A 57,671-nucleotide genomic window follows, 5' to 3' on the forward strand; every position below is an offset into this window, starting at 1 on the left:
GCGCGAGCCAGCGCCCGCCGCCGGCCCGGCTGAAGAGGCCTTTGAGCAGGTCAAACGCGTGGAGACGAGGTGCGGGGATGAGCCGTTCCGGTACGCCTGGCGGACAGCCGGGCATGCAGCGGACCGTCGATCGAGCGTCGACCGAGCCGGCCCGAGCGTACGCCGAGCTGGTCGCCGGCAACCGTCGCTTCGTGGCCGGAGCGCCGCACCACCCCAACCAGGACGCCGGCCACCGGGCCGCCGTGGCGGACGGGCAGCACCCCTTCGCGGTGATCGTCGGCTGCTCCGACTCCCGCCTGGCCGCCGAGATCATTTTCGACCGGGGGCTGGGCGACCTCTTCGTCGTCCGTACGGCCGGGCACACCACCGGGTCGGAGGTGCTGGGCAGCGTGGAGTACGCGGTGGCGGTCCTCGGTACGCCCTTGGTGGTGGTGCTCGGGCACGACTCCTGCGGCGCCGTGCAGGCGGCCCGCGAGGCGGCGGCCACCGGCATCGCGCCGCCGGGGCACCTTCCGGCGGTCGTCGACGCGGTGCTGCCGAGCCTCCGGCGAGCCACGGCCGAGGGCGTGGACGACATCGACGGGATCGTCGACATCCACATCGCGCAGACCGTCGAGACGCTGCTCGCGCAGTCGCCCGTGTTGGCCGACGCGGTGGCGCAGGAGCGGTGCGCGGTGGTGGGGATGTCGTACCGGCTCGCCGCCGGAGTGGTGCGACCGGTGACTCCGGTACCGGCCGGCGAAGCCTCGGACGACCCGGCGGCGACCACCGCCGCCTGACGCGTCGAGGGCCGCCCCGCCGGACGCGGGACGGCCCTCACTCTGCGGGCGTCGATCAGAGCAGCGACATGTGTACGTGGTCGGTGTGGTTGGACGGCCCGCTGTACGACTTCCAGCCGGTCGCCGGGAACCAGATCTGCCGGTTCCAGATCACGTAGTAGATGCCGAGCCGGTCGGCGTTGCGGATGAGGAACGCGGCGACGTTGTTGCCGTACATTCGGGTGTCGTTGTTGTGCCACGGGCTGAAGCCGCTCTTCTGCAGCGACCAGTCACAGGCGCGGCCCTTCGGGTGCTCGTACGGTCCACCGTTGCGGTGGCAGCCCACGAACCGGTTGAAGCCGGCCCGCTTGACCTCCTTGTAGGCGTGCAGGGTGCGCGGCGTGACGCAGCCGGAGGTGGTCGGGTCGTCCTCGCTGCACGACTGGGGCTTCCAGTCGCCGTCGGCGGTGCGCCCCGGGCCGATCCGGGCGACCATCGACTTGGCGTCGACCAGGCCACCGGTGAAGCCTTCACCACCGACCAGGGCGAGAGACTTCTCCGCGTCGCGCTTGTCCTTCGCCATCAGCGCGGTCTGCTTCTGCTGCTCGCGTACCTCGGCGTCGAGAAGCAGCTTGGCCTGCTCGGCGCGGGCCTTCACCGCGTTGACCTCGGCGAGCTTCTTCCCGTTGACCATGTTCATCTCGTCGAGCGCCGCCGCCCGCTGGACGAACGAGTCCGGGGCGTCGCTCTCCAGCAGCATGGCCATCGCACCGATCCGCCCGGTCCGGTACGACTGGGCGGCGATCTGCGCGACCTGCGGCTCCAGCGCGGCCAGATCGGCCTTGGCCCGCTCGACCTCCACCGCCAGTTCGAGCTGCCGCTTCTTCGACTTGTCCAGTTTGGACTTCGCCGCCACGTAGTCCCGGTTGGTCTGCTCGATCACGTCGGTGAGCAGCTTGGGCTCGTCGGCCTCCTCGTGCCCGGACGGCGTGGGGGTCGTCGGGGCGGCGTGCGCCGGGAGGGGCCCGGCGAACACGGTCAGCGCAGCGAGCACGGCCACCACGGGCGTCAACCAGCGGCGTAGGGGTGCCGTCACAATCTTCCCTTCCGTCGACCGCCGACCGGGTTAGCTGACGGGTTCGGGGCGGAAGTGGCCCCTACCGCTGTCGCGGATTCACCCCACGTACCTGGGTCCCCGGCTCGCCGGTTGGCGATTGGGCGGTGGCACCGCAGGCGCCGCTGCGCGCCTTCGTCGGTGACCGGCAGCGAGGTTACCCGAGAGTCCACCGCCTGAGCTACGTCCTGATGCCGACTAAAAGCGTCATTTCGCCATGGCGTTGAGTGACCAGTGACGCGGTTCTCAGGGCGGGTGCCCGATCCGGTCACGCTGAGGAGTGTCACCATGCCGTATCCGTGCTCCTGTTCGGCTCTGGCCACCCGGTGGTGGCGGTGGATGGGGGTGTGCTCCGCTGCGGATCGGGCCCGTCGGCCCGACCCGCAGGCGGGGAACTGAGAGCGGCCAGCGCCTCCGCGCGGTCCGCGCGGGGGCGCGGCGCCGGGGCGTCCGCGTCGGTCGGGGTCGTCGATCCGGCTGCGGTCACCACCGCGGCCAGCCCGGTGGTGAGGGGTACGGCGGCGATCAGGCCGAGCGTGGCGACCGCGCTGCGGACGATCTCCTGGGCGAGGAACTCGCTGGTCAGGATCTGCCCGATGGGACGCGAGTCGGCGGTGAGCAGAAGCAGCAGTGGCAGTGACGCGCCCGCGTACGCCAGCACGATGGTGTTGACCGTGGAGGCGATGTGCGCCCGACCGACCCGGGTGGCCGCCCGGTAGAGCTGTCGCCGGCCCAGCCCGGGGTTGGCGTTGGCCAGCTCGGTGACGGTGGCGGCCTGGGTGACGGTCACGTCGTCGAGTACCCCGAGTGAGCCGATGATGATCCCGGCGAGCAGCAGGCCGCGCAGGTCCACATCGGACTGGAACATCGAGAGCGTGGTGGCGTCCTCGCTGCCGAAGCCGGTGAGCTGGGTGGCGGCCGTGGCGATGGTCGCGAGCACGCCGGTGAGCACCAGGCTGCCCAGGGTGCCGAGAACCGCGACGGAGGTCTGCGCGGTCACCCCGTGCGTCAGGTAGAGCACCACGAACATGATCAGGGCCGCGCCGACCACGGCCACCAGCAGCGGGGACCGGCCGGCGCCGATGGCGGGCAACACGAAGGTGAGCAGGATGGCGAAGCTGGCGGCCAGACCGGCGAGCGCGGCGAGGCCCCGCCACCGCCCGAACGCGACGATCGCGGCGGCGAAGACCACCACGAGCCACACCAGCGGCGTCCCGCGCTGGTGCTCGGCGATGTTCCAGGTGCTGGTGGCGGGATCGGTCGGGTCGGACAGCTCGACCAGGACGACCTCGTCGCCCACCTCGACGCGCGGCGCTCCGGGCCCGGCGGGGACGGGCGTGCGCACCTGCCCGCCGGCGTTCGGACCGTCGTTGACGCGGACGTCCACGGTGCCGCACGGCCCGCTGGCCGCCCCGCCCTCGGGGCTGGCCGAGGGCGGGCACGGCTCGGTCACCACCCGGGTCACCGTGCCGTGGTAGCGGGGCACGTCCGTCGCACCGCCGCTCGTCGGTGCGCCCTCGCGCGGCCACAGCACCACGGCGGCGACGACGGTGGCCACGAAGAGCGGCACCACCGTCGCGACGAGGATCCGCCGTACCCGGGGCGGGGCGGGTCGAGCGGAATGGCTGTGGTCGGAACCCAATGCGAGACTCCCAACGATCCGGTGCGGGGTACGTGCCGGCGGGCCGTGCGGTTCAGCTTCGCCGGACGAACGCCGTGACGGGCGCGTCGGCTCGCCGCCTGACGACGCGGCGATCACGGAGGGTGACGAGGCGACCCGGTCGGTGCGGTACGGCGTCGCGGTGGCGGCGCCGTCGCCGGTCTCGGCGGCGGGATCCGGTGGGTCATCGCGGGACGATGCTAACCAGTGCGCCTGGGTGGCGCAGGTCGTGCCGGAGTGTCGCCGGAGTCGAACCGCTGACACCGCCCGGCCGGAGCGCGATGGTGGAGTCATGCCCGAGCCGCCCAGCGATCACCGAGAGCACGCCGACCACGCCGCGCAGGCCGGACACGCCGCGCAGGCCGACCATGCCGGACACGCCGGGCACGACAAGCACGCGGGGCACGACCCGGCCATGTTCCGGCGTCGGTTCTGGGTCTGCCTGGTGCTCACGGTGCCGGGTGGTGCTGACCAGCCACCTGGTCGTGGACCGGCTCGGGCTCCGACTGGACGTGCCGGGTCGCTCCTGGGTCGGGCCGGTGCTCGGCTCGGTGGTGTTCCTCTGGGACGGCTGGCCGTTCCTGGTCGGCGCGTTACGCGAGGTGCGGGACCGCGCGCCGGGCATGATGCTGCTGGAGCGGGAGTGAGGACTCAGCCGCGCTTCATGAGCCGGCCGACGGCCGCCATCATCTCGCTGGCCATCTCGTCGGCCCGGCCCTCGGCCGCCCCCTCGTGCATGCAGTGCCGGGCGTGCCCGTCGAGCAGGCCCAGGGCCACCTTGTCGAGCGCGGCCTGGATGGCCGAGATCTGGGTGAGCACGTCGATGCAGTAGCGGTCCTCGTCGACCATCTTCTCGATGCCCCGGACCTGCCCCTCCACACGGCGAAGCCGCGCGAGCAGTTGGTCCTTGCTGGCGGTGTACCCGCGGATCGGGGTGGGTGTGGTCATGGCGACGAGGATAGCGTACCCCTGGGGGGTATGGTAACGTCCGTTCCTGCCGGCATACCCCCACCGGGTACCGGTACTACGAGAGGAGCCGTCCGATGGTCGAGACGACGTACCAGGTTCAGGGCATGACCTGCGGGCACTGTGTCAGCGCGGTCAGCGCCGAGGTGGGCGCGATCGAGGGCGTGCGCGACGTACGCGTCGACCTGGCCACCGGCCAGGTCACCGTCAGCAGCGAGCAACCCGTGGACACCGGGGCCGTCCGGGCCGCGGTCGACGAGGCCGGCTACGACCTCGTCGAGGCGTGAGCGGAGGCCCGGGATGACCACGCTGACCAGGTTGGGCGTGTTCGCCCTCGGTCTCGCGGCGGTCTTCGGCGCGGCGTACGGGGTCGGCCGGGTGGTCGATCCGACCGACCCGGTCGCGCAGAGCCGGCCCGACGTGACCCGCACCTCGGGCCCCACCCCGCGCGGCGAGGCCGCCGACCTCGTCCCCGGCGGGCTGCTCGTCTCCGACCGGGGCTACACGCTCCAACCGGTCACCGCGCCGGCCGGCGAGTTCGCGTTCCGGATCGACGGGCCGGACGGTCGGCCGGTGACCAGGTACGACGTCGCGCACGACAAGCGGATGCACCTGATCGTCGCCCGTCGGGACCTGTCCGGCTTCCGGCACGTCCACCCCGAACTCGCCCCGGACGGCACCTGGCGGGTGCCCACCCCGCTGGCCGACGCCGGGCAGTGGCGGGCGTTCGCCGACTTCACCCCGACCGGGGGCGAGCCGTTGACCCTCGGGGTGGACGTGGCCGTCCCCGGCGAGCTGACCGAGCGGGCGCTGCCCGCCCCGGCGACCAGCACCACGGTCGACGGCTACACGGTCACCCTGGCCGGTACGCCGCAGCCGGGCCGCACCTCCCCGCTGACCCTGACGGTGCACCGCGACGGGCGGCCGGTCACCGACCTGGAGCCGTACCTGGGGGCGTACGGGCACCTGGTGGCGCTGCGCCGGGGTGATCTGGCGTACCTGCACGTACACCCGGACGGGACGCCCGGCGACGGGCGCACCCCGCCCGGCCCCGCCGTCACCTTCCACGCCGAGGTGCCCTCGGCCGGCATCTACCGGCTCTACCTCGACTTCCGGCACGGCGGGCGGGTGCACACCGCCGAGTTCACCGTGGTGGCCGGTGCTGATCCGGCCGCGACGGCTGAACCGACACCGACCGGCGGGGCCGACCACGGCACCCCCGGACACGGGCACGACTGACGGGACCAGACGATGACCACCACCAGCAGACCGCTGCCCGAGGCGCCGAACCGGATCGAACTGGCGATCGGGGGGATGACCTGCGCCGCGTGCGCCGCGCGGATCGAGAAGAAGCTCAACCGGATGGACGGGGTGAGCGCCACCGTCAACTACGCCACCGAGAAGGCGACCGTCCGGTACGCCGACGAGGTCACCCCGGACGACCTGATCGAGACCGTCCAGAAGACCGGCTACACGGCGGCCCTGCCGGCCCCGCCGACCGCCGAGGCGCCGGTGCAGGACCGGCTGCGGGGTCCGCGTACCCGGCTCTGGGTCTCGGCGGTGCTGAGCGTGCCGGTGGTCGTGCTGGCCATGGTGCCGCCCTGGCAGTTCGACTACTGGCAGTGGCTCTCGCTGACCCTGGCCGCGCCGGTGGTCGTCTGGGGTGGGCTGCCGTTCCACCGCGCGGCGTGGACCAACCTGCGGCACGGCGCGGCCACCATGGACACGCTGGTGTCGCTCGGCACGCTCGCCGCGTTCGGCTGGTCGCTCTGGGCGCTCTTCCTCGGGGATGCCGGCATGCCCGGCATGACACACCCGTTCCGCTTCGCCATCACCCGCAGCGACGGCGCCGGCAACATCTACCTGGAGGCCGCCGCCGGGGTGACCGTGTTCATCCTGGCCGGTCGCTACTTCGAGGCCCGGTCCAAGCGGACTGCCGGCGCGGCGCTGCGCGCCCTGCTCGAACTCGGCGCGAAGGAGGTGACGGTGCTGCGGGCCGGGGTGGAGACCCTGGTCCCGGTGGACCGACTCGTCGTCGGGGACCGGTTCGTGGTCCGTCCCGGCGAGAAGATCGCCACCGACGGAGTGGTCGACGAGGGTACCTCCGCCGTCGACGCCAGCATGCTGACCGGCGAGTCGGTGCCGGTCGAGGTCGGCCCGGGCGACGCCGTGGTCGGCGCGACGATCAACGCGGGCGGCCGGCTGATCGTCACCGCCACCCGGGTCGGCGGGGACACCCAACTGGCCCGGATGGCCGACCTGGTCGAGCAGGCGCAGAGCGGCAAGGCGGCCGTGCAGCGGCTGGCCGATCGGATCTCCGGGGTGTTCGTGCCGATCGTCATCGCCCTGGCCGTGGGCACCCTGGGGTGGTGGCTCGGCACGGGTGCCGGGCCGACCGCCGCGTTCACCGCCGCCGTGGCGGTGCTGATCATCGCCTGCCCGTGCGCCCTGGGTCTGGCCACGCCGACCGCGCTGCTGGTCGGCACCGGTCGCGGGGCCCAGCTCGGCGTGCTGATCAAGGGGCCGGAGGTGCTGGAGTCGACCCGCCGGGTGGACACCGTCGTGCTGGACAAGACGGGCACCGTGACGACCGGCCGGATGACCCTGGTGGACGTCGTGCCGGCCAGCGGCGAGGACCGGGCCGAGCTGCTTCGGCTCGCCGGGGCCGTGGAGGCGGCCTCCGAGCACCCGATCGCCCGGGCCGTCGCGGTGGGCGCCGCCGAGGCGGGCGACCTGCCCCCGGTGACCGGCTTCGCCAACCTCGAAGGGCTGGGTGTGACCGGCACGGTCGAGGGCCGGGTCGTGCTGCTCGGTCGGGTCCGGCTGCTGCGCGACCGCGGCGTCGACGTACCGCTGGAGGTCGAGTGGGCCGTGCGGGACGCCGAGGCCGCCGGGCGTACGGCGATCGTCGTGGGCTGGGACGGGCGGGCCCGGGGCGTGCTCGCGGTCGCCGACGTGGTCCGCCCGACCAGTCGGGCGGCCGTGGCGCGGCTGCGTGCCCTGGGGCTCACACCGGTCCTGTTGACCGGAGACAACACCACGGTCGCCCGGGCCGTCGCGGCCGAGGTGGGCGTGGACGAGGTGATCGCCGAGGTGCTGCCGGCCGGCAAGGTCGACGTGGTCAAGCGGCTCCAGGCGCAGGGGCGGTCGGTGGCGATGGTCGGTGACGGCGTCAACGACGCGCCGGCGCTGGCCCAGGCCGACCTGGGGCTCGCCATGGGCACCGGCACCGACGTGGCGATCGAGGCGTCCGACCTGACCCTCGTGCGAGGCGACCTGGACGCCGCGGTGGACGCCATCCGGCTGTCCCGGCGCACGCTCGCCATCATCCGGGGCAACCTGTTCTGGGCGTTCGGCTACAACGTGGCGGCCCTGCCGCTGGCCGCCGCCGGGCTGCTCAACCCGATGATCGCGGGCGCGACCATGGCGTTCTCGTCGGTCTTCGTGGTGGCCAACAGCCTGCGACTGCGTCGCTTCCGGTCGGCCGCCGTCGACAGGTGACGACCGACATGGTTGGACCGGTGACAACGGGGGTACCTCTCATTTCGTAGCGACGCTTGCGATGGAGGTTGGCAATGGGATTCGACGACAAGGTCAATAACGCCACCGAGGACGCGGCCGGCAAGCTGAAGGAAGGCGCCGGTCGGGCCACCGACAACGAGCAGCTCGAGGCCGAGGGTCGCGCCGACCAGTCCACGGCCAAGCTCAAGCAGGCCGGCGAGAAGATCAAGGACGCCTTCAAGAGCTGACGTACGACGCAATCCGCACGCCGGGCCGGTGATCATCACCGGCCCGGCGTGCTGTCGTGTCCGGACCTTCTCCGGGGACCCTGAGATCCCCCTGATTCCGCTTCCGTGCCGCGCCGCAGCCTAGCGATACCTGCTAACTTCTTTTGGCATGTGCAAGGGCTGGTTATGAGCGCGGCTCCACCGCCGACCGGCGACGACCTGGTCCGGGTGCTGGCCACCCTGGCCAACCCGCACCGGCTGCGGGTCGTCGCCGCGTTGGCCCGCGAGCGCGCGTACGTCAGCGGGCTGGCCCGGCAACTGGGCATCAGCCGCGCGCTGTTGCAGGTCCACCTACGGAAGCTGGCGGCGGCCGGGCTGGTCACCGCCCGCATGGAGTTGTCGGAGGACGGGAAGGCCATGAACTACTACGAGGTGGAGCCGTTCGTGCTCACACTCACCCCCGAGGTCATCGCGGCGGCGGTCGAGACGCTGACCGCGCCCGACCCGGGCGAGCAGCCGGGAGCGGCCCGATGACCGGGATGAGCGACCACGACTGGACCGAGGTGGTCGGCGCGATCGGCGTCTTCGCCCTGCTGATCAGCGTGTTCACGGTGACCGTCGTGCAGCTCGCCAAGACCCGGCGGGCCCGGTACGAGGCGGACCGCGCGGATGACTACCGCAAGCTCGCCGAGACCGCCGCGCAGGCACAGGCGGAGAACGCCCGACTGCTCGCCGCGATGGACGGCCGGCTGGGCGGGATGGAGACCCGGATGACCACGCTCGAACGTGTGCTGCGCGAGGTCGACTGACCCCGCGTGTCGAGGCCCCGGGCCGTCGAGCGGCCACTCGACGGCCCGGGTGGAAGCAGCATCACCTCGCCCGCTGGGCGAGTTTCACCGGTAACGCTCCTTCGAGGAGAGGACAGCACCCCATGCTGCGCGTACGCAAATCCGGAATCGGCTGGGCGATGGCCCTGGCCCTCACGGCCGCCGGCCTGACACCGGCGAGCCCGGCCGCCGCCCGACCCGTCATTGACTGGCACCCCTGTTCCGAGGACGTGCCCGAGGAACCGCCGGCCGATCCGGCCCCGGCCGAGTGCGGCAGCCTGTCGCTGCCGGTCGACTGGAACCGACCACGGGGCGAACGCTTCGAGCTGGCGTTGGCCCGCCGGGTCGCCACCGATCCGACCGCCCGGCAGGGCACGCTGTTCTTCGGCCCCGGCGGGCCGGGTGACAGCGGCGTCGACCGGGTGGTGAACGGCATGTCCCGGTTCAGCGCCGACCTGCGCCGCCGGTTCGACATCGTCAGCTTCGACCCACGCGGCACCGGTGCCAGTAACCCGGTGCGCTGCTCCCGGGACCTGCTCGGCCGGCAACCCCAGGTGATCGCCGACCAGGCCCAGTTCGACGCCACCCTGACCACCAACGCGCTGCTGCGCGCCGACTGCCGGGCCCGGACCGGCGCGCTCTACGACCATGTGGACACCACAAGCGCCGCCCGTGACCTGGATGCGGTTCGCGCCGCACTCGGGGAACGGCAGCTCACCTTCCACGGCAGCTCGTACGGCACCCTGCTGGGTGAGCGGTACGCCGAGCTGTTCCCGGACCGGGTGCGGGCCATGGTGTTGGAGGCGGCGGTGGACCACAGCCTCGACACCCGCGCCTTCCTCGACACCCAGGCCGTCACCGCCGAGGACGCGTTCGACGAGTTCCTCGACTGGTGTGCCCGGTCCGCCGACTGTGTGCTGCACGGTCAGGACGTGCGGGCGATCTGGGCCGGGCTGCACGACCGGGCCGAGGCCGGCACGCTGACCGACCCGGACCGGGCCGGCGCCCCGCTGGCACCCTTCGAGTTGAGCCGCCTCGCGCACAAGAAGCTCTACGAGACCGACCGGTGGCCGGGGCTCGCCCAGTGGATCGACAAGTTGCGGGGCGCCCCGACGCCGGGTGTCACCACGCTGGCCGACGACGCCGTGGTCCCGTACCCCTTCGCGGTTTTCTGCCAGGACTGGAACCTGTCGGTCCGCGATTACCGGGAGTACGACGCGCTGCTGCGCCGCAGCGCCCGGCTCGCGCCCGACCTGCGCTACCCGCCGGCGCTGTTCGCCCTGGTCACCTGCCTGGGCACGCCGACGCCGGTCGCCAACCCCCAGCACCGGCTGCGGGTACGCGCCGACGTGCCGCTGCTGATCGCCGCCACCGTGCACGACCCGGCGAGCGGCTACAACTGGGCTCGTAACGTGGCCCGACAGTTGGGCCGGCACGGGGTGCTGCTCACCTACCGGGGATGGGGGCACGGCAGCTACTCCACGAGTGGGTGCGTGCAGCAGATCGTCGACTCCTACCTGCTCGATGCGGTCGTGCCCGCGCGCGGAACGAGCTGCCCGGCGGTCGATGTGTGAACCCACTGGCGGCGCGGCGCTCAGTGCCGCGCCGCCAGCCGGGCGGCGCGCAGCTCCAGGTACCGCTGCTCGGGCAGGCTCGTCGTGCCGCGCGCCGCCGCCAGGTACGCCTCCCGCGCCGCCACCGGCTCGCCGGCCAGCTCCAACAGGTGCGCCCGGACGGCGGCGAGCCGGTGGTGCCCGGCCGTACGCTCGTCGGCGTCCAGCGGGCTGAGCAGGGCGAGCCCGGCCCGAGGCCCGTCCACCATGGCTACCGCGACCGCCTGGTTGAGCGTGACCAGCGGGTTCGGCGCGATCCGGCCCAGCAGCCGGTAGAGCGCGACGATCTGCCGCCAGTCCGTCTCCGCCGCCGTCGACGCCTCCGCGTGCACGGCGGCGATGGCCGCCTGAAGCTGGTACGGGCCGGGCGGCGACCAGGTCAACGCCTCGGTGATCAGGGCGATCCCCTCCGCGATGGCGGCGGCGTCCCAGCGGGACCGGTCCTGCTCGGCCAGCGGCACCAGCTCCCCGTCCGGGCCCACCCGGGCCGCCCGGTGCGCGTCGGTGAGCAGCATCAGTGCCAGCAGCCCGGTCACCTCGCCGTCGTCCGGCAACAGCCCGTGCAGGACGCGAGCCAGCCGGATCGCCTCGGTGGTCAGCTCGGCCCGGTGCAGGGCCGGCCCGCTCGATGCGGTGTACCCCTCGTTGAAGATCAGGTAGAGCACCCGCAGCACCGTCCGCAGCCGCTCCTCCCGCTCGGCCGGTCCGGGCAAGGCGAACCGTGCGCCGGCCGCCTCGATCCGCTGCTTGGCCCGCCGGATGCGCTGGCTCATGGTCGCCTCCGGCAGCAGGTGCGCCCGGGCGATCTGGGCGGTGCTGAGGCCACCCACCGCCCGTAGCGTCAGCGCCACCTGCGCCGACCCGTTCAGCGCCGGATGACAGCAGAGGAACAGCAGGGTCAGGGTGTCGTCCGCGTCCGGTACCGCCGGCTCGGCGTCGGCCGGGGCCGCCACCTGGGCGTACCCCGGCTCGCGCAGCGCCACCGTGACCTCGCGCTGGCGGCGGGCGCTCTCGCTGCGCCACTCGTCGGTGAGCCGGCGGGTCGCCACCGTGAGCAGCCAGGCGCGCGGGTTGTCCGGCACGCCCTGGCCGGGCCACTGCGTCGCGGCGGCGAGCAGCGCCTCCTGGACCGCGTCCTCGCACCTGTCGAACTGACCGTGCCGGCGGACCAGCAGGCCGAGGACCTGCGGCGCGAGGGTGCGCAGCAGATCCTCGACCGTCCGGTCCTCGGTCACATCTCCGTCCCGGCCTCGTCCATGATCGGGCGGACCTCCATCGCTCCGCCGTAGCGCACGTCCGGCCAGCGGGCGGCGATCTCGGCGGCCCGCTGCGGGCTGTCGCAGTCCACGGCCAGGTAGCCGGCGAACTGCTCCTTGCTCTCCATGAACGGCCCGTCGACGATCTCGGGGTGACCGCCGGCGAGCCGGACCGTCTGCGTCTGCGACGGGTCGGCGAGCGCCTGGCCGCCGATCAGCTCGCCGCTCTCGGTCAGCTCCTTCATGATCTCGTCGACCTCGCCGAACAGGGCGGTCCGGTCCCGCTCGGACAGCTCCTCGGTGAAGCCGGGCCGGTTCCAGATCAGCAACATGTACTTCACGGGGATGCTCCTCGGTTCCTGGTCGCGCCCCGGACGGGGTGCGGCTCACCGGAGGGTCGGAGCCGTCACCCCGTTCCCTACCGCGTACCGAAGAAAATCGCAGAAACCTCCGGCGGTGGCGTTCCCACGCCGGACGGGTCAGGGCCGGCCCGGCACCTGCCGAGGCTTGGAGCCGCCGCCGACGTCCAGGGACGCCCGGTCGGCGGCCGAGGTGCCGGACGACCAGCCGTCGGTGTCCCGCACGCTGAGCCGGTGCCGGGTGACACCGGGGAACAGCGTCTCCAGCCGCTCCTGGACCGCTTCGCCCCGCTGGGCGAGCACCGGCAACAGCCGATCCGCCCCGGCCTCTGTCTGGCCCGCCGCCTCGGTCGCCGCGTCGGTGGCCGCCCGCAGGCGCTCACCGATCCGCAGCGCGAACGCGTTGAGGAAGGACTCGTCCCACGCCTTCGTCCGCCGGCCCGAACCCGGCCGGCGCTCGGCCCGTCCGCGCAGCATCGCGGCCGTCGCCTGCACCAGCAGCGACGTGTAGAGCAACTCCACCGCCACGAGATCCGCCGGCCACCCGAGGACGGTGGTGAAGCCGAGGTCGTCGGACCAGACCGCCTCGCACCGGTTCGCCGCCGCCACCTCCTGCACCAGCAGCGCCTTCGCTCCCGGGTACGGGGTGTCGACGCCGAGGCGCACCCCGCTCGGCTGGTCGCCCCGCTCGGCACCGGCGGCCAGCAGCGCCTCGTCGATGCTGTGCCGGGCGATCAGCTCCTGCGCCTTGGCGGTCAACGCCTCCGCCTCGGCCGGGAAGGTGGTCGACTCGGCCTTGGCCAGCAGCGCGCGTACCCGGTCCAGCATGGGCGACCCGCTGCGGGCCGTACCGGCGGCGCGGGGGAGCGCCGTCCCGGTCGAGCCCGGCGGGGGACGCAGCACCGCGATCGGCGGCAGGCTCTCCACCAGCGCGAGGACGTCGACGGCCACGCGCAGCGCGTCGACCCGGTCCAGCCCTTCCGCTGCCGTCCAGGCCGCCAGCACCTTTGGGCCGTCGTCCCGGCCGCGGCGGCCGCTTGGTCCCTGGGCGGTGTCCCGGCCTCGGTCGGCCTTTGATCCCTGGGCGGCGTTCCGGCTCCGGCCGGCTTTCGCGCCCCGGCCGGCGTTCGATTCCTGGCCTGCGGCGTCGCGGTCCTGGGCGGCGAGCGCGCGGAGCTGGTCGTCCCACCAGGCGGGGACCGGTTCGGCCTGCTCGCGTCGCTGCGCGGCCAGCGCGTCGCGGACCAGCCGGGCCGCGCCGGCGTCGAGCCGCCGCACAGCGATCCGGTGTACGTCGACCGGCTGCCAGCCGCGCGGCCAGAGCCGCCCCAGGCCGCGGACCAGCCGTCGTACCAGGGCGGCGTCCACCGCCGTCGCGCCGTCCGCCGTGCCGGTGCCGACCATCAGCCGGTCGAGCTGCCGTTCGGCGTGGCGTACGTCGGTGCCGCGCACCGCAGCCAGCGCGTCGGCGACCAGGTCCTCCGCGTCCGGCACCGGCACCTCCTTCGTCAGAGGCCGTGCCGCCGGCCGCAAGATCCACACGAGATCGGTGATGTCGCGCTATCCAGGCCAGTCGGATGGCCCGATATCACCGATCTCGTGTCGATCTTAGCGTCGGACGCTGGTGCTCAAGACGGGGACGGAGCGGATGCCAGCGCCGCTGATAGCCGGCGGAAGAACGAGCGGATGTCGTCTTCGCTGTGCGGCGTCTCGGCCTGGTCGTTGAGCGGGCCCGAGTAGCGCAGCGCCTGGTCGAGCGCGTCCCGCGTCTCGGCCCGGTCGCCCGGGTAGAGCCCGGCGGCCACCCCGTCGGCGACCCGGGTCACCACCGCGTCGTCGAGCGCCCGGTCGAACTGGACCCCGTAGAGGATCCCGTTGACGTGGCCCTTCCAACTGTCCGTACCCATGCCTGTCGACTCCCCTAGAAGATCCGGCCGCCGTCCCAGCCCAGGATCGGAACCCCGTTGACGCCGTTGCGTTGGAACTCGGCGTTGAGATTGGCCATGTGGCTCACGTCGGGCTGGTAGTGACCGCTGCGCGCCGTCGCGTACTGGACCCTACCGTCCTTCACGACCAGCTCGCCCGCCGCGGCGACCGGGTTGCCGTTGCCCAGCGTGGAGTGGTGGAAGTCGCCGACCCGCTGGTAGTTGGACGCGTAGAGGTTGCCGTTGCGGTCCATCACGAAGATCGCCTGGCCGTTGCCACTGAACACGGTCTGGGCGCTCGACGTGTCGAACGGCTCGCCGTTGCGCGCGCTGCGCAGCACACCGTTGCTGTCGAAGAACACCCGGTGCTGTTCGAGTTCCTCCGGGCTGAGCCGGCGTACGGCGGTGGGGAAGTGCCCGCCGGGCAGGTGCTCGTTGCGGTACTTGTCGAGCATCGGCTTGGTGTGGGGATAGCGCTCGGTGGTGTGCGGGCCGGGAATGCCCCGGCGGCCGGGGCCGCCCCGCTTCGCGCCCTTGCGGGTGAAGCGGCGCAGCAGCGTCTTCGCGCGCTTCAACAGCTGCGGGATGATCTCCTTGACGACCTTCTCGATGACCTCTTTGATGATCCGCTGGATCGCCATCCGGGCCACGCCGATCGAGACGGGGATCTGGGCCAGCGAGGCGCCGAAGCTCGGTGCCGCCGCCGCCAACGCGATCGCCACCTGGATCACCAGGATCGTCAACTGGACGATCACGATGATCTTCTGTGTCAGCGTGATGATGGCCATGACCAGCAACGCCATGCCGATCAGTTCGGCCGCCTGGGCGCCGTCCTCGATGCGGCGCGGCGCACCCTCCTCGGCCTGCCACGCCTGCTCGAACGCGCGGACGTCGTCGCCGCGGTTCGTCGTACCGACCTGCGCCGCGCCCGCCTGCGCCTCGCCGCCCGCCGTGCGCAGCCGCCCGGCGAACGCGAACCACATCTGCGACGCCTCGAACAGCAACTCCTCGTCGGCGGTGGGCCAGGTGAAGCCGACCCAGCCCAGCGCCTCGGCCAGCTCAGGCGGAAGCTGCATACCCACCGGGCAGCTCCATCCTCGTGAAGAGTTCCGCGTTGGCGAGGTCGGTGGCCTCGTGTGCGTCGGCGCTGAGGTCCAGGTTCTCCGCGGCCTCGGTCAACTGGTCGGCCATCGACCGGTAGACGTCCAGCGCGTGCGTCAGGACCTCGACGTACACGGCGCCGAAGAGCGAACCCGCCTCGTCGGAGCCCCAGGGGTTGCCTGACCCGGTCACCGTCGACTCAAGACCGTCGACCGCCGCTCCGAGCTGCTGGCCGGTGGCCCCGAGTGACGCCGCCGCAGCGTGCAGGGCGTCGACGTCCACCTCGATCCCGTCCGACATGGCTCAGCGACGATCCATCCGGCGGGTGGCCGCGTCCAGGTCACCGATCATCTGCTGGAAGCCCCGGAACGCCTCGGACGAGACGCGTTCGAGCTGCTGGGTCAGGGCGGCGCTGTCGACCTGCGCCCCGGCCGTCACGTCGGCGCGGCGGGCCCGCTCGTCGGCCTGCGCCGCCTGCACCGCCTCCAGCACGTACTCGGCGATCACGGTCGTGCCGGCCCGGGACAGGCTCGGGTCGATCACCAGGCTCCGCAGTGCGCCGAAGGCGGCGACCTCCGCCTCGACGAGACCGTCCCCGCCGGTGCCCCGCCCGGTCATCTGCTCGGCGTCGGGCGCGGACCCGTCGGCGTCGCCGGCCTGGGCCGACATCGTGCCCGAAGCCTGGCCGAGCAGGCGCATCGCGTCCTCGAGCGAACGACTCAGCCCGGACGGATCGATACCACTGGCCATCTGTGTCCCCTCCGGTCCGTGATCCACCGTCGGTGCACGACGGTATCAACGCGACACCGGTACGGCTGCCCCGGAAGGTCGGCTGTGGAGCTACCGCCAGGCGGTCAGGATCTCCTCGACCGGTGACACATCCCGCTCCGGAACGGGCGGGCCCGTCGGCGTACGGTCGAAGCGCGGCGCCGGAGCCGGCTGCACCTCGCCGTCCACCTCGACGAACGTCCGCCGGGCCGCGTTGTGCGGGTGTCGGTGCGCCTCGCCCGGGGCGAGCACCGGCGCGACGCAGGCGTCCCGGCCGGCGAAGACCGCTGCCCACTCGTCCCGGGTCTGCTCGGCGAACCGTTCGGTGAACCGCCGCCGCAGCACGTCCCAGCCACTCGGGTCGTACTGCGGGGGCAGGTCCTCCTCGGCGAGGCCGAGCCCCGCCAGCAGTTCGCCGTAGAAGGCCGGTTCCAGCGCGCCGACGGCCATGAAGCCACCGTCGGAGGTGGCGTACGTGTCGTAGAAGGGCGCTCCGCCGTCGAGCAGGTTCCGCCCGCGCGGGGCCGTCCACAGGCCGGTGCCGAGCAGCCCGTGCAGGAACGAGGTGAGCAGCGCCGAACCGTCCACCATGGCCGCGTCGACGACCTGCCCGAGGCCGGAGCGCTCCCGTTCCAGCAGCGCGGCCAGCACGCCCACGGCCAGCAGCAGGCCGCCACCAGCGAAGTCACCGATCAGGTTCAACGGCGCGTGCGGCCGCTCACCGGCACGGCCCAACGGTTCCAGGGCCCCGGCGAGCGCGATGTAGTCGATGTCGTGGCCGGCCCGGTCGGCCAGCGGACCGTCCTGACCCCAGCCGGTCATCCGCGCGTACACCAGCCGGGGGTTGCGGTCCCGGCAAACGTCCGGGCCGAGGCCCAGCCGCTCGGCGACCCCCGGCCGGTACGCCTCGACCAGCACGTCCGCCCGCTCGACCAGGCGCAGCAGGTCCGCCACCCCGGCCGGGGACTTCAGGTCCAGCGCGGTGACCCGCCGCCCGCGCTGCAACGGCCCACCACTCGGCGCGGCCAGCCGACCGGCGCCCGGGCCGCCCGGCCGGTCGACGCGCACCACGTCCGCGCCGAGGTCGGCGAGCACCATGCAGCCGAACGGGGCCGGGGCGAGACTGGCCAGCTCGACCACCCGTACCCCGGCCAACGGCCCACCCGCCGCGCTCACGCGACGCCGACCGGTGCGGCGAGCCGGTCGACCAGGTCACCGGGAGGTGTGAACCGCTCGCCGTACCGGTCGGCCAACTCGGTGGCCCGCGCCGCGAAGCCGGCCGGACCGCCCGCGTACTGCCGGACGTAGCGGATCACGCCGCCGGTCCAGGCGGGAAAGCCGATGCCGAAGATCGAGCCGATGTTGGCGTCGGTCTCGGTACGCAGCACCCCCTCGTCGAGGCAGCGCAGCGCGTCCAGCGCCTCGGCGAAGAGCATCCGCTCCTGAAGGTCGGTGAATGGCACCGCCCGGCCGGCGTCGGTGGTCAGGTCGGCCAGTCCGGTCCACAACCGACCCCGCTCGCCGCCCTCGTAGTCGTAGAAGCCGCGCCCGCCGGCCCGACCGGGCCGGTCGTACGCGTCGACCAGCTCGTCGACGAGGCGGTGCGCCGGCAGCGGCAGGTACTCCGCGCTGGCGGCCTCGAACTGGCGGCGGATCCGCTGGATCAGGGTGAGGCTGACCTCGTCGGCCAGCGCCAGCGGCCCGGTCGGATACCCGGCCTGAAGGGCGGCCTGCTCCACCGACGCGGCGGGTACGCCCTCGGCGACCATGCCGACCGCCTCGTCGAGAAACCGGCCGATGACCCGGCTGGTGAAGAAGCCGCGGCCGTCGTTGACCACGATCGGGGTCTTGCCGATCCGCCGGCCCAGGTCGAACGCCCGCGCCAACGCCACGTCCCCGGTCTGCTCGCCGACCACGATCTCCAGCAGCGGCATCCGGTCCACCGGCGAGAAGAAGTGCATGCCGATGAAGTCGGCCGGCCGGTCCACCCCCTTGGCCAGGCCGGTGATCGGCAGCGTGGAGGTGTTGGAGGCGAGCAGCGCGTCCGGCGCGAGCACCGGAAGCACCTCGGCGAACACCTTCTGCTTCAGGGCCGGGTCCTCGAAGACCGCCTCGATGACGGCGTCGCAGCCGGCGAGGGCGTCCACCTGGTCGGTGGTGGTGATCCGGTCCAGCACCGTACGGGCGTCCGCCTCGGTGGCGCGGCCCTTGCGTACCCGGCGGGCCAGCAGCCGTTCGGCGTGTTCCCGGGCCCGGCCGGCGGCCTCCGCCGAGACGTCCCGCACGACCACGTCCAGACCCGCGCTGGCGCAGGCGTACGCGATGCCCGCGCCCATCATCCCGGCGCCGAGCACCGCCACCCGTCGTACCGGCGGGACGTCCACGGACGGTCGGGCCGCGCCGCCGTTGACGGCCTTCAGGTCGAAGAAGAACGCCCCGATCATGTTCTTGGCGACCTGCCCGGTGAGCAGGCCGATGAGGTGGCGGGTCTCCACGGTCAGCGCGGTGTCCAGGTCGACCTGCGCGCCCTCGACGGCGGTCGCCAGGATCGCCTCCGGCGCGGGCAGCCGGGCGCCCTTGAGCTGCTTGCGCAGCGTGGCCGGGAACGCGGGCAGTTGCGCGGCGAGGGAGCGACTGGCCGGGGTGCCGCCGGGCATCCGGTAGTCCGGCCGGTCCCACGGCTGTTTCGGCTGCGGGTTCGCGGCGATCCAGGCGCGGGCGCGGTCCAGCATCTCGGCGGGTGTGTCGACCACCTCGTCGACGATCCCGGCGGCCAGGGCGTCGGCCGGGCGCATCCGCCGGCCGGTGAGCAGCACCGTGGTCAGCGCCGCGGCCAGGCCGAGCATCCGAACCGTCCGGGTGACCCCGCCGGCCCCGGGCAGCAGGCCCAGGGTCACCTCGGGCAGCCCGAGCCGGCTGCCGGGCGCGTTCAGGGCGATCCGGTGGTGGCAGGCGAGCGCGATTTCCAGACCGCCGCCGAGCGCCGAGCCGTTGACCGCCGCGACCACCGGCCTGCCCAGCGTCTCCAACCGTCGCAGGTCCCGCTTGATGGTGCCGAGCAGCTCGGCCAGCGCGGGCGCGTCGGCGCGCGTGGCCTTGATCATCTCGGGCAGGTCGCCACCGGCGAAGAACGTCGACTTCGCGCTTGTCACGATGACCCCGACGAGGTCGGGCTCGGCCTCCAACCGGTCCAGCGCCGCGCTCATCGAGGCCGCGTACGCCCGGTTCATGGTGTTGGCCGACTGGTCGGGGTCGTCCAGGGTGAGCGTGACGATGCCGTCGGCGGCGCGCTCGTACCGGATGGTGTCGGTCATGGTCGTCCTCCCGGTCAGCAGCGCTCGATCACGGTGGCGACGCCCATGCCGCCGCCGATGCACAGGGTCACCACGGCGCGGCGCAGGTCGCGGCGTTCCAACTCGTCCAACGCCGTACCGAGCAGCATCGCCCCGGTCGCGCCGAGCGGGTGGCCGAGGGCGATCGCGCCGCCGTTGACGTTCACCCGGTCCGGGTCCAGGCCCAGGTCCCGGACGTACTTGAGGACCACCGCCGCGAACGCCTCGTTGATCTCGAACAGGTCGATGTCGTCGAGGGTCAGGCCGGCCACGGCGAGCGCCTTGCGGGTGGCCGGGATCGGGCCGGTCAGCATCAGCGTGGGGTCGGCCCCGCTGACCGCCGCGCCGACGATCCGGGCGCGCGGGGTGAGGCCGAGGTCCCGGCCGACCTGCTCGGAGCCGACGAGTACCAGCGCCGCGCCGTCCACGATGCCGGACGAGTTGCCCGCGTGGTGGACGTGCTCGATCGCCTCCACCCAGTGGAACTTCTGCAACGCGACCGCGTCGAAGCCGGCCGCCTCGCCCATCATCGCGAAGGACGGGGTGAGCTTCGCCAGCGTCTCCCGGGTGGTCTCCGGGCGCGGGTGCTCGTCGACGGTGAGGATGTCCAGCCCGTTGCCGTCCCGGACGGGCACCACCGAGCGGGCGAAGTGCCCACCGGCCCACGCCTTGGCGGCCCGCTCCTGCGACCGCAGCGCGTAGCCGTCCACGTCGTCGCGGGTGAAGCCCTCGATGGTGGCGATCAGGTCGGCGCTGACGCCCTGCGGCACGAACGACGTGGCCAGCGCGGTCTGCGGGTCGGTGGCCCAGGCCGCGCCGTCGGAGCCCATCGGCACCCGGGACATCGACTCCACCCCGCCGGCCAGCAGCAGGTGCTCCCACCCGGAGCGGATCCGCGCGGCGGCCGAGTTGACCGCCTCCAACCCGGACGCGCAGAACCGGTTGAGCTGCACCCCGCCCACCTCGTCGGGCAGCCCGGCCAGCAGCGCGGCGGCCCGGGCCAGGTCGCCGCCCTGCTCGCCGACCGGGGTGACGATGCCCAGCAGCAGGTCCTCCAACCGGGCGACGTCCAGGCCGGGGTTGCGTTCGCGCAACGCGTCGATCAGGCCGACCACCAGGGAGATCGGTTTGACCCCGTGCAGCGCGCCGGTGTCCCGGCCGCGTCCGCGCGGGGTGCGGACCGCGTCATAGACGTACGCCTCAGAGGGCACGGGCGATCAGCTCCTTCATGATCTCGTTGGTGCCGCCGTAGATCTTCTGCACCCGGGCGTCGGCGTACATCCGCGCGATCGGGTACTCCGTCGTGTAGCCGTAGCCGCCGAAGATCTGGAGGCACCGGTCGACGACCTCGCACTGCCCGTCGGTGAGCCACGACTTGGCCATCGCGGCGGTGGCCAGGTCCAGGTCGCCCCGGATGTGCCGGGCGATGCAGTCGTCCAGGAAGACCCGGCTGACCCGGGTACGGGTGGCGCACTCGGCGAGCACCATCCGGGTGTTCTGGTGGCCCATCAGCGGTTTGCCGAAGGCGGTGCGCTCCTTGGCGTACGCGACGGTCAGCGCGACCGCCCGTTCCATGGCGGCCACCGCGCCGACGCCGATGACCAGGCGCTCCTGCGGGAGCTGCTGCATCATCTGGACGAAGCCCAGCCCCTCGACGCCGCCGAGCAGGTTGGCCGCCGGCACCCGGAACTCGTCGAAGAACAGTTCGGCGGTGTCGTTGGCGTGCAGCCCGATCTTGGACAGCAGCCGGCCGCGCCGGAACCCCTCGGGATCGCCGCCCACCTCGCAGACCAGCAGCGAGATGCCGGACGCCCCCTGCTCCGGGTCGGTCTTCACCGCCACGATGATCAGGTCGGCCAGGCCGCCGTTGGTGATGAACGTCTTCGCTCCGCTGACCAGGTAGTCGTCGCCGTCGCGGACCGCCCGTGTCCGCATCGCCTGAAGGTCCGAGCCGCCGTCCGGCTCGGTCATCGCGATCGCGCCCACCAGCTCACCGCTGCACAGGCCGGGCAGCCACCGCCGCTGCTGCTCCTCGCTGCCGTACGCCACGAGGTAGCCGGTGACGATCCCGCTGTGTACGGCGAGTCCGAGGCTGCCCTCCCCGGCGTACGCCTGCTCGTGCAGCACCACGGCCTCGTGGGTGAAGTCGCCGCCCCCGCCGCCGTACTCCTGCGGGACGGACAGGCCGAGCAGCCCCAGCTCACCGGCCCGTCGGTAGTGCTCGCGATCCGGGTGCCCCTGTGTCGACAGGCGCTCGGTGTGCGGCAGCACCTCTTTGGTGAAGAAGGTGCGGGCCAGCTCGGCGAGGTCGTCGTGTTCGGCTTCGCGCCAGGGCGAGGGGGAGCCGTCCGGGATGGGCATGTGCACCACCCTCGCGCCCTGTTGGCAGCATGTCAATAAGCCCGCGATGCCTTGATCGACTCCGGTTCCGTGAAGTCGGGCCATCCGCCCGAGCGGGACACCCCCACTTCGAGGAAGTCGAGTCGATCAGGTGGCTCGGCCCTGCGGCGACTGGGTGTCGTGAGAGCAATGCTGCTGGCCCTGGTTGACGGAGTCCGGGTCACGCCTCTCACCAGCCTTGGGCCGGGCGGTCGCCAGCCGGCGCGACGCGGCATTCCGTCGCCGACAACCGGAGGTGCCCGAAGGGGTCCCAACCAGCGCCACCATCTTCGTTGATGCCTCAATCACCGTGGCCCGTGCGCAATCTTGGACAGTTTCCGTTAGCTCCTAACGGAAACTGTCCAAGATTGCGAGGTTCCGAGCCTCCGCGAGGTGGATCAAGCGCGACGAATCAGGCTTCTCGGGCGGCATTGGCCGGTGACTCTGTGGACGCGAGGCGGGGCGGAGTTACTCGGCCTCGTCGCCGTCGGTGGGGCGCGGCGGGCGGTGCTCGGCGATCCACGCCTCCACATCAGCCCGCAACCAAACCGTGGTGCCGTGCAGCCGCTGGAACGGTTCGGGGAAGGTCGGGTAGCGGATGAGCTGGCGCATGCGGGTCCGACTCACGCCGAGCAGCTCTTGCAGCTCGTGCGGACCGACCAGCGGACCCGGTACTCCACCCATTACTTGACGGTAGGGCGATCAGGCATGCCGAATTGCGTCTACCTACTTGCGCAGTCCCCCTCGAATGGGTGAGGGTGAACGTGGCGGTCCGAAAAGGGATTGGGCCGGGTGGGCGCGGGCTGGCGAGAGGTGGGCGTGGTGGATCAGGCGACGGAGTTGGCGTGGTTGCGCGAGCGGGTCGGGGGACTGGAGACGGCGTTGCACTGCGCGCGGCGGGAGTTGTTCGACCTGCGGTGTCGGCTGGCGTTGATCGGCCGGGTGGTGCAGGACGTCGACCGGGTGCAGCGCGCCCCGGGGGTCGCGGTCGGTGCGATCAACGCGGCGCTCTACTCCGAGACGTCCAACCTGCGGCACCTCGGCCGACACCTGGTCCGCCGGAGAAGGCTCCGGTGATCACTTGATGCTGACCAGTCGCCGGGAACGCCCGCCGAACTGGTGAGCATCAAGTGATCACTGCCGAGAACGAGCGCGCCCCACCGCCTCCGCCGGGCGTCGGGGGAGACGGAGTCGAGACGGAGACGGTGGGGCGCGGGTCACCTAGTGCGGGTGCTTCGGCGGCGTCGGGAACTGCCTCAGCAGCACCGCCACCTCCTGGCGGAGCTTGCCGAGGTAGGGGTGGAAGGCGTCGCCGGGGCACTCGGTCGGATCGGCCCCGATGGTGGCCCAGTCGCGGTGGCCGGAGATGACGTCGACGGTGCCGCTCGCCCCGCTGACCGGGTTGACGTAGTTGGTCTTGGCGCCGGGGGCGAGCCGACCGGCGGCGGCGAGGCCCGCCAGGACGAACACCAGCGACCGGTGCGCCGCGGCGCTGGGCTGCTGGGAGGTGAACCGGCCCAGCAGGCAGATGCCGATGTTGCCGGCGTTGTAGCCACCGACGTGCGCCGCGTTGACCATGAGCGGTCGACCGTCGGTGCCGAGGCCGGGACCGTACACCGGCAGGGGTCCCGGGTCGGAGTAGCGGCCTTCGTAGATCCGTCCCGCCTCGTCGATCAGCAGGTGGTAGCCGATGTCGCCGAACTCCTGAAGGACGCACTGGTCGTAGTAGATGGCCCGGACCGTCGCGGCCGGGTCGGGGTCCTCGTTGTGCTCGTACACGCCGCTGTGGTGGACCGTCAGCGTCTGCACCGGAAAGAACTCGGCCGGCCACAGTTCGCCGCCGTCCTCGGCGAGGCGCAGCGACTCGTCCGCGCCCCAGCGGGCGCGCGGCAGGTACGTCGGCTGTCGGCCGCCGCGCGGTGCCGGAAGGCTGTTCGTCCGCGGGTTGACGACCGTACGCCGGGGCCCGTCGATCATGTTCAGCTCGGCCACGGTGGCGTCGGAGCCATCGGCGGTCTGGACCTCGTACGCGGTGGCGCCGTTGGCCACCACGACGGTGGAGCGGACCGTCGCCCGGCCGCCGTCCCGGCCGTGCTGGCACGCGTTCAGTTCCAGCCAGTCACTCCACCCCTTGCCGGTGCGCAGGCGGACCGCCGCCGAGGGGCCGCCGTGCCGGACGGACAGGTGGGTCAGCGGGATGGCCGGCGAGGTCACCACCGTCCTGCTCATCAGGCGGCCGCGCGGGGCGGCCAGCGGTGCGGTCACGTCGGCGGAGGTGGCCGGCGCTGCCGTCGCGGACCCGCTGAACGTGCCGGCGGCCGACAGACCCACCGCCGCGCCGGCCGCGCCGGTGAGCACTCGACGTCGAGAAATCAAGATGGTGCTCCCTTGTGTGCTGCCCTGGCGAACCCTGTGGACACATCGCCAGGATGGGGCACTACGCAGGCTAAAACGGCACTCTGGACTTTTGGTTGATTGTCCCTGAAGAGCCGCACGGATCCGTTACTACCCGTGATCACGGCGAGGGCGGTGGTCAGTCGGGATGGGGCCGCTAGGGTCGGGCAGATGAAGGTCGAGACCGCTCCCCGTCGTCGCCGGTTGGAGCCGGACGCCCGGCGCGGCCAGATCCTGGCCTGTGCGGTCCGGCTGTTCGGCGAGCGGCCGTACGCCGACGTGTCGACCACCGACGTCGCCCGGGAGGCGGGCGTCGCCCGCGGGTTGGTCAACCACTACTTCGGCACCAAAAAGGACCTCTACCTGGAGGTCGTCCGGGTCATGGTGACCATCCCGGAGGTGGCCCTCGAACGGCTGCCGAAGGGCGATCTGCGGACCCGGGTCGACGCCAGCGTCTCGTGGTTCCTCGACGTGGTGTCCCGGCACAGCACGTCCTGGCTGGCAGCGGTCACCGCGCGGGGGATGGGCGGCGACGCCGACGTGGAGCGGGTGCTGGCCGAGGCCGAGGAGGTCGCCGCGGACCGGATGCTGGTCGCCGTCGGGCTGGCCGACGAGGCGGAGCACCGCGAGGAGCTGCGCGGGATGGTCCGGGCGTACGGCGGGCTGGCGACGTCGACCGCCCGCGAGTGGCTCCAGCGTGGCGCGCTGACCCGCGCCCAGGTGCACCTGCTGCTCACCACCACCCTGCTGACCATCGTCGAGCAGGTCATTCCGCAGGTCATCGCCGCCGAGGAGCCGCCACGCCCGATCGACCCGCGCGCCTAGTCAGCGGCAGGGCACCGCTCCTGGGATCAGGCCGCCCGTCGGTCGGTCCGTGCCGCCGGGGCGGCGTACCGGTCGGCGGCCTGCGCGGGGTACGCCCCGGAGTTGACCACCCGCAGCGGCCGTTCGCCCTCGTCCGTGCCGAAGCGCCAACGCGACGGCGTCGGTTGCCGCTGCGGCGCGGGCCCGCCGGGCCGCAGCCCGGGGCGGGACAGCAGCACGGTGATCAGGTAACCGACCACCAGGAACCCGTGGCTGACCAGCCGTTCCGTCCCGACCGACCCGGTGGCCAGGTCGTTGACCGAGAGCAGCAGCAGCGTGCCGACGAACGCGCTGAGCATCGGCAGCAGGCCGGCCGGCGGGCTACGGCGTACCGCCACGAAGAGGAAGCCCGCCCCGACCGCCACGTTCCAGGCGGCCGACTCGTGCCAGAGGTGCTGGCCGGAGGCGTGCAGGTGCTCGGCGGTGGCGCCCCGGCCCACCTGGGCCAGGCCGAGCACCAGTTGGACCGCGCCGAGCAGGCCGAGCGCCGCGCGCAGCCCGACGACCAGGGCGCCGCGTCCGGGCAGGTGGGGCCGCCACCGCGACCGGCGGGTCGGCGGCGCGGCGTCGGCGGCCGCGCCGGCGTCGACGGTCGCGCCGGCTGCGGCAGCGCCGCCGATGGCGGCCAGGATCGCGTCGGTCCGGTCAGGGACGTCGGTGACCAATCGGGTACGAACGCGGCGCGTCACCGCCGCGGCCGTAGCGAACCACGCCCGGCACTTGGCGCACTCGTCCAGGTGCCCCTGCGCCGCCGCCCGTTCGGCGGCGGTCTCCTCACCGTCCAGCTGCGCGGACAGGATCTCCCGCCACTGCTCACACCCCATGTGTGGGTAGTCGGTCCGGGCGTCGCTCCGGTTCCCGGCGGTCGTCACGCGTTGTGGAATACTCGCCCGATCATGACGCGCTACGGCCTGCTGATCCTCCCCGCCACCAATCGGGTGTACGCCCGATCCGCCATCGACCTCACCCGGGCCGAGCTGGAGATCTTCGGCCGGTCGGCGCTCGCCGGCCGGATCGGGGAGCTGGCCACCGAGGTCGTGGGCGGCGCGACGTACGTCACGTTCGCCGGTGACGGGCTGACCGAGCGCGACCTGGCCGTCCTGGGCAACCTCTCCGCCGGGTACGCGCTGTTCGAGATCGTCGGCGACCTGCTGCGCCCGGTCGAGTGGAGCCGGCTGGACCGGTACGACGACGACCTGCTCACCATCCAGAAGTACGTGGGCAAGACCAACGAGCAGTTCACCAAGCTGCTGCTGAACGTCACCCTGCTCGCCTCGGACTGGGCCGGTGAGCTGACCGAGCGCCGGTTCCGGGTGCTCGACCCGCTCTGCGGTCGGGGCACCACCCTCAACCAGGCGCTGATGTACGGCTTCGACGCGGCCGGCATCGAGCGGGACCAGAAGGACGTCGAGGCGTACCGGGCGTTCGTCACGACCTGGTTGAAGCAGAAGCGCATCAAGCACCGGGTGCTGGAATCGGGACCGGTGCGGCGCGAGCGCAAGGTGGTCGGCCGGCGGGTACGCATCGAGTTGGCCCCGACCCGCGAGGAGCACAAGGCGGGCCGCACGCAGTTGTTGGACGTGGTCAACGCGGACACCACCCGCGCGGGCGAGTTCTTCCGCCCGGAGACCGTCGACCTGGTGGTCGCCGACGCCCCGTACGGCGTACAGCACGGCAGTCGTACCGCCGATCAGGGTTTGTCGCGCGACCCGCTGGCACTGCTCGCGGACGCCGCGCCGGTCTGGGCGCGGGTGCTCCGGCCCGGCGGCGCGCTCGGCATCTCGTGGAACACGCACGTCGCGAGCCGCGACGACGCGGCGGCGGCGCTGGCCGACGCGGGCCTGATCGTGGTCGACGACGAGCCCTACCGCGCGTTGCGGCACCGGGTCGACCAGTCGATCATGCGCGACGTGCTGGTGGCCCGTAAGCCGGCCTGACCCCCCCGGCTCGGCCCGCCCGCCCCGGACGGCCCCCGGCCACCCTTCTCCGGCCCTTTGCTCTGCTTCAACCGGCGCAACAGTTCCGGTGCCTCGGTGTTGCCTCCGTTGAAGCAGAGCAAAGGGCCCGCGACCACCCCTCGCCCCGCCGGCCATAGCGCCGCTGTGCGGCGTTTCACCTGATCAGGTGCCCGCGTGAAAACCGCGTCAAGAAAAGGTTCGGCTCCGTCATGGTCGCGTTATGACCCCTGCCCTCCGGCGGGTGGTGGCGCTTTGATTGCCCGGCGCGATCGGAAGGCGGTCGCGACGAACCTTTCCGGTAAGAGGAGTCAGCGTGTCTGACGTGGTGTTCGTGGTCCTCACGGTGGCGCTGTTCGCAGTGCTCGCCCTGGTGGTCCGGGCGGTGGAGAAGCTGTGAACGCGGTCAACGCCGTCGGTCTGGTGCTCGCGATCGTCCTGGGCGCGTTCCTGGTGTTCGCCCTGGTATTCCCGGAGCGCTTCTGATGACCACGACAACAGCGGGCGTCATCTTCGTGCTGACGCTGGTGGCGGCCCTGGTGGCCGTCTACAAGCCGTTCGGCGACTACATGTTCCGGGCCGTCTCCGGGACGAAGCAGTCGCGGGTCGAGCGGGGGATCTACCGCCTGGTCGGGGTCAACCCGGCCGGCGAGCAGACCTGGGGCGTCTACGCCCGCAGCGTGCTGGCGTTCTCGGCCGTCTCGATCCTGTTCCTGTACCTGTTCCAGCGGGTGCAGAACCACCTGTGGCTGTCGCTGGGTTTCGACCCGGTGGTGCCGCACGGCGCGTGGAACACGGCCGTGTCGTTCGTGACGAACACGAACTGGCAGTCGTACTCGGGTGAGTCGACGATGGGCCACCTGGTGCAGATGGCCGGCCTGGCCGTGCAGAACTTCGTGTCGGCGGCGGTCGGCATCGCGGTGGCGGTCGCGCTGGTGCGCGGCTTCGCCCGCAGCCGCACCGGGCAGCTCGGCAACTTCTGGGTCGACCTGACCCGGATCGTGCTGCGCATTCTGCTGCCGATCGCGGTCCTCGGCGCGATCGCGCTGATCATCGGCGGGGTGGTGCAGAACCTTTCCGCCGGCACCGACGTCAGCACGCTGACCGGCGGCAGCCAGACGATCACCGGTGGTCCGGTGGCAAGCCAGGAAGTGATCAAGGAGCTGGGCACCAACGGCGGCGGCTTCTACAACGTCAACAGCGCGCACCCGTTCGAGAACCCGACCACCTGGACCAACTGGCTGGAGATCTTCCTGATCCTGCTGATCCCGTTCAGCCTGCCCCGGGTCTTCGGGCGGATGGTCGGGCAGAACCGGCAGGGCTACGCCATCGCCGCGGTGATGGGCATCCTCGCGCTGGTCAGCATCACCCTCACCAACGTGTTCGAGCTGGCCGGCCACGGCACGGTGCCGCAGGCGGTCGGCGCGGCGCTGGAGGGCAAGGAGGTCCGGTTCGACGTCTCGAACTCCGCCACGTTTGCCGCCGCCACCACGCTCACCTCGACCGGCGCGGTGAACTCGTTCCACGACTCGTTCACCTCGCTCGGCGGCATGATGGCGATGGTCAACATGATGCTCGGCGAGGTCGCGCCCGGCGGTGTCGGCTCGGGCCTGTACGGCCTGCTGATCCTCGCGGTGATCACCGTCTTCGTGGCCGGTCTGATGGTCGGCCGCACCCCCGAGTACCTGGGCAAGAAGATCGGCTCGCGCGAGATCAAGTTCGCCTCGCTGTACTTCCTGATCACGCCGATCCTGGTGCTCGTCGGTACGGCGGCCGCCTTCGCCACCGGCAACAACTCCACGGCGCTCAACGTCGGCCCGCACGGCCTCTCCGAGGTGCTGTACGCGTTCACCTCGGCCAGCAACAACAACGGCTCCGCCTTCGCCGGCATCACTGTGAACACGCCCTGGTGGAACACCGCGCTCGGGTTGTGCATGCTGCTGGGCCGGTTCCTGCCGCTCATCTTCGTGCTCGCGCTGGCCGGCTCGCTGGCCCGCCAGGCACCCACCCCCGCGTCCGAGGGCACCCTGCCGACCCACCGACCGCTGTTCATCGGGATGGTCGTCGGCGTCACGGTGGTCCTGGTCGCGCTGACCTTCCTGCCCGCGCTCGCGCTCGGCCCGCTGGCAGAGGGGCTCTGACCATCATGAGGAACGAGGACATGTCCGTCACGTCCGCCCCGACAGAGCAGCTCCCCGGCTCCCCGGCCACCCAGGGCGACCGGATCGGCGGGGGCCTGCTCGACCCCCAGCAGCTCGTCCGGTCTCTGCCGGACGCGGTGCGCAAGCTCAACCCGACCACGCTCTGGCGCAACCCGGTGATGCTGATCGTGGAGGTCGGCGCGGCCTTCACCACCGTCCTGGCGGTGACCGACCCGTCGGTCTTCGCCTGGGCGATCACCGCCTGGCTCTGGCTGACCGTGGTCTTCGCCAACCTGGCCGAGGCGGTCGCCGAGGGCCGGGGCAAGGCCCAGGCCGCGACCCTGCGGCAGGCCAAGAAGGACACCATCGCCACCCGGCTGGTCGACTGGAAGCCCGGCGCGCGGGCCAACACCTACCGCGACGAGGCGGTGCCCGCGCCGGACCTGCGCCAGGGCGACATCGTGCTGGTCGAGGCCGGCGGGATCATCCCGGGCGACGGCGACATCGTCGAGGGCATCGCCAGCGTCGACGAGTCGGCCATCACCGGCGAGTCGGCCCCGGTCATCCGCGAGTCCGGCGGCGACCGCAGCGCGGTCACCGGCGGCACCAAGGTGCTCTCCGACCGGATCATCGTGAAGATCACCCAGAAGCCGGGGGAGAGCTTCATCGACCGGATGATCGCCCTGGTCGAGGGTGCCAACCGGCAGAAGACCCCGAACGAGATCGCGCTGAACATCCTGCTCGCCGCGCTCACCGTCATCTTCCTGCTGGCCGTGGTGACCCTCCAGCCCCTCGCGATCTTCTCCAAGGCGTACCAGGCCGCCGCGCCGGACAGTGGGGCGATCACCGGTTCCGGTGTGACCGGGGTCGTGCTGGTCTCGCTGCTGGTCTGTCTGATCCCCACCACCATCGGCGCGCTGCTGTCCGCCATCGGCATCGCCGGCATGGACCGTCTCGTCCAGCGCAACGTGCTGGCGATGAGCGGTCGGGCCGTCGAGGCGGCCGGCGACGTCAACACCCTGCTGCTGGACAAGACCGGCACCATCACCCTGGGCAACCGGCAGGCCGCCGAGTTCGTCCCGGTCGAGGGCGTCAACGCCGCGACCGTGGCCGACGCCGCCCAGCTCTCCAGCCTGGCCGATGAGACCCCGGAGGGGCGCTCGGTGGTCGTGCTGGCCAAGAACGAGTACGGGCTGCGCGAACGCGAACCCGGCGTCATGCCGCACGCCACCTTCGTACCGTTCACCGCGCAGACCCGGATGAGCGGCGTCGACCTCACCCCGGACGCCAGCGTCGACGGCGGCGCGTCGGGCGCCGGCCGCCGGGTCCGCAAGGGCGCCGCCGCCGCCGTCATGAAGTGGGTACGCGAGAACGGCGGCCACCCCACCGAGCAGGTCGGCGAGATCGTGGACGCGATCAGCGGCACCGGCGGCACCCCGCTCGTCGTCGCCGAACACGTCGACGGTGAACCGGCCCGCGCCCTCGGCGTCATCCACCTCAAGGACGTGGTCAAGTCCGGCATGCGCGAACGGTTCGACGAGATGCGCCGGATGGGCATCCGGACCGTGATGATCACCGGCGACAACCCGCGCACCGCGAAGGCCATCGCCGACGAGGCCGGGGTGGACGACTTCCTCGCCGAGGCGACGCCGGAGGACAAGCTCGCGCTGATCAAGCGGGAGCAGGAGGGCGGCCGGCTGGTCGCGATGACCGGCGACGGCACCAACGACGCGCCGGCGCTCGCCCAGGCCGACGTCGGAGTCGCCATGAACACCGGCACGTCGGCCGCCAAGGAGGCCGGCAACATGGTCGACCTCGACTCCGACCCGACCAAGCTCATCGAGATCGTGGAGATCGGCAAGCAGTTGCTGATCACCCGGGGAGCGCTGACCACGTTCAGCATCTCCAACGACATCGCGAAGTACTTCGCGATCATCCCGGCCATGTTCGCCGGCCTCTACCCGAGCCTGGACGCCCTGAACATCATGCGGCTGGCCAGCCCGGAGTCGGCGATCCTGTCCGCCGTCATCTTCAACGCCCTGGTGATCATCGCGCTGATCCCGCTCGCCCTGCGCGGCGTGCGGTACCGGCCGGCCGCCGCGTCGAAGCTGCTCAGCCGCAACCTGCTGGTCTACGGCCTGGGCGGCATCATCGTGCCGTTCATCGGAATCAAGCTCATCGACCTGCTCATCCAGTTCGTCCCGGGGATTTCGTGATGCGCCTACCCACCTGGATCGCCCAACACCTCGCCGCCCTGCGCGCCCTGCTCGTCTTCACCGTGCTGCTCGGCCTGGTCTACCCCCTCGCGCTGGTCGCGCTCGGTCAGCTACCGGGCCTGCACCACAAGGCCGACGGCTCGCTGATCACCTCCGGCGGCACCATGGTCGGCAGCTCGCTGATCGGCCAGTCCTTCACCGACGCCGACGGCAACCCCGTCGCCCGCTACTTCCAGTCCCGCCCGTCGGCCGCCGGCGACGGCTACGACCCCACCTCCACCTCGGCCAGCAACCTCGGCCCGGAGAGCGTCGTCGACACCATCGCCACCGACCCGGAGGAGTCCAGCGAAAGCCTGCTCACCCAGGTCTGCGCGCGCAGCAAGGCCGTCGGCGAGCTGAACGGCGTCGACGGCAGCCGGCCATACTGCACCCCCGGCGGGGTGGGCGCCGTGCTCGCTGTCTTCCACGCCGACGGCCTGACCGGCCCGGTCACCCGGGTGGTCAGCGTCAACCAGGTGGCCCCGGCCACGCCGTTCGTCCCCTCGTACCAGGGGGTGCCGGTGGAGTTGGCCAAGCCCGGCGAGGACTACGTGGCTGCCGGCGGGGTGGTCACCCCGATCCGGGGCGACGCGCCGGCCGACCCGGCGGTACCCGCCGATGCGGTCACCGCCAGCGCCAGCGGCCTCGACCCGCAGATCAGCCCGGCGTACGCCGAGTTGCAGGTGAACCGGGTCGCGCGGGAGCGCGGCGCGGACCCGGCGGCGGTCCGCAAGCTCGTCGAGGAGCACACCGCCGGGCGTGCGCTCGGGTTCATGGGCGCGCCCGGGGTGAACGTGCTGGAACTCAACCTCGCGCTCGACAAGCGGTTCGCCGCACGCTGAGCACCCTCGTGGGCGGGGCCGTGCCGACCGGGCACGGCCCCGCCCGCCACCCTGACCAGGGAGGATGGTTCCCGTGCCACGCGGAGAACTACGCATCTACCTCGGGGCCGCTCCCGGCGTCGGCAAGACGTACGCCATGTTGGAGGAGGCCCAGCGGCGAGCCGCGCGCGGCACCGACGTGGTGATCGGCTTCGTGGAGACCCACGGCCGGCAGCACACCGCTGCGATGGTCGGTGACCTGGAGCAGGTGCCCCGGCGCACGATGACCTACCGGGGCGTCGAGTTCACCGAGATGGACGTGGACGCGGTGCTGGCCCGCCGGCCGGAGATCGCGGTCGTCGACGAGCTGGCCCACAGCAACGTGCCCGGCGCCCGGCACGACAAGCGCTGGCAGGACGTCCAGGAGCTGCTGGACGCGGGAATCGACGTGCTGTCCACGGTCAACGTGCAGCACCTGGAATCGGTGAACGACGTCGTCGCCCAGATCACCGGCACCACCCAGCGGGAGACCGTGCCGGACGAGATCGTCCGCGCCGCCGAGCAGGTCGAGCTTGTCGACATGACGCCGGAGGCGCTGCGCCGCCGGATGGCGCACGGCAACATCTACCGGCCCGACAAGATCGACGCCGCGTTGGGCAACTACTTCCGGGTCGGCAACCTCACCGCCCTGCGCGAGCTGGCACTGCTCTGGCTGGCCGACAAGGTCGACGAGCAGCTCGACAGGTACCGCAACCAGCAGGGCATCGCCGCCACCTGGGAGGCCCGCGAACGGGTCGTGGTGGCGCTGACCGGCGGGCCGGAGGGCGAGACGCTGATCCGCCGCGCCGCCCGCGTCGCGGCCCGCAGCAAGGGCGCCGACCTGCTCGCCGTGCACGTCGCCCGCAGCGACGGCCTGGCCGGCGCGGACCCGGCCCAGCTCGCCCGCCAACGGGTTCTCGTCGAGAGCCTGGGCGGCACGTACCACCAGGTGCTCGGCACCGACGTCCCGGCCGCGCTGCTCGACTTCGCCCGGGGCGTGAACGCCACCCAACTGGTGCTCGGGGCCAGCCGGCGGGGCCGCCTCGCGCAGATCTTCGCCCGGGGCGTCGGGGTGACCACCACCGCGCTCTCCGGCTCGATCGACGTGCACCTGGTCACTCACAAGCAGGCCGGCAAGGGCCGCCGGGCGGCGGCGGTGCCGGCGGCGCTGTCCCGACGTCGCCGGCTGCTCGGCTTCGGCCTCGCGGTGCTCGGCATGCCGCTGCTCACCCTGCTGCTGAAGGCGCTGCCCGACCTGACGCTGACCAACGACATCCTGCTGTTCCTCGCCGGGGTGGTCGGGGTCGCGCTGGTCGGCGGGGTGTGGCCGGCGCTGGTCGCGGCGCTCGGCGGGTCGCTGCTGCTCAACTGGTTCTTCACCCCGCCGTTCCGGACGCTCACCATCGCCGAGGCCGACAACCTGCTCGCCCTCGCCGTCTTCGTCGGGGTGGCCCTCGCGGTGAGCTGGATCGTCGACGTGGCCGCTCGGCGGACCCGCGAGGCCGCCCGGGCCGCCGCCGACGCGCAGACGCTCGCCGCCGTGGCCGGAGGCGTACTGCGCGGCGAACGTCCGCTGCCCGCCCTGCTCGACCAGCTCCGCGAGACGTTCGGGCTGCGCGCGGTGAGCCTGCTGGAGCTGGCCGAGGAGGCGAGCGGCCGACCCGAGCGGGCCCGCGAGGAGCACGCCTGGAGCGTCGTGGCCAGCGTCGGTGAGGGCCCGGCCTGCACCCCCGAGGGCGGCGAGACGGCGGTACCCGTCGACGAGCGGATCACCGTCGTGCTCTGCGGCCGGCGGTTGGAGGCCGCCGACCGGCGGATCGTCGAGGCGTTCGCCGCCCAGGCCGCCGTCGCGCTACGCCAGGAACGGCTCGCCGAGGAGGCCGCTACCGCGCGGCCGCTCGCCGAGGCCGACCGGATGCGCACCGCCCTGCTCGCCGCGGTCAGCCACGACCTGCGTACGCCCCTGGCGTCGGCGAAGGCGGCGGTGACCAGCCTGCGCAGCCACGACATCGAGTTCGACGAGGCCGACCGTGAGGAGCTGCTGGAGACCGCCGAGGAGTCGCTGGACCGGCTCGCCAGACTGGTCGCCAACCTGCTCGACATGAGCCGCCTCCAGGCCGGCGCCCTCGGCATCACGGCGACCACCATCGGCCTGGAGGACGCCGTACCCCTGGCCCTTGACGAACTTGGCCCGGCGGCCGCGACGGTCGCCACGGACATCCCGGCCGACCTGCCCGCCGCGACCGCCGACCCGGGCCTGCTGGAAAGGGTGCTGGTCAACGTCATCGCCAATGCGCTGCGGTACAGCCCACCGGACCAGCCGCCCACGATCACCGCGAGCGCGCACGCCGGTCAGGTGGAGCTGCGGATCATCGACCGGGGGCCGGGCATCCCGGAGGACAAGTGGGAGCACGTCTTCCTGCCGTTCCAGCGCCTCGGCGACCGGGACAACCAGACCGGCGTCGGCCTCGGGCTGGCCCTGTCCCGAGGGCTGGCCGAGGCGATGGGTGGCAGCATCACCCCGGAGACCACCCCCGGCGGTGGCCTCACCATGGTGCTGCGGCTGCCCGCCGCCGCCCAGACCAGCCCGGAGGAGCCGCAGGAATGACGCGCATCCTGGTCGTCGACGACGAACCGCAGATCCTGCGGGCACTGCGGATCAACCTGCGTGCCCGCCGGTACGACGTGGACGTCGCCGCCACCGGGGCCGCCGCGTTGAAGGCCGCCGCCAGCCACCCACCCGACCTGGTGGTCCTGGACCTCGGCCTGCCCGACATCGACGGCGTGGAGGTGATCCGGGGTCTGCGCGGCTGGACCGCCGTACCGATCATCGTGCTCTCCGGCCGGGCCGGCAGCGAGGACAAGGTCGCCGCGCTCGACGCGGGCGCGGACGACTACGTCACCAAGCCGTTCGGGGTGGAGGAGCTGCTGGCCCGCATCCGCGCGGTGACCCGGCGACTCGGCGCGCCCAGCGAGGCCGTGCCCGCGCTGCGGATCGGCCGGCACACCGTCGACCTCGCCGACCACCGCGTGTGGCGCGACGACGACACCGAGGTGAAGCTGACCCCCACCCAGTGGAGTGTGCTGGAGAAGCTGCTGCGCCACCCCGGCAAGCTGGTGAGCCAACGCCAGCTCCTTCAGGAGGTGTGGGGGCCGGAGTACCAGAACGAGACCAACTACCTGCGGCAGTACCTGGCCCAGCTCCGCCGCAAGTTGGAGGACGACCCGGCCCGTCCCCGCCACCTCATCACCGAGCCGGGCATGGGCTACCGCTACCGCCCCTGACCCGTTGACACCCGCCGGCAGAGATTGAAGAATTTCGTACCGCAGCGGCAGCGGCGTGCTTCTGTAACCGTCCCCTCCGGTTACCCCGATGGAGTTCGCCGTGTCCCTTCCCCTGTCCCGTCGCCGGCTGTTGACCGCCGGTGGCGCCGGTCTCGTCCTGGCCGGCCTGGCCGACCCGTTCCGCGCCGGCCCCGCCCGGGCCGCCGTCACCACCGCCGACCTGGTCGTCTACGGCGCCACCTCCGGCGGGTTGGCCGCCGCGATCACCATGCGCCGGCTCGGCCGCACCGCCGTGGTCATCGAGCCCACCAGCCACGTCGGCGGGCTGAGCACCGCCGGGCTCGGGGCCACCGACACCGGCGTCCAGGCGTCCATCGGCGGGCTGGCCGCCGAGTTCTACCGCCGGGTGTACGTCAGGTACCACGGCGGGACGCTCACCCCGACGTCCCCGCTGCGGATGACCTTCGAACCGCACGTCGCCGCCGAGGTCTTCGCCGAGATGCTGGCCGAGGCGGGCGTCCCGGTGGTCGTCGGGGCCCGGCTGTCCAGCCTCGGTCGCAGCGGCAACCGGATCACCGAACTGCGCACCGAGGACGGGTCGGTCTACTCCGGCGGGGCGTTCGTCGACGCGACCTACGAGGGTGACCTGCTGGCCATGGCCGGGGTGGGGTTCACCGTCGGGCGGGAGTCCAACGACACCTACGGCGAGACGATCAACGGGGTGCAGTCCGGCAACACCCACCAGTTCGTCTACCCCGTCGACCCGTACGTGACGGCCGGCTCGCCCGCCAGCGGCCTGCTGCCGGGGATCTCCGCCACCCCACTCGCCCCACGCGGCAGCGGCGACGACCGCATCCAGGCGTACTGCTTCCGGATGTGCCTTACCCAGGCCGCGAACCGCATCCCGTTCGCCAAGCCGTCCGGATACGACCCGATCCGGTACGAACTGCTGCTGCGGCACATCCAGGCCGGGGCCACCGGGCCGTACTTCACCACCCACTCGATCGGTGGTGGCAAGACCGACTCCAACAACAACGGCGCGGTCTCCACCGACCACATCGGCCTCAACCACGCGTACCCGACGGCGAGCTGGGCGGTCCGGGAGGGCATCATCGCCGACCACCGCACCTACCAGCAGGGGCTGATGTGGTTCCTGGCCAACGATCCCCGGCTGCCGGCGACCGTGCGCGACTCGACCGCCCGGTGGGGGCTGCCGGTCGACGAGTTCACCAGCACCGGTGGCTGGCCGCCGCTGCTCTACATCCGCGAGGCCCGCCGGATGGTCTCCGCGTATGTGATGACCGAGGCCGACTGCCGGGGCCGGGTACGCGCCACCGACTCGGTGGGCCTGGCCAGCTACACGATGGACTCGCACAACTGCCAGCGCGTGGTGGTCGACGGGCGGGTCCGCAACGAGGGGGACGTGCAGATCAGCGTCCCGCAGCCGTACCCGGTGAGCTACCGGGCGATCGTCCCGCACCAGAACCAGTGCGCCAACCTGCTGGTGCCGGTCTGCCTGTCGGCCAGCCACATCGCGTACGGCTCGATCCGGATGGAGCCGGTGTTCATGATCCTCGGGCAGGCGGCGGCCACCGCGGCGGCGCTGGCGCTCACCGGCAACCTCGCCGTGCAGGCCGTCTCCGTACCCGCCCTCCAGGCCCGGCTGCGTCAGGACGGCGGGGTGCTGGACTGGGGAACGCCCGGCGAGGTGATCCTCGACAACGCCTCGGCCAGCGGCATCACCCGGGCCGGTACCTGGGTGCGCAGCAGCGACGTCGGCGGCTACCACGGCGCGGACTACGAGCACGACGGCAACACCGCCAAGGGCGTCAACCGGCTGCGGTTCCGCCCGACACTGCCCACATCCGGATCGTGGACCGTGCACCTGCGCTGGACCGCGCACCCGAACCGGGCGACGAACGTGCCGGTGGACATCGCGTACTCCGGTGGGGTGACCACCCGGACCGTCGACCAGCGGCAGTCCGGCGGCCAGTGGGTGCCACTGGGCACCTACCCGTTCACGGCGGGCAGCGACGGGAGCGTGCTGATCCGTACCGAGGACACCGACGGTTACGTGGTCGCCGACGCGGTCCGCTTCGTACCGGCGTGAGCGGGCGCGTTCCCGCGGCGTCCTTCATCGCCGGCTCCTGCCTGGCCCACCGGCGTCAGCCGCCCAGGCGGGACGGGTAACGTCGTGGACGGACCAAGATCGGCGTACGAGGAGGCTCGGTGCAGACGACGACGGTGGACATCCCGACCAGCGACGGTGTGGCGGACGCGAGCCTGACCCGGCCCGACGGCGACGGTCCGTTCCCGGCCGTGCTCCTGTTCATGGACGCCTTCGGGCCGCGGCCCCGCCTGGTGGAGATGGCCGAGCGGATCGCCGAACGGGGCTACCTGGTGCTCACGCCCCACCTGTTCTACCGGGCCGGCCGGGCGCCGCTGTTCGACCTGTCCCGGCTCGGCGAGGCCGACCAGCGGGGGGCTCTCTTCGAGAAGATCGTGCCGCTGATCGGGGCGCTGACCCCCGACGTGATCAGCCGCGACACCGCCGCCTACCTGGACTTCCTGGCCGCGCGCGAGGACGTCCGGCCGGGCCCGGTCGCGATCACCGGCTACTGCATGGGCGGCACCAACGCGCTGCTGGCCATCGAGGCGCACCCGGACCGCATCGCGGCCGTCGCCAGCTTCCACGCCGGGCGGGTCGTCACCGACGCGCCGGACAGCCCGCACCGGGGCGTCGGCTCGATCACCGGCGAGCTCTACTTCGGGCACGCCGACGCGGACCAGTCCATGACGCCCGAGCAGATCGCCACCCTGGAGCAGGCGCTCGACGCCGCCGGCGTGCGGTACCGCTCCGAGGTGTACGAGGGCGCGCACCACGGCTTCACCATGGCCGACACCCCGATGTACCACGAGCAGGGCACGGAGCGGCACTGGGTGGCCCTGTTCGACCTGCTGGACCGCACCCTGCCGGCGAGCTGAGGCGGGACGCCGCGCAGGACGGCGGTCAGCCGAGACCGCCCTGCGCGCCACGGTGCCCCCGGGGCCGGCCGGGCGTACGCGTGGTGACGCTGAACCGTCCGTCGGCCTCCATCCGCACCTCCCGGACCTGGTCGAGGTCGACGACGCCCTGCTCGCGCAGCAGGGTGTGCAACTCCTCGTCGGTGATCAGCTCCCGGCGCATGTTCTCCCGCAGGATCCGTCCGTCCCGCACCAGCACCAGCGAGCTGGGTCGGATCAGCCGGGCGGCGGCCGGCCAGCGGTACGCCACGGCGTTCAGCAGGTACGACCAACCGATGATCACCCCGACCAGCAGCACCCCGTCGGTCACCGAGTTGTAGCCACCGGACATGCCGTTCTGGGCGGCGTCGGCGAGCAGCACGATGACCAGCAGGTCGGTGACGCCGGTGGTGCCGCTCTCCCGCTTGAGAATGACCCGCAGGAGGGTGAACAGCGCCAGGTACATGACGCTGCCCCGGACCACGATCTCCAACAGCGGGGTGTCCGGGACGAACAGCTCCTGCCAGTCGGCCACCCGACGGGCTACCCGCCGCCCGAGCGGCCATGCCTACGGCTCAGCGGCGCAGCAGCACCGGACCGGCGTCGATCCGGACGCGGAACAGCGCGTACGGCTTGCGTCGCAGGTCCTGGCCCCGCTGGAACTGCGGCTGCCGGTGCAGCTGGTTGGCGGTCACGTAGAGGCGCCCGTCGGTGGCCACCGACATGGTGTCCGGCCAGAGCAGGCGCGGGTCGTGCACGAGGGTCTCGTACGCGCCGTCCGGCGACCGCCGCAGCACCGCGTTGTGTTCGTACGAGGTGAAGTAGAGCCGCCCCTTGTCGTCCGACTCCAACCCGTCCGACCCGGTCCCCTTGTCCCCCTCGTCGACGACGGTCGCCGCCACCGCCTCCTGGGTCACCGACGGGTCGGCCAACGCCTGGGCCGAGACGCTGTGCAGGTGCCGGGACAACAGCGGGGAGTAGTAGAGCCGCTCGCCGTCAGCCGAGATGGCGATGCCGTCGGAGCCCATCGCCAACGGCTTCGCCGGTCCGTCCGCCGGCCGGTTCAGCAGCGGGCGCCCCTCGACGAAGGGGCGGAAGGTCGTCACCGGGTCCGCCTTCGTGGACGGGTGGTCGTGCAACCGCCGCCAGGAGGCACCGCTGGCCAGGTCCACCACGATGATCCCGTTCGGCCCGGAGTCCGTCGAGTCGGTGAGGTACGCGACCCCGGCCTCGCCCCGGCGCAGGTCGAAGCGGACGTCGTTGAGGTACGTCGTCGGCGGTGCGACGTCCTGCGGAAAGGTGATCACCTGGGCCACCGTGTCGGTGTCCAGGTCGATCCGGACCAGCTTCGGCCCGCCCGGCTTGGTGGGCTGGAACATCGGGCTGCCGGTGTCCACCACCCACAGCCGGTCCGCCGGGTCCACCACGCTGCTCTGCACCGACACGAACGCGCCCGCGTCGTCGACCCCGGACGGGCTGTTCCACGCCTCGTCGGGGAAGGGCACCTCCTGGCCGTCGCGCAGCTCGACGACGGTGGCCGGCGGCTCGTCACCCCACTGCGGGAAGTTGACGAAGATCCGCCCCTGGTGCGAGACGCTCACCCCGGTCGGCATCGGGCCGGTGAAGGTGTGCACCAACTCCAGCTCGCCGACCGGCTCGTCGCCGACCGGCCCGTTCATCACGCGCGCTCCACGGTGCTCATCGTCCAGCCCCCTGCCGGTCGACCGACTGTTCACCTACCGCGTGCCTATTCCCGCCCCGGCGTCCGATATGCCTCGGGTCGCCAGGGTCGCTCGGCCGGCGTCGTCGGTGCGCGGTCCGGCCGGGCCGTGGTCAGGTCGGGGGCGCCGGCGTGGGCTGCCCGGCGTTGCGTCAGGCGGGGCTGGCGTACCGGGTGGGCAGGCCGGGGACGGGGACGTCGACCGCGAGCAGCGCGCCGTCCATCGGTCCGGCCGTCGGGAGGCCGACCGAGGCGGTGCCGATGAAGAGACGCCGCAGGTCGGCGCCGCCCAGGCAGATGCCGGCCGGCTGGGCCGCCGGTAGCCGGATCTCCCGGTCCAGGGTGCCGTCCGGCCGGTAGCGGCGGACGGCGGAGCCGCCCCACAGCGCGACCCAGAGGTGGTCCGCCGCGTCGACCGTCATCCCGTCCGGGCTGCCCTCGCCGGGGGAGAGCCGCACGAACGGCGTCCGCCCGTGCAGGTCGCCGGTGGCCGCGTCGACGGTGAACCGGTCGATCGCGCCACGCGGCGTGTCCGCCAGGTACATGGTGGTGCCGGCGGCGTCGAACGCCGGCCCGTTCGGGATGGCCATGCCGGTCACCACGGACACCGGCGCGGCACCGGGCGCCAGCCGGAACAGCGTGCCGCCGCCGGGCGTCTGCGCGTACGCCATGCTGCCGGCCCAGAAGCGGCCGTGCCCGTCGGCGACGGCGTCGTTCATCCGGGTCGGCTCGGGCGCGTCGGCGACCAGTTCGGCGACCGGCCGGGGGTCGCCGGCGGCGGGCAGCACGGCGATGCCGGTGCCGGCGGCGGCCAGCCACTCGCCGGGCCGGTCGGCGACCGGGGCGACCGCGCCGAGCGGCACGTCGAGGCGGCGCAGCTCGCGTAGCGGGGCAGGCCGGTCGCCGTCGGTCTCCAGCAGCCGCCCGGCCAGCAGGTCGACGAGGACCAGCCGGCCGTCGACCCAGCGCAGCCCTTCGCCCAGCTCCAACCGTTCCGCGTTCCAGACGGTCGGTTCGGTCAGCTCCATCTCGCTCCTCCTGCGGCTTTCCGGCGGTGGCAGGGGTCCGTGCCGTTGCGCGGACCGTACCCCGCCGCCCCACCGGCCACGCTCCCGCGTCGGCTCAGGCCGGGATCAGCTCCCGGCAGCGGCGCAGCGCGGCGAGAGCGAGCGGCGCGTCCCGGCCCGCGATGCCCGCCTCCAGTTCGGCGATCGCGTCCGCTGCGCGGGCCGGATCACCCGCCGCCACGGCCGCCTCGGCCAACACCGGTACCGCGTCGGCGGCCCACGCCAGGATGCCCTTGGCCCGCACCAGCGTCAGGGCCTCGGTCGCGTGCCGGACGGCCTCGTCCGGCTGCCGGCGCAGGAGCAGCCGGGCCAGCGCCGAGAGCGACTGCACCAGCGGCCAGATCGCGCCCACCCGCCGAGCATCGGTCACCACCGACCGGAGCGCCCCGTCGGCCGCCCGTACCTCGTCGTCCCCACTGGCGGTCCGGGCCAGCACGGTGGCCAGGTCGGCCCGCGCGTCGAGCAGGGTGACCGGCATCCGTTCGGCACTGACCACCAGCCGGGACAGTCGCTCGGCCAACCCGTCGAACCGCCCGGCGGCCCGGTCCAGCGACAGCTCGGTCGCCTCCACCAGGGGCGCGAGCCGCTGGTAGCCGGTCTCCTCGACCAGCTCGCGGCCATCGGCGAGCAGCGCCGTGGCCCGGGCCAGGTGTCCGGCGTGCAGCGCGCCCTGCGCCCAGTTCAGACAGGCCCGCGCGTGTTCGCGGGGCCGGTCGACCAGGTCGGTGGAGCCGCGCAGCTGCGCCACCAACGCCCACCCGTTCGGGTCGCCCAGCTCCAGCAACAGCGAGGCGCGGGCGATGCGTACCGCGAGGTGCGCCGCCGGGTCCCGGCTGGCCGTCGCGGCGGCCTCCGCCTCCGCGCACCGCGCCAGGTGGTCGTCGACATGCCGTCCCACCACGGTGTCGGGCGCCGCCAGCACCGCGAGGGCCGGGGCTCGGCGGCGCGGTGCCCGCAGGTACGGCACGGCCCGTTCGATCTCGGTGTACCCGCGCAGCGCCTCGCCCTGCTGACGCAGCATCCGGCCGAGCACCAGGCCCAGTTCACCCCGGGTGCCCGGCGGTAGCCGACGGTCGGCCAACAGCCGTTCCAGCACCGGAATCGCGGTCGCCTGACTGAGCCCGTCGATGGCCGACCGGCCGAGTTTGCCGGCCAGCCGCGCCCGGACCGGTCGGGGCAGCTCGGCGATGTCCATCGTCTGGAGCAGGAAGTCGGCGGCGGTCGCGTCGTCGCCGCGCTCGGTCGCCAGGTCGGCGGCGGCTTCGGCGTTGCGGACGAAGTCGGCGCCGCTGCCGGCCAGCCGGTAGTGGTGGGCGAGCTGGGCCACCGGTCGGGGCAGTTCCTGCTCCAGCACCCGGGCGACGCGCAGGTGCAGCCACTCCCGGGTCTCCCGGGGCACCAGGTGGTACACGATCTGACGGGCCAGGTCATGACGGAACCGCAACCCTTCGCCGTCGTCGTGCAGCACGCCCGCCCGGTGCGCGACGGCCAGTGCCGCGCCCACGGTCGCCCGGTCCTCGGCGAGCGCCGCGGCGAGGACGCGTTGATCGGGTGCCCGGCCCAGCACGGCGGCGGCGCCTAGCACCTCGCGGGTGGCCTCGTCCAGCGGGCGCAGTCGCCAGAGCAGCACGTCCTGCAGGACGAACGGCACGCTGTCGTCGGCGAGGGGGTCGCCGCCGCGCTCGGCGAGCGTCCGTAGCACCTCCTCCACCACGAACGGGATGCCGGCGGTGCGGTCGAGCAGGGTGGCGGTGAGCCGGGGCGACGGATCGTCCAGCCGCAGGGTCCGGGCGGCCAGTCGACGTACGTCGTCGGCGTCGAGAGGACCCAGCGGGACGCGGGTGACCGCTCGGGGCGTACGCGAGAGCACGTCGTGGATCGGTGTGCTGCCGCCCGGCGGCGGCGTGCGGGCGGTGAGCAGCACGGCCAGACCGTCCACCGGACGGGCACTGAGGTAGCCGAGGAACTCGCAGGTCGCCGGGTCGGCCCAGTGCAGGTCCTCGAGCAGCAGGGTGGCCGGGCTCAGTGCGGTCAGCACCGCGGCGACGGCCCGCAGCAGCCGGTGCCGTTCGGCTGCCGGGTCGGCCAGCGGTGGCGGCGCGGCGGGCAGCACGTCGGCCAGCTCGGGCAGGAGCGGCGCCAGCGCACCCGCCACCGGGTTGAGCGCGTCGGCCGGTCCGAGGCGATCCGCGCCCGCCCGGATGGCGTCCAGCAGTACGCCGAATGGAAAGGGCTCCGGCACGTCGTCGCACTCGCCCACCAGGTGCTGACCGTCCAGTGTGGCGAGAAGTTCGGTGACCAGTCGGCTCTTGCCGATGCCGGGTTCGCCTTCGAGCAGGACCAGGCACGGCGGGGTCTCGACGAGCCTGCGTAGCTGGGCCAGCTCTGCCCGGCGTCCGACGAACTCGACGGGTCCGCGCAGGCGCGCGGGGCGCACGAAGGTGGAACCCCCGCCGCCCCGCGTCGTGTTGTCGTCGTCGCCGCTCACCGTGGGGCGAGCAGATCACCCGCGCTTCGCTGCCCGGCCGCCCGGCGGGCCGGCGGTGACTCAGGTCACACGCCGGCCCCCGGGCCATGCTCGGGTCAGGACTGGACGGTGACCGGAACCGTCTTGAGCGACCCGTCGCCGGTGCGGAACTCCAGCACCCCGAGGTAACGCCGCCCGGGCTGGAGCCCGGACCAGCGCAGGGTGAGGTTCGCCGTCGCGCCCGGCTGCACGCTGCGCTGCTTCGGGTCGATGGTGAACCGGCCGGTCGAGGTGCCCGGCGCGCCCGGCAGGTAGCTGGTGACCGTGTAGGCGTTGGTCTCGTCCGCGACGTTCTCGGTGAACGCCTGCTCGACGACCACGATGTAGTCGCCGGCACCGTCCGGCAACGTCACCTTGGCGCCGTCACGGCCGCTGACGGTGGCGGTGACGAACTTCCCGTCCTTGTCGTAGACGTTGACGCTGAACTCCGTGCACTCCATCACCCCCTCCTCGTCGTCCCAGTCGATGTGGGAGCAGGTGGGTCGCGCCGACGTCACCTGCACGATCGGGTTACGGGTGCCGGCCGGTACGTGCAACGTGCTCCTGCTCATCGACGCGGGCAGCGGAACGGGCAGGTTGTTCGACGTGCTCCAGTCCCAGCTCGGTGCGTCGCCCGTGAGGGTCACCGCGGTACTGGTACCCGAGGTCAGGCCGGAGAGCTGCGAGATCAGCTTGCCCTGGTAGCCGACCTCCGCGGCGATCCGGACGCTGCCAGAGGTCCCCTTGCCCACGATGGCGTCGGGGGCGACCAGGCCGGAGTTGTGCACGATCAGCGGGGTGCGTACCCGGTGCTCGAACTGGTCGCTCCAGGTGAGCGAGCCGTCGGCCCAGGTGTCGAACGCGCCACCGGCGTTGGTGACCTCCACGCTGAAGCGGGCGGACCTGCCGGGGCGGATCTGCATCTTCGCCGGGGTGACCTTGACCTTGTAACCCGGCGGGGCCTGCACCGACGAGGTGTAGGTGCTGGTCTTGTCGCCGACGTTGGTGACGGTCCGGGTGACCGTCTGTTTGCCCACCATCCGGCCGAGCGCGATCGACGGGTAGTTGAGCTGCGCGGTGTCGATCGCGCCGATCGTGTCGCAGCCCGCCAGGTTGCCGAGGCCGAAGTCGCCGCCACGGTCGGCGGACACCCCGCACAGGTACCTGAGCCAGTCCTGCTGGTCGGAGTCGTACACCAGGCCCGGGTCGAAGGCGTCGCCCGGCTTGACCTGACCGGACCCGTAGTTGAGCGGGGTCGCGTCCCGGGTGCCGATCTTGATCGGGTTGCCCTTGTCGGTCTTGTCCGTGGCGCTGGTCATCAGCGCGGAACGGACCACCGCCGGCGACCAGTCGGGGTGTTTGGCCAGCAGCAGGGCGGCGATGCCGGCGATGTGCGGCGACGCCATCGAGGTGCCGGACTCCAGCGCGAAGTCCTCCCCGCCGATGGACGGCGAGAACGCCGCCACGATGTCCTGCCCGGGCGCGCTGATGTCCGGCTTGAGCAGTTCACCGGCGTTGAGGTTCGACGGCCCCGCCGACGAGAACGCGGCGACCGACGGCGCTTCGACGATTTCCAGCTTGGCCGGCGAGATGGTCGCCGTGGCGTTGCCCTTGGCGACGTACGCGGTGACCGTGGCGAGGTCCACCTCGTTGATGTGGACGGTCGGCACCGTCTGGACGTCGGCGTTGAGGGAATTCAGTTCGTCGTTGTAGAGCACCATCCCGATGCCGCCGGCCCGGGCCACCTCGACGCTCTTGTCGGTACGCGGGATCTCGCCCCGCAGGCAGAGCACGATCGCGCCCTTCACCTTGGCCGGGTCCAGCGTGTCGTCGGCGCAGAGGCCCGCGCCGTACGCGCCGTCCGGGTCGAGCGCGCTGTCCCGGGCGAAGACCAGCCGCGCCGGACCGACACCGGTGTCGCCCAGGCCCGCCCCGGTGATCCGGGTACCGTCGCCGAGGGTGAGCGTCCGGTTGTTCTGCCGGTCGGTGGTGCTCGCGGCCACCGTGGTCACCCACGGCGTCGAGTTGTCGACCGTGTTGGGGTACGGGCCGGAGTTGCCGGCGGCCGCCGCCACGAACACCCCGGCCGCCGCCGCGTTGAAGAACGCCGCGTCGACCGCGCCGAACTGCTCGCTGTCGTCACCGATCGAGTAGTTGATCACGTCCACGCCGTCGGCGACCGCGTCGTCGATCGCGTGCACGATGTCGATGTCCGTACCGGACGCCGAGCCGGCGCCGTTGTCGTACAGCGCCTTGTAGATCGCGAGCCGGGCGGCCGGCGCCATGCCGGAGATGGTGCCCAGTTCACGGCCGCCCTGCGTGGCCCGTACGCCGTGGTTGCCGGCGGCGGTGCTGGCCGTGTGGGTGCCGTGACCGTTGCGGTCCCGGGGGGACTGATAGTCGTCCGGGAACGCGTCGGCGATTCCGCTGTCGTTGTACCAGCGCGCACCGATCACCTTGTTGTTGCAGGTGACCGGCGCCTCGACGCCGACGTCGCAGGTGCCCTTCCACTTGGCGTCGATGATCGCCTGGTCCGGCCGGGGGGTGGGCAGCGCCGCGAAGCTCGCGCTCTCCGGCCAGTACCCGCTGTCGATGACGCCGACGATGACGCCCTCACCGGCGCGGGAGTCCCCACCGAACTGCTGCTGCCACGCCCCGCCCTTGCCGGTGAGGCCGAGGTAGTCGGGCGTGTGCGAGGTGGCCGCGTGCACGGTGCGGCTCTCGTACACCGCCCGTACGCCGCGCGTCGCACGCAACCGGGCCGCCTGCGGCCCGGTCAGGTCCGCGGCGAAGCCGTTGAACGCGGTCTCCAGGGTGACCCGGGTCCGGTCGGCCGGCACGCCGACGCCGGCCAGGACGGCCGCGCGTTGCTGCCGGAGATGCTCCCGGTAGGCGTTGGCGGTGCCGGAGGTGCGGTTCAGCTTGCCGCCGGGCGCCGGCTTGGTCGCCGCGATCCCCGGAACCCCACCGGTGTACGTCGCCAATGGCTCCTCGGCGAGCTGAACCAGGTACCGGGCCGTCGGGCCACTGCTGGTCGGGGCGGCGGTGGCGCTGCCGGGCAGGCTGGTCAGGCCGGCCGCGGTCAGCGCCACGGCGGCCAGGATGCTGACGCCGCGTCTGGTCCGTCCGGGCCGATGTGTGATCGGTTGTGGCACGTCGTTGCCTCCACGTTCGGTGCCGACCGTCACGACTGATGACGGTGGCCGAAACGTAGGATCGGCGCCGATCTTCCAGAAGCACTCGTAACTTCGTTGTCATCTTGGAAACAAGCTCGTAACGTCGCGGGTACTTTGCGCGTCATTTTCGATCGCGAATCCGGCGCTGCCGCTGGTTGTGTCGGGCGATGCCTGTGCTCGATCCGGCCGGTGCCTGTGTTCATGCTCGTGCCGAGCCGCCTGTGCCTGTCTTCCCTGCCCGTGCCGTGCCGTCCCCGTCCCCGTCCTCGTGCCCGCGCCCGTGCCGTGCTTGTGCCCGCGCCGTGCCGTGTCCGCGCATCTCGCACGGCGCCCATGGCGTGCCTGTCTCCGTGCCCGTGCCCGTGCCCGTCCTCGTGGCCGTGGCCGTGGCCGTGCTTGTGCCCGCGCCGTGCCGTGTCCGCGCATCTCGCACGGCGTCCGTGCCGGTGTCCGCTACTGCAGACGGGCGTTCTGGTCGCGGGCATGGTTCGCCTCTTGAAGGTCTCGCTCGTCGGGTGGGTTGGCTTATCTGCGTCGGTGATAGTGGTTGCGGCGGGGGACTTGTTCGGGATCGAGCCACGCAGGTGGAACGAACACCGGGTGGCCGTCACCGCTGAGTCGGACGTGCCAGTCGCTGTGGTGGATGTGGCGATGGTGGTGGCCGCAGAGGAGGACGGCATTGTCGAGGCTGGTTTCGCCGCCGTCTGCCCAGTGTCTGATGTGGTGGGCGTCGCACCAGCGGGGTGGGCGGTCGCAGCCGGGGAAGGTGCAGCCGCGGTCGCGTAGGACGAGTGCCCGGCGTAGTGGCCCGGTGATCAGGCGACGTTGTCGACCGACGTCGAGGACCTGGCCGGCGCTGTCGAGGACGGCGGGCAGGATGGCGGCGTCGCAGGCGAGGCGGCGCACTGTATCCGGGGTCAGCGTGGGGCCGGTGTCGAGGAAGCCGCCGCTGAGCTGCCGAGTCAGCGTGTCGTAGGCGGTGGTGACGACGATTTGAGCGGGGTCGCCGCCCTTGGCGGGCAGTTCTCCGGTGCGCAGGGCGAGCCGACAGATGTCGGCGAGCGCGTCATGGCGGCGCTGCGCGGCACTGCGCGTGTCGTCGAGGCCGGTTGGTGTGGTCAGCGGGTCGATGGCGGCGCGGAGCAGGCCGGCGGTTTCGGCGTCGAGGGTGCCGGTGAGGCGCAGGCGGCCGTCGGTGAGAGTGGAAAGGCTGACGTGGCGGTCACGGGCGGCGCGCCGGGCGTCGGCGTCGAGGGCGGCCTTGGCGGCGGCGTCGGCGATCTCGGGGGCGACGTGGTCGAGGATGCGGGTGCCGAGTTTGCGCAGCAGGGTGGGCTCGAACTGCCCGGCCCAGTCGACGAGCACCGTGACAGCCTTGTCGGCGGCTTCCGGACCGGCGGTGGTGTGGACGGTGGTGACGGTGTCGGTGATGACGTGAGCCTGGTCGAGCGTGATGTCGGCGTCGGCCAGTGCCTGACGTATCGCGGGGTGGCCGGTGTCGAGGGCACTGGCGAGGTCGACGAGGCGGCGGGCCGTCGGGTTGGTGAGGTGGAGGCGTTCGCGCAGCCATATCGCCGTGGACGACGCGCCTTGAGCGATCGCCGTTTTCCTGCCGTCCAACTCTCGGATCAGGGCCAATTTGACGGCGGCGAGGCGCTGCTCGATGCGGTGGGCGGCGTCGAGCGCGGCGATGAGATCGTCCGCGGGGAGAGCCCAAACCCCCGTGTCGGCGCAGGCCGCGACCGCGGCCTCTGCCTGCCTCAGCCCCTCCAACATGACCTGAGAATAGAACGCCTGTACGACAATTCTACTGACCAAGATCGATCGGTGCGCTGTGCGCTGTGCGCTGGGCGCGGCTCCCGACCGTCTGGCCGCCTGATTGCCCCGACCGCGCCGAACGACCACCTGATCGCACCGACCAACTGACCGCCGCCGGTGGTCCGGAGCGGCATGGCCGCGCCGGCCGCCCCGACCGCGTAGGCCGCGCCGGCCGCCCCGACCGCGTAGGCCGCGCCGGCCGCCCCGACCGCGTAGGCCGCCCCGACCGCGTCGGGTGGCCCGACCGCGTCGGGTGGCCCGGCCGCGCCAAGTGGCCTAGCCGCCCCGGACGGCCCAACCGTCCCGGGTGGCCCGAATGGCGGCGCCTGGCTGAGGTGTCAGGAGCGGCGGATCAGGCCCGGCCCGGCGGTGATGTCGATCTCGCCGTCCTTGACGTCGTGCCCGGCGGCGCAGCGGAGCACCGCGTGGACCGGCTCGCCGCAGTCGTGGTGGGTGGCCCGGATGCCGGGGCCGGCCTCGTCGGCGCTCCAGGTGTCGCCCCAGTTGCGCAGTGCGGTGATGACGGGCAGCAGGTCGCGGCCCTTGCGGGTGAGTTGGTACTCGTGGCGGGTGCGCTGGCCCGGTTCCCGGTAGGGGATCCGTTCGAGGAGGCCGGCGGCGACCATCTCCTTGAGCCGGGCCGCCATGGCAGGCTCGCCGACCCCGACGCGGCGGACGAAGTCGTCGAACCGCCGGGTGCCGAGCAGCGCCTCGCGCAGGATCAGGATCGTCGAACGGCTGCCCACGACGTCCATCGCCCGGGCCACGGAGCAGTTCTCCATCGACCAGGCTTCGCGGTCTTCCCGTAGGTCCTCCATGTCATCCAGCTTACCTGGCTTGCGTTGACGCTAGCCAGGGGAATCATCGGGCGTTACGCTGGCTTAACTATGCATAAGTCAGCCGAATCTCGACCCGAGGACGTCAAGTGACCACCAGCAGCACGGCCCCGAGCGGACCGTCAGTCATCACCCGCGCGCCCGTGCGCGGTTCCCGCGCGGTGACGCTGATCGCCATGTGTCTGGGCGCGATGATCACGTTCCTCCAGATCACCGCCACCGTCTCCGCCCTGACCACCATCCAGGCCGACCTCCGGGTCGACCCGACCACCGTGATCTGGATCCCCAGCGCCTACACCCTGGTCGTGGCGAGTCTGGTGCTCTCCGCCGCAACCCTGGGCAACCGCTACGGGCGACGGCGCATGTTCGGCGCAGGCATCCTCGCGATGATCGTCGGCGGCGTCGCCGTGGCCAGCGCGCCCACCGTGGGCTGGGTGATCGTCGGCCAGTTGGTCGCCGGCCTCGGCGGTGCCCTGATCCTGCCGAACAGCCTGGCGATCCTCGGCGCGACGTTCACCGACCCGCACCGCCGTACCGAGGTCATCACCGCCTGGTCGGCCGCCTCCGGCATCGGTCTGGCGGTGGGCCCAATCATCGCCGGTGCGTTGCTGCGCCACCACTCCTGGCACAGCGTCTACGTCTCGACGATCGTGCTGGGCGTGGTCACCCTCGTCGTCACCGCCATCGGGGTGGCCGAGTCCCGGCCGAGCGCGGGACGACTCGACCTGCCCGGCCTGCTGCTCGGCACCGTCGCCATCGCCGCCGCCGTCTACGCCATGATCCAGGGCGGACGCGACGGCTACACGAGCCCGGTCGTGTCGACCGCCTGGATCGTCTCGGCCGCCGCGCTCGTCGCGTTCGTGCTGGTCGAGCTGCGCAGCAGCGCGCCGATGCTCGACGTACGGCTGTTCCGCTCGGCGTCGTTCAGCGCCGTCATGGTCGTCGCCGCCGTGTCGCTGTTCGGCTTCACCGGCGTGGCGATCCTGCTCGTCCTCTTCCACGAGCGTGCCCAGGCGCTCAGCCCGCTGGACACCGGCTGGCGGATGCTGGTGCTGTTCGGCGCGTACATCCTGGTGGCCTTCGCCGCCGGGCGGACCATCCGGCGTACCGGATTCAAGGCGCCGCTCACGGTCGGCCTGGTGCTCGGCGCGGTGGCCACCTTCGGGCTGGCGACGCAGGGTCCGACCACGACGTTCGACCACCGCTGGGCACTGTTCGTGCTGTTCGGCGCCGCCAGCGGTCTGGTGGTGGCACCGGCCACGGCGGCGGCGCTGGCCAGCGTGGCCCCCGCCCAGGCCGGTATGGCCTCCGGCGCGGTCAACGCCTCCCGTCAGGTCGGCTCGGTGCTCGGCTCGTCCCTGCTGGGCACGCTGCTCACCACCACGATGGCGGCCGACCTGCCCGACCGGCTCGCCGCCCACCAGGTGGGCGAGCCCACCCGGAGCGCCGTGCAGGCGGCGGTCGCGTCCGGCGCGACCGGTGGCGAGCCGCTGCCCGAGCCGGTCCGGTCGGCGCTCGCCGAGGCCATGACCTCCGGAGTCCAGGCCGGTCTGCGGGTCAGCGGCATCGTCTTCCTCGTCACCGCCGTTCTCGCGCTCACCCTCATCCGCAACCGCCCTCACCAGCACTAGCGAGGCAGGGCCCGACGCAGGCCGTCACGCCAGCGCCGGGCCGTCACGTCAGCGCCGGGCCCGGCGGCGCCAGCACGGGCCGGGGTACGCGCAAACACGCCCGACTTCGCGTTCAGTCGCCGATCGTGTTCAGATCCTCGATCGCGTCGGCCGGCAGCGTCAGGTCGGCCGCGGCGAGGTTCTCCCGCAGGTGCGCCAGCGTGGAGGTGCCGGGGATCAGCGCCATGGTGGGGGAGCGCTGCAGCAGCCAGGCCAGGGCGACCTGCTGCGGCGAGGCGCCCACCCGGGCGGCCACGGCGTTGAGTGTGTCGGACTGCAACGGCGTGAAGCCGCCGAGCGGGAAGAACGCGGCGAACGCGATGTTCTCCGCCGCGCAGCGGTCGACAAGCGGGTCGTCCTGCCGGTTGGCGAGGTTGTACAGGTTCTGCACGGTGACCACCGGGGCGATGGCCTGGGCCTCGGTGAGCTGGGCGAGGGTGACGTTGCTGAGCCCGAGGTGACGGATGAGGCCCTGCTGCCGCAACTCGGCCAGGGCGCCGAACTGCTCGGAGAGGGGATCGTCGCCGGTGCCCTCGGCCACCCCGACCCGCAGGTTGACCACGTCGAGGGCGTCCAGGCCGAGGTGCCGGAGGTTGTCGTGGACCTGGGCCTTCAGCTCGTCCGGCGCGAGCGCGGGGATCCAGGAGGCGTCGTCGCCGCGCCGCGCGCCGACCTTGGTGACCAGGTGCAGATCCTCGGGGTACGGGTGCAGCGCCTCGCGGATCAGCTCGTTCACCACCACCGGGCCGTAGAAGTCGCTGGTGTCGATGTGGCGTACCCCTTGGTCGACGGCCTCGCGGAGGACGGCGAGGGCCTGCGCGCGGTCGCGCGGCGGGCCGAAGACGTGCGGGCCGGCGAGCTGCATCGCGCCGTACCCCATCCGGCTCAGGGTGAGGCCGTCGGCGGGGGTCAGGGCACCGCCGGGCAGGTTGTCGCTCATGTCGTTCCTCTATCCGTTGTCGTCGCAGGTATGCGCAGGACGACTGTCCGTCGTTCGCGGCCGGACCGGCAGGGCGAGGTGTTCCTGGTTGTGACACGACCAGTCACCGGGTCACCTTCCGATCTACCGTCGAGGGCATGGACGCCACCAACCAGCTCGGCGAGTTCCTGCGGGCCCGTCGCGAGCGGATCCGACCCGAGGAGGTGGGCCTCGGCCCGGGCGTCGGCCTGCGTCGGGTGCCCGGGCTGCGGCGCGAGGAGGTGGCGATGCTGGCCGGGATCAGCGCCGACTACTACCTGCGGTTGGAGCAGGGGCGTGAGCGGCACCCCTCGGTGCAGGTCCTCGACGCGCTCGCCGGGGTGCTGCGACTGGATCCGGAGGCGACCGCGTACATGATCGGGCTGACCCGGCCGCGGTCGCGCCGGGCGGTCCGACCGGCCGCCGAGCGCGTACCGACCAGTGTGCTTCACCTGGTGGGGCAGCTTTCGATGCCCGCGTTCGTGCAGAACCGCTACCTGGACATCCTGGCGTCGAATCGGATGGCGAGGGCGCTGTCGCCGAACCTCGCCCCAGGTGCGAACCGGCTCCGCGCGGTGTTCCTGGACGCGGCGGAGCGGGAGTTGTTCCGGGACTGGCGGCAGGCGATGCAGAAGGTGGTGGGTCAGCTGCGCGCCGACTCGGCCGCGGACGCCGACGACCCCCGGCTGGCCGCGCTGGTGGGGGAGTTGTCGCTGAAGAGCGACTGTTTCCGCCAGTTGTGGGCCCGGCACGAGGTACGCGGGCGGGAGGGCGTGGTGAGCCGGCTGCACCACCCTGAGGTGGGTGATCTCGACCTGTACTGTGACAAGCTCGCTATTTCCGGCGCGGAGGGGCAGCTCCTGGTCGTCTACCACGCCGAGCCCGGTACGGAGTCCGAGCGCCTGCTCGCGCTGCTCGGCTCGATCGCCGCCAGCACCCCCGACGACGGCGTGGACAGCATCCGGCCCGGCGATCCGGCTCGCCTCTATCCCTCGGAGTGAGCCGGGCTTGACACCATCATGTTTGTGAGTGCACACTCACAAACATGCGATCCACCGCCGAGGCCCGCCGGGCCACCGTCCTGAACGCCGCCGTGTCGGCCTTCGCGCGTACCGGCTTCCACGCCACGCCGGTCACCGCGGTCGCGGCCGCCGCCGGCATCTCCGAGGCGTACGTCTTCCGGCTCTTCAACGGCAAGCTCGGGTTGTTCGTGGCGGCGGCCGAGGCGTGCTTCGAGCGGATCGTCGCGGCGCTCGAGATGGGCGCGGAGCGCGCCGGTGACGCCGGCCCGGACGAGATCCTGGACGCGATGGGTGGCGCCTACGCCGAGTTGATCGCCGACCGTGATCTCCTGCTGCTCCAGGTGCAGGCGCAGGCGGTCACGGACGTTCCCGAGATCGCCGAGGCGGTACGGGCCGGCTACCGGAGTGTCGCCACCTTCGTGCAGAACCGATCCGGGGCCAGTGACGCTCAGGTGCAGCGGTTCTTCGCGTACGGCCAGCTGTGCCACCTGATCGTGACGGCCGGCCTGGAGCAGGTGCCCGAGCCCTGGGCGCGCGCGCTGACCGCCGGTATCCGGCACCCCTGACCACCCACGTCCGAGAAGTTCCGGGCCGCTCCCTGGCGGCCCACTTTTTCCACCCATGATGTGTGTGAGTGCACACTCACTAACAGGAGGCGACAGATGAGCAGCAGCGGAATGATCACCGAGGTGGTACTGCCCGGCGTGGTCGAGCCGGACGGGCTCCAGATCGAACGACGTCCCATGCCGGTTCCGGCCGCCGGGCAGGCGCTCGTTGAGGTCGAGGCCACCGGCATCTCGTACGCCGAGCAGAGCATGCGCCGGAACCTCTACCCGGGTCAGCCGGCGTTCCCGTTCGTGCCCGGCTACGACCTCGTCGGCACCGTCCGCGCGGTGGGATCGGGCGGTGACGAGTCGCTGGTCGGTACCCGGGTCGCGGCGGTCACCAAGACCGGCGCCTGGACCACGCACGCCGTCGTGGACATCGACGACCTCACGCCCGTACCACCCGGCCTGGACCCGGCCGCGGTCGAGACCGTCGTGGTGAACGGGGTGACCGCCTGGCAGATGCTGGGCCGGGCCCGGCTGCGGGCCGGGCAGACGATCCTCGTGCACGGCGCGAACGGCGGTGTGGGGACGGTCCTCGTCCAACTCGGCCGTCACCTCGGGCTTCGGGTCATCGGCACCGCGGCCCCGCGACACCACGAGGCGCTGCGGGCGCTCGGCGTCGAACCGCTCGACTACCGAGCCCCGGACCTGGCCGGGCGCGTACGGCAGCTGTCCCCCGAGGGTGTCGACGCCGTCTTCGATCCGGTGGCCGGACCGGGCGTACGCACCTCGTACCGGCTGCTCGCTCCCGGTGGCACGCTCGTCGTCTACGGCACCGCCTCGGCCACCGGCGCCGCCCGGTCGATCGCCTGGGTCTTCGTGAAGCTGCTGGCCCGGCTCTACACCTGGAACGCCCTGCCGAACGGTCACCGGGTCGGCTTCTACAACTTCTGGGCCGGTCGTCTCACCCGCGGCGCGGCGTTCCGGCGTCGGCTGCGTACCGACCTCGGCACCGTGCTCGACCTGCTCCGCCAGGGCGTGCTGGTGCCGCAGATCGCCGCCCGCTACCCCCTGACCGAGGTCTCCGCCGCGCTGGCCTTCGCCGAGGCCCGTACCCGGCCCGGCAAGGTGGTGCTGGAGCCCTGAACCGGCTCAGCCGATGTCCTCGGCGAGGTGTCCGCGCAGGGTCCCGAGCGCCCGGGTGAGCAGTCGGGAGACGTGCATCTGGGAGACGCCGATCCGCTCGGCGATCTGGGCCTGGGTCAGGTTGCCGTGGAACCGCAGGCTGAGGATCCGGCGTTCGCGTTCCGGCAGCGTGGCGAGCGCCGGGCCGAGGGCGACGCGGAGGTCGACGAGGTCCAGCTCGTGGTCGTCCACGCCGAGGGTGTCGCCGAGTTCCATGGTGCCGTCGACTCCCACGGGGGTGGACAGTGAGGTCGACCGGTACGCCCGGGCGCCCTCCAGCCCTTCCAGCACGGCCTCCTCGGAGACGTCGAGGTGGGCGGCGATGTCGGCGACCGTCGGCGAGCGGCCCAGGGTGTGCGTCAGCGTGCTGTTGGCGGCGCTGATCGCCAGCCGCAGTTCCTGGAGGCGGCGCGGCACCCGCACCGCCCAGGTGCGGTCCCGGAAGTACCGCTTGATCTCGCCGGCGATGGTCGGGATGGCGTACCCGCTGAAGTCGACGCCGCGGCCGGCGTCGAAGTGGTCGACGGCCTTGACGAGGCCGACCATGGCGGTCTGCGTCAGGTCCTCGTCGGGCACACCGCGCCCGGAGTAGCGGCGGGCCAGGTGGCGGGCGAGTGGCATCCACGCCTCGATGGCACGGTCCCGCAGTGCCGGTCGGCGCGGGTCGTCGGCCGCAAGGGCGACCAGTTCGACGATCAGTTCGTCCGTACGCCGGTGGTCGTGAGCAGTGTCGGTGGTGGTGGCCACGGGATGGTCCTCTCCACGGGTGCCCGTCTACGAGGCCGACCGGAGAGAGATCCGAACCGGCTGCCGCCGGAGCGCATGGACGGACGGGATGCGCTGTCGAGGAGGGTCCACAACCCGGGCCTCGCCACCGCGTCATGTCGTTCGTGTGCCAGCCCCGACGCTACCCGAAAGGGCCAGCTATTACTAGCCGAAAGTATGAGTGGGCGAAGGTGGAGCGAGGTCAGGCGCACATTGGCAGTTCGCTCCCGGGCTCCTAGGGTGGTCAGGACACGGGGAGGTGGAGCGTGGTCGACGCTGGCGACGCGGCGCGTTGGCTACAGCTCAACGCACCCCGGGGTGGGCCGGACGAGCTGTCGCTCCTCGTCAACCGGGCGGCCCCGGCGATCGGCGCCACCGAGATCGTGATCTACCTGGCCGACTACACGCAGTCCTGCCTCGTGCCCATGCTGGGCGCCGGTCTGACCCGGGACGAGTTGACGATCGAGACCACGCTGGCCGGGCGGGCGTTCACGACCCTCGACGTGCAGCGAGCCGCCGAAGCCCCGGACCGACTCTGGGTGCCTCTGCTGCTCGGCTGTGAGCGGCTCGGTGTTCTGGAGGTCGTGTCGCCGGCCGCGGGGGACCCGGCGTTGGACGGTCCCGTCTGGGAGTTGGCGGTCAACGTCGCCCAGGTCCTGGTGAACCGCCGCCTCTACGGCGATGTCGTCGAGCGGATGCGACGCCGCCTCCCGATGCAGGTCGCCGCCGAGATCGTGTGGGGGCTGCTGCCGCCGCTGACCTTCGCGACCGACGATCTGGTGGTCACCGCGATCCTCGAACCGTGCTACGACGTCGGCGGGGACATCTTCGACTACGCGCTGAACGGCGACGTGCTCAGCGTCGGGCTCTTCGACACCTGCGGGCACGGCATCAGGGCGAGCAGCCTGGCGTCGCTGGTGGTCAGCGCGTACCGCAACGCCCGCCGGTCCGGCCTCGACCTGGTGGACACGGCCATCAGCATCGACCGCTGGGTGCGCTCGGAGCACCCGAGCTATTTCGCGACCGCGCTGCTCGCCGAGCTGGATCGGCGGACCGGCCGGCTCAGAATCATCAACGCGGGTCACCCCGGGGCCATGTTGCTGCGCGACGGCAAGGCGATCCGGGAGCTGCCGGGGCCGACCGCGCTGCCGCTCGGCCTCGGTCACCTGTCGGAGAGAAGACCCCGGGTGTACGAGGAGGACCTGCACCCGGGGGACCGCCTCCTCGCCTACACCGACGGCATCACCGAAGCGCGCAGTGCCGACGGGGAGCGGTTCGGTCTGGACCGGCTCGTCGACTTCGTCAATCGCGCCCTCAACGACAGCCAGCCCAGCCCGGAGACGATGCGGCGCCTGGTGCGCGCGGTCCTCGCCTACCAGGACGAGCAGCTCGACGACGACGCGACCGCCCTGATCCTGGAGTGGCAGCCGCAGCACCTCCCGCTGGGGCACCTGCGCCACGTCACCGCGCCCCACCCCTGACCGTCGAGTGGGATTTTGCACTCCGAGTGCACTTGTCTCCGGATCGAGGGCTGTCTAGCGTCACACCATGGCTGACTCGTGGACCTTCGCCGTGGCCCGTGACGACCTCGGGCGCACCACTCTCGCCGACGGCGAGGTGCCCGCTCTGCCCGACGGCGCGGCGCTGCTGCGCGTCGACCGTGTCGGTCTCACCGCCAACAACGTGACCTACGCCGTGCTCGGCGAGGCGATGCGCTACTGGGAGTTCTTCCCGCCCGGCCCGCGCGGGCTCGATCCACAGTGGGGGCTTCCGCCACTGTGGGGGTTCGCCGAGGTGGCCGCGTCGACGGCCGCCGATGTCGAGGTGGGCCGACGGGTCTACGGCTATCTACCTCCC

53 protein-coding genes and 1 riboswitch (1 of these 54 running past the window's edge) are annotated in these 57,671 nt (G+C 72.5%); of the genes, 26 read left to right on the plus strand and 27 right to left on the minus strand.

The genetic code is table 11. The annotated features are described in order from the left end of the window. The first annotated feature begins 77 nt into the window (after positions 1-77). Positions 78-779, plus strand: coding sequence for a carbonic anhydrase (locus tag ACN263_RS01315; protein ID WP_422738006.1), 702 nt, complete (start codon positions 78-80; stop codon positions 777-779). A gap of 55 nt (positions 780-834) precedes the next feature. On the opposite strand, the gene ACN263_RS01320 is transcribed toward ACN263_RS01315, so the two are convergent. From ACN263_RS01320 to ACN263_RS01330, 3 genes are all read right to left on the minus strand, one after another. Further along, on the minus strand, positions 835-1,854 hold the full coding sequence (locus tag ACN263_RS01320; protein WP_422738007.1) for a coiled-coil domain-containing protein: 1,020 nt from the start codon (positions 1,852-1,854) through the stop codon (positions 835-837). Positions 1,855-1,858: 4 nt separating this feature from the next. Next, positions 1,859-1,989: riboswitch (cyclic di-AMP (ydaO/yuaA leader) on the minus strand. 166 nt (positions 1,990-2,155) lie between these two features. After that, positions 2,156-3,514 (minus strand): YibE/F family protein, encoded by a 1,359-nt coding sequence (locus ACN263_RS01325; RefSeq protein WP_422738008.1) that lies wholly within the window; start codon positions 3,512-3,514, stop codon positions 2,156-2,158. Positions 3,515-3,716: 202 nt separating this feature from the next. Continuing rightward, positions 3,717-3,938 (minus strand): hypothetical protein, encoded by a 222-nt coding sequence (locus tag ACN263_RS01330; protein WP_422738009.1) that lies wholly within the window; start codon positions 3,936-3,938, stop codon positions 3,717-3,719. A 55-nt stretch (positions 3,939-3,993) separates the two neighbouring features. Between ACN263_RS01330 and ACN263_RS01335 the strand changes: the two genes are divergently transcribed. After that, positions 3,994-4,179 (plus strand): hypothetical protein, encoded by a 186-nt coding sequence (locus tag ACN263_RS01335; protein WP_422738010.1) that lies wholly within the window; start codon positions 3,994-3,996, stop codon positions 4,177-4,179. 4 nt (positions 4,180-4,183) lie between these two features. On the opposite strand, the gene ACN263_RS01340 is transcribed toward ACN263_RS01335, so the two are convergent. After that, complete coding sequence (locus ACN263_RS01340; RefSeq protein ID WP_334628460.1) at positions 4,184-4,480, minus strand: metal-sensitive transcriptional regulator; 297 nt, start codon at positions 4,478-4,480, stop codon at positions 4,184-4,186. A gap of 95 nt (positions 4,481-4,575) precedes the next feature. Between ACN263_RS01340 and ACN263_RS01345 the strand changes: the two genes are divergently transcribed. The 7 genes from ACN263_RS01345 to ACN263_RS01375 all read left to right on the plus strand — a co-directional run bounded on the left by ACN263_RS01345 (position 4,576) and on the right by ACN263_RS01375 (position 10,627). After that, complete coding sequence (locus tag ACN263_RS01345; protein ID WP_422738011.1) at positions 4,576-4,785, plus strand: heavy-metal-associated domain-containing protein; 210 nt, start codon at positions 4,576-4,578, stop codon at positions 4,783-4,785. 13 nt (positions 4,786-4,798) lie between these two features. Next, positions 4,799-5,737 carry a hypothetical protein gene (locus tag ACN263_RS01350; RefSeq protein ID WP_422738012.1) on the plus strand — a complete coding sequence of 313 codons (939 nt, stop codon included), beginning with the start codon at positions 4,799-4,801 and terminating at the stop codon, positions 5,735-5,737. 12 nt (positions 5,738-5,749) lie between these two features. Next, positions 5,750-7,999 (plus strand): heavy metal translocating P-type ATPase, encoded by a 2,250-nt coding sequence (locus ACN263_RS01355; RefSeq protein ID WP_422738013.1) that lies wholly within the window; start codon positions 5,750-5,752, stop codon positions 7,997-7,999. 74 nt (positions 8,000-8,073) lie between these two features. Beyond that, positions 8,074-8,247, plus strand: a complete 174-nt coding sequence (locus ACN263_RS01360) for a CsbD family protein (RefSeq protein ID WP_278150219.1) — start codon at positions 8,074-8,076, stop codon at positions 8,245-8,247. Positions 8,248-8,412: 165 nt separating this feature from the next. Further along, complete coding sequence (locus ACN263_RS01365; protein WP_422738014.1) at positions 8,413-8,760, plus strand: ArsR/SmtB family transcription factor; 348 nt, start codon at positions 8,413-8,415, stop codon at positions 8,758-8,760. Beyond that, entirely contained in the window at positions 8,757-9,035 is a 279-nt protein-coding gene (locus ACN263_RS01370; protein ID WP_422738015.1) for a hypothetical protein, read from the plus strand. The genes ACN263_RS01365 and ACN263_RS01370 overlap by 4 nt, the downstream gene beginning before the upstream one ends. A 122-nt stretch (positions 9,036-9,157) precedes the next feature. Next, on the plus strand, positions 9,158-10,627 hold the full coding sequence (locus ACN263_RS01375) for an alpha/beta hydrolase (protein WP_422738016.1): 1,470 nt from the start codon (positions 9,158-9,160) through the stop codon (positions 10,625-10,627). A gap of 20 nt (positions 10,628-10,647) precedes the next feature. Here the strand turns inward: ACN263_RS01375 and ACN263_RS01380 are convergent, their stop codons facing one another. From ACN263_RS01380 to ACN263_RS01435, 12 genes are all read right to left on the minus strand, one after another. Then, positions 10,648-11,901, minus strand: a complete 1,254-nt coding sequence (locus tag ACN263_RS01380; RefSeq protein ID WP_422738017.1) for an RNA polymerase sigma factor — start codon at positions 11,899-11,901, stop codon at positions 10,648-10,650. Next, entirely contained in the window at positions 11,898-12,254 is a 357-nt protein-coding gene (locus ACN263_RS01385; protein ID WP_422740561.1) for a YciI family protein, read from the minus strand. The genes ACN263_RS01380 and ACN263_RS01385 overlap by 4 nt, the downstream gene beginning before the upstream one ends. 147 nt (positions 12,255-12,401) lie before the next feature. Beyond that, entirely contained in the window at positions 12,402-13,775 is a 1,374-nt protein-coding gene (locus ACN263_RS01390) for a DUF2786 domain-containing protein (RefSeq protein ID WP_422738018.1), read from the minus strand. A 134-nt stretch (positions 13,776-13,909) separates the two neighbouring features. Beyond that, positions 13,910-14,188 carry a hypothetical protein gene (locus ACN263_RS01395; RefSeq protein WP_422738019.1) on the minus strand — a complete coding sequence of 93 codons (279 nt, stop codon included), beginning with the start codon at positions 14,186-14,188 and terminating at the stop codon, positions 13,910-13,912. Between the two features lie 14 nt (positions 14,189-14,202). Next, complete coding sequence (locus tag ACN263_RS01400; protein ID WP_422738020.1) at positions 14,203-15,288, minus strand: hypothetical protein; 1,086 nt, start codon at positions 15,286-15,288, stop codon at positions 14,203-14,205. Further along, complete coding sequence (locus ACN263_RS01405) at positions 15,266-15,607, minus strand: WXG100 family type VII secretion target (RefSeq protein WP_422738021.1); 342 nt, start codon at positions 15,605-15,607, stop codon at positions 15,266-15,268. The genes ACN263_RS01400 and ACN263_RS01405 overlap by 23 nt, the downstream gene beginning before the upstream one ends. Before the next feature lie 3 nt (positions 15,608-15,610). Beyond that, entirely contained in the window at positions 15,611-16,057 is a 447-nt protein-coding gene (locus ACN263_RS01410) for a YbaB/EbfC family nucleoid-associated protein (RefSeq protein ID WP_422738022.1), read from the minus strand. A 90-nt stretch (positions 16,058-16,147) separates the two neighbouring features. Next, positions 16,148-17,251, minus strand: a complete 1,104-nt coding sequence (locus tag ACN263_RS01415; RefSeq protein ID WP_422738023.1) for a CaiB/BaiF CoA transferase family protein — start codon at positions 17,249-17,251, stop codon at positions 16,148-16,150. After that, a complete protein-coding gene (locus tag ACN263_RS01420) occupies positions 17,248-19,389 on the minus strand; it encodes a 3-hydroxyacyl-CoA dehydrogenase NAD-binding domain-containing protein (RefSeq protein WP_422738024.1) in 2,142 nt (713 codons plus the stop codon). Before ACN263_RS01420 ends, ACN263_RS01415 begins: the two co-directional genes overlap by 4 nt. A gap of 14 nt (positions 19,390-19,403) precedes the next feature. Beyond that, positions 19,404-20,618 carry an acetyl-CoA C-acetyltransferase gene (locus ACN263_RS01425; protein WP_422738025.1) on the minus strand — a complete coding sequence of 405 codons (1,215 nt, stop codon included), beginning with the start codon at positions 20,616-20,618 and terminating at the stop codon, positions 19,404-19,406. After that, positions 20,608-21,768, minus strand: a complete 1,161-nt coding sequence (locus tag ACN263_RS01430; protein WP_422738026.1) for an acyl-CoA dehydrogenase family protein — start codon at positions 21,766-21,768, stop codon at positions 20,608-20,610. Before ACN263_RS01430 ends, ACN263_RS01425 begins: the two co-directional genes overlap by 11 nt. Before the next feature lie 486 nt (positions 21,769-22,254). After that, positions 22,255-22,470, minus strand: a complete 216-nt coding sequence (locus tag ACN263_RS01435) for a helix-turn-helix transcriptional regulator (RefSeq protein WP_422738027.1) — start codon at positions 22,468-22,470, stop codon at positions 22,255-22,257. A 138-nt stretch (positions 22,471-22,608) separates the two neighbouring features. Between ACN263_RS01435 and ACN263_RS01440 the strand changes: the two genes are divergently transcribed. Then, a complete protein-coding gene (locus tag ACN263_RS01440; protein WP_422738028.1) occupies positions 22,609-22,863 on the plus strand; it encodes a hypothetical protein in 255 nt (84 codons plus the stop codon). A 144-nt stretch (positions 22,864-23,007) separates the two neighbouring features. On the opposite strand, the gene ACN263_RS01445 is transcribed toward ACN263_RS01440, so the two are convergent. Further along, entirely contained in the window at positions 23,008-24,162 is a 1,155-nt protein-coding gene (locus ACN263_RS01445) for a peptidoglycan recognition protein family protein (protein ID WP_422738029.1), read from the minus strand. A gap of 189 nt (positions 24,163-24,351) precedes the next feature. Between ACN263_RS01445 and ACN263_RS01450 the strand changes: the two genes are divergently transcribed. Then, positions 24,352-25,005 (plus strand): TetR/AcrR family transcriptional regulator, encoded by a 654-nt coding sequence (locus ACN263_RS01450; protein ID WP_422738030.1) that lies wholly within the window; start codon positions 24,352-24,354, stop codon positions 25,003-25,005. Positions 25,006-25,031: 26 nt separating this feature from the next. On the opposite strand, the gene ACN263_RS01455 is transcribed toward ACN263_RS01450, so the two are convergent. Continuing rightward, the gene (locus tag ACN263_RS01455) at positions 25,032-25,868 is read right to left on the minus strand and encodes a zf-HC2 domain-containing protein (protein WP_422740562.1); all 837 of its coding nucleotides are present in this window, start codon (positions 25,866-25,868) and stop codon (positions 25,032-25,034) included. Positions 25,869-25,940: 72 nt separating this feature from the next. Between ACN263_RS01455 and ACN263_RS01460 the strand changes: the two genes are divergently transcribed. The 9 genes from ACN263_RS01460 to ACN263_RS01500 all read left to right on the plus strand — a co-directional run bounded on the left by ACN263_RS01460 (position 25,941) and on the right by ACN263_RS01500 (position 38,525). Then, entirely contained in the window at positions 25,941-26,981 is a 1,041-nt protein-coding gene (locus ACN263_RS01460) for a TRM11 family SAM-dependent methyltransferase (RefSeq protein WP_422738031.1), read from the plus strand. Positions 26,982-27,395: 414 nt separating this feature from the next. Continuing rightward, entirely contained in the window at positions 27,396-27,485 is a 90-nt protein-coding gene (locus tag ACN263_RS01465; protein WP_422738032.1) for a potassium-transporting ATPase subunit F, read from the plus strand. Beyond that, the gene (kdpA, locus tag ACN263_RS01470; RefSeq protein WP_422738033.1) at positions 27,485-29,140 is read left to right on the plus strand and encodes a potassium-transporting ATPase subunit KdpA; all 1,656 of its coding nucleotides are present in this window, start codon (positions 27,485-27,487) and stop codon (positions 29,138-29,140) included. Before ACN263_RS01465 ends, kdpA begins: the two co-directional genes overlap by 1 nt. Positions 29,141-29,160: 20 nt before the next feature. After that, positions 29,161-31,356, plus strand: coding sequence for a potassium-transporting ATPase subunit KdpB (gene kdpB / locus ACN263_RS01475; protein WP_422738034.1), 2,196 nt, complete (start codon positions 29,161-29,163; stop codon positions 31,354-31,356). After that, on the plus strand, positions 31,356-32,237 hold the full coding sequence (locus ACN263_RS01480) for a potassium-transporting ATPase subunit C (protein WP_422738035.1): 882 nt from the start codon (positions 31,356-31,358) through the stop codon (positions 32,235-32,237). Before kdpB ends, ACN263_RS01480 begins: the two co-directional genes overlap by 1 nt. 73 nt (positions 32,238-32,310) lie before the next feature. Next, on the plus strand, positions 32,311-34,863 hold the full coding sequence (locus ACN263_RS01485) for a DUF4118 domain-containing protein (protein WP_422738036.1): 2,553 nt from the start codon (positions 32,311-32,313) through the stop codon (positions 34,861-34,863). Further along, a complete protein-coding gene (locus tag ACN263_RS01490) occupies positions 34,860-35,540 on the plus strand; it encodes a response regulator (protein WP_355049118.1) in 681 nt (226 codons plus the stop codon). Before ACN263_RS01485 ends, ACN263_RS01490 begins: the two co-directional genes overlap by 4 nt. A gap of 100 nt (positions 35,541-35,640) precedes the next feature. Next, positions 35,641-37,650: an FAD-dependent oxidoreductase gene (locus ACN263_RS01495; RefSeq protein WP_422738037.1), complete on the plus strand. Its 2,010-nt coding sequence runs from the start codon at positions 35,641-35,643 to the stop codon at positions 37,648-37,650. A gap of 119 nt (positions 37,651-37,769) precedes the next feature. After that, a complete protein-coding gene (locus ACN263_RS01500) occupies positions 37,770-38,525 on the plus strand; it encodes a dienelactone hydrolase family protein (protein WP_422738038.1) in 756 nt (251 codons plus the stop codon). 25 nt (positions 38,526-38,550) lie between these two features. On the opposite strand, the gene ACN263_RS01505 is transcribed toward ACN263_RS01500, so the two are convergent. From ACN263_RS01505 to ACN263_RS01535, 7 genes are all read right to left on the minus strand, one after another. Next, entirely contained in the window at positions 38,551-39,078 is a 528-nt protein-coding gene (locus ACN263_RS01505; protein ID WP_422738039.1) for a DUF421 domain-containing protein, read from the minus strand. A gap of 40 nt (positions 39,079-39,118) precedes the next feature. Then, the gene (locus ACN263_RS01510; RefSeq protein WP_422738040.1) at positions 39,119-40,222 is read right to left on the minus strand and encodes an L-dopachrome tautomerase-related protein; all 1,104 of its coding nucleotides are present in this window, start codon (positions 40,220-40,222) and stop codon (positions 39,119-39,121) included. A gap of 193 nt (positions 40,223-40,415) precedes the next feature. After that, entirely contained in the window at positions 40,416-41,291 is an 876-nt protein-coding gene (locus ACN263_RS01515; protein ID WP_422738041.1) for an SMP-30/gluconolactonase/LRE family protein, read from the minus strand. Positions 41,292-41,385: 94 nt separating this feature from the next. Further along, a complete protein-coding gene (locus ACN263_RS01520; protein ID WP_422738042.1) occupies positions 41,386-43,818 on the minus strand; it encodes an ATP-binding protein in 2,433 nt (810 codons plus the stop codon). Positions 43,819-43,913: 95 nt separating this feature from the next. Next, positions 43,914-46,928, minus strand: a complete 3,015-nt coding sequence (locus tag ACN263_RS01525; RefSeq protein WP_422738043.1) for a S8 family serine peptidase — start codon at positions 46,926-46,928, stop codon at positions 43,914-43,916. A gap of 609 nt (positions 46,929-47,537) precedes the next feature. Then, a complete protein-coding gene (locus tag ACN263_RS01530) occupies positions 47,538-48,788 on the minus strand; it encodes a DUF222 domain-containing protein (protein ID WP_422740563.1) in 1,251 nt (416 codons plus the stop codon). A 380-nt stretch (positions 48,789-49,168) separates the two neighbouring features. Beyond that, positions 49,169-49,648, minus strand: coding sequence for a winged helix-turn-helix transcriptional regulator (locus ACN263_RS01535; RefSeq protein WP_422738044.1), 480 nt, complete (start codon positions 49,646-49,648; stop codon positions 49,169-49,171). Between the two features lie 107 nt (positions 49,649-49,755). Between ACN263_RS01535 and ACN263_RS01540 the strand changes: the two genes are divergently transcribed. Beyond that, a complete protein-coding gene (locus tag ACN263_RS01540; RefSeq protein ID WP_422738045.1) occupies positions 49,756-51,297 on the plus strand; it encodes an MFS transporter in 1,542 nt (513 codons plus the stop codon). A 112-nt stretch (positions 51,298-51,409) separates the two neighbouring features. Here ACN263_RS01540 and ACN263_RS01545 read toward each other — a convergent pair whose 3' ends face one another. Next, the gene (locus ACN263_RS01545) at positions 51,410-52,276 is read right to left on the minus strand and encodes an oxidoreductase (RefSeq protein WP_422738046.1); all 867 of its coding nucleotides are present in this window, start codon (positions 52,274-52,276) and stop codon (positions 51,410-51,412) included. 137 nt (positions 52,277-52,413) lie between these two features. On the opposite strand from ACN263_RS01545, the gene ACN263_RS01550 reads away from it, so the two are divergent. The 3 genes from ACN263_RS01550 (at position 52,414) to ACN263_RS01560 (ending at position 55,010) form a co-directional block, all read left to right on the plus strand. Next, positions 52,414-53,295: a helix-turn-helix domain-containing protein gene (locus ACN263_RS01550; RefSeq protein ID WP_422738047.1), complete on the plus strand. Its 882-nt coding sequence runs from the start codon at positions 52,414-52,416 to the stop codon at positions 53,293-53,295. Between the two features lie 44 nt (positions 53,296-53,339). Beyond that, positions 53,340-53,882, plus strand: coding sequence for a TetR/AcrR family transcriptional regulator (locus ACN263_RS01555; protein WP_422738048.1), 543 nt, complete (start codon positions 53,340-53,342; stop codon positions 53,880-53,882). Positions 53,883-53,978: 96 nt separating this feature from the next. After that, entirely contained in the window at positions 53,979-55,010 is a 1,032-nt protein-coding gene (locus ACN263_RS01560) for a medium chain dehydrogenase/reductase family protein (protein ID WP_422738049.1), read from the plus strand. A gap of 6 nt (positions 55,011-55,016) precedes the next feature. On the opposite strand, the gene ACN263_RS01565 is transcribed toward ACN263_RS01560, so the two are convergent. Then, positions 55,017-55,796, minus strand: a complete 780-nt coding sequence (locus ACN263_RS01565) for a SigB/SigF/SigG family RNA polymerase sigma factor (RefSeq protein WP_422738050.1) — start codon at positions 55,794-55,796, stop codon at positions 55,017-55,019. 284 nt (positions 55,797-56,080) lie between these two features. Between ACN263_RS01565 and ACN263_RS01570 the strand changes: the two genes are divergently transcribed. Both ACN263_RS01570 and ACN263_RS01575 read left to right on the plus strand, forming a co-directional pair. Beyond that, positions 56,081-57,295 carry a PP2C family protein-serine/threonine phosphatase gene (locus tag ACN263_RS01570; protein WP_422738051.1) on the plus strand — a complete coding sequence of 405 codons (1,215 nt, stop codon included), beginning with the start codon at positions 56,081-56,083 and terminating at the stop codon, positions 57,293-57,295. Positions 57,296-57,362: 67 nt separating this feature from the next. Further along, on the plus strand, positions 57,363-57,671 hold the beginning of the coding sequence (locus tag ACN263_RS01575; RefSeq protein ID WP_422738052.1) for a DUF2855 family protein. Its footprint extends 759 nt past the window's final position; 309 of the gene's 1,068 nt are visible here — the first part of the coding sequence; its start codon is at positions 57,363-57,365; the stop codon falls past the right edge of the window.

This window comes from Micromonospora sp. WMMD729 (genome assembly GCF_049315225.1).
Classification (GTDB): domain Bacteria; phylum Actinomycetota; class Actinomycetes; order Mycobacteriales; family Micromonosporaceae; genus Micromonospora.

Coding starts and splice junctions, on each gene's coding strand:
- ACN263_RS01315 (WP_422738006.1), top strand. CDS start 78: ATGAGCCGTTCCGGTACGCCTGGCGGACAGCCGGGCATGCAGCGGACC.
- ACN263_RS01340 (WP_334628460.1), bottom strand. CDS start 4,480: ATGACCACACCCACCCCGATCCGCGGGTACACCGCCAGCAAGGACCAA.
- ACN263_RS01345 (WP_422738011.1), top strand. CDS start 4,576: ATGGTCGAGACGACGTACCAGGTTCAGGGCATGACCTGCGGGCACTGT.
- ACN263_RS01350 (WP_422738012.1), top strand. CDS start 4,799: ATGACCACGCTGACCAGGTTGGGCGTGTTCGCCCTCGGTCTCGCGGCG.
- ACN263_RS01355 (WP_422738013.1), top strand. CDS start 5,750: ATGACCACCACCAGCAGACCGCTGCCCGAGGCGCCGAACCGGATCGAA.
- ACN263_RS01360 (WP_278150219.1), top strand. CDS start 8,074: ATGGGATTCGACGACAAGGTCAATAACGCCACCGAGGACGCGGCCGGC.
- ACN263_RS01365 (WP_422738014.1), top strand. CDS start 8,413: ATGAGCGCGGCTCCACCGCCGACCGGCGACGACCTGGTCCGGGTGCTG.
- ACN263_RS01370 (WP_422738015.1), top strand. CDS start 8,757: ATGACCGGGATGAGCGACCACGACTGGACCGAGGTGGTCGGCGCGATC.
- ACN263_RS01375 (WP_422738016.1), top strand. CDS start 9,158: ATGCTGCGCGTACGCAAATCCGGAATCGGCTGGGCGATGGCCCTGGCC.
- ACN263_RS01385 (WP_422740561.1), bottom strand. CDS start 12,254: ATGTTGCTGATCTGGAACCGGCCCGGCTTCACCGAGGAGCTGTCCGAG.
- ACN263_RS01395 (WP_422738019.1), bottom strand. CDS start 14,188: ATGGGTACGGACAGTTGGAAGGGCCACGTCAACGGGATCCTCTACGGG.
- ACN263_RS01405 (WP_422738021.1), bottom strand. CDS start 15,607: ATGTCGGACGGGATCGAGGTGGACGTCGACGCCCTGCACGCTGCGGCG.
- ACN263_RS01410 (WP_422738022.1), bottom strand. CDS start 16,057: ATGGCCAGTGGTATCGATCCGTCCGGGCTGAGTCGTTCGCTCGAGGAC.
- ACN263_RS01420 (WP_422738024.1), bottom strand. CDS start 19,389: ATGACCGACACCATCCGGTACGAGCGCGCCGCCGACGGCATCGTCACG.
- ACN263_RS01430 (WP_422738026.1), bottom strand. CDS start 21,768: ATGCCCATCCCGGACGGCTCCCCCTCGCCCTGGCGCGAAGCCGAACAC.
- ACN263_RS01435 (WP_422738027.1), bottom strand. CDS start 22,470: ATGGGTGGAGTACCGGGTCCGCTGGTCGGTCCGCACGAGCTGCAAGAG.
- ACN263_RS01450 (WP_422738030.1), top strand. CDS start 24,352: ATGAAGGTCGAGACCGCTCCCCGTCGTCGCCGGTTGGAGCCGGACGCC.
- ACN263_RS01455 (WP_422740562.1), bottom strand. CDS start 25,868: ATGGGGTGTGAGCAGTGGCGGGAGATCCTGTCCGCGCAGCTGGACGGT.
- ACN263_RS01460 (WP_422738031.1), top strand. CDS start 25,941: ATGACGCGCTACGGCCTGCTGATCCTCCCCGCCACCAATCGGGTGTAC.
- kdpA (WP_422738033.1), top strand. CDS start 27,485: ATGACCACGACAACAGCGGGCGTCATCTTCGTGCTGACGCTGGTGGCG.
- kdpB (WP_422738034.1), top strand. CDS start 29,161: ATGTCCGTCACGTCCGCCCCGACAGAGCAGCTCCCCGGCTCCCCGGCC.
- ACN263_RS01480 (WP_422738035.1), top strand. CDS start 31,356: ATGCGCCTACCCACCTGGATCGCCCAACACCTCGCCGCCCTGCGCGCC.
- ACN263_RS01490 (WP_355049118.1), top strand. CDS start 34,860: ATGACGCGCATCCTGGTCGTCGACGACGAACCGCAGATCCTGCGGGCA.
- ACN263_RS01510 (WP_422738040.1), bottom strand. CDS start 40,222: ATGAACGGGCCGGTCGGCGACGAGCCGGTCGGCGAGCTGGAGTTGGTG.
- ACN263_RS01515 (WP_422738041.1), bottom strand. CDS start 41,291: ATGGAGCTGACCGAACCGACCGTCTGGAACGCGGAACGGTTGGAGCTG.
- ACN263_RS01530 (WP_422740563.1), bottom strand. CDS start 48,788: ATGTTGGAGGGGCTGAGGCAGGCAGAGGCCGCGGTCGCGGCCTGCGCC.
- ACN263_RS01535 (WP_422738044.1), bottom strand. CDS start 49,648: ATGGAGGACCTACGGGAAGACCGCGAAGCCTGGTCGATGGAGAACTGC.
- ACN263_RS01545 (WP_422738046.1), bottom strand. CDS start 52,276: ATGAGCGACAACCTGCCCGGCGGTGCCCTGACCCCCGCCGACGGCCTC.
- ACN263_RS01550 (WP_422738047.1), top strand. CDS start 52,414: ATGGACGCCACCAACCAGCTCGGCGAGTTCCTGCGGGCCCGTCGCGAG.
- ACN263_RS01555 (WP_422738048.1), top strand. CDS start 53,340: ATGCGATCCACCGCCGAGGCCCGCCGGGCCACCGTCCTGAACGCCGCC.
- ACN263_RS01560 (WP_422738049.1), top strand. CDS start 53,979: ATGAGCAGCAGCGGAATGATCACCGAGGTGGTACTGCCCGGCGTGGTC.